The organism is Streptomyces sp. NPDC059989 (assembly GCF_042736975.1).
Lineage (GTDB): Bacteria > Actinomycetota > Actinomycetes > Streptomycetales > Streptomycetaceae > Streptomyces.
Map to the genome: position 1 here is coordinate 99,076 of NZ_JBHWUO010000003.1, position 55,139 is coordinate 154,214.

A 55,139-nucleotide genomic window follows, 5' to 3' on the forward strand; every position below is an offset into this window, starting at 1 on the left:
TCCACCACGCCCCCCGCCAGCCCGCACCCCCCTGGCCTCTGCCCCGGGCGGACAACCTCTCGGTGCCTCGGTGGGGGGGTGCCGAGACATCCCCCCCGCCCCCTCCGTCGGTCATGCACGTTCCGCTTAGAGGAACGAGTTGATCTCGATCGTCTCGGTGCGGCCCGGGCCGACGCCGATCGCGGAGATCGGGGCGCCCGACATCTCCTCAAGGGCCTTGACGTACGCGCGGGCGTTCGCCGGGAGGTCCTCGAAGGTCTTCGCCTTGGTGATGTCCTCGGACCAGCCGGGGAGGTATTCGTAGATCGGCTTCGCGTGGTGGAAGTCCGTCTGCGAGTACGGGAGCTCCTCGACGCGCTTGCCGTCGATCTCGTACGCGACGCAGACCGGGATCTGCTCCCAGCCGGTCAGCACGTCCAGCTTGGTGAGGAAGAAGTCCGTCAGGCCGTTCACACGGGTGGCGTAGCGCGCGATCGGCGCGTCGAACCAGCCGCAGCGGCGGTCACGGCCGGTGGTCACACCGCGCTCGCCACCGATGCGGCGCAGGTCCTCGCCGTCCTTGTCGAACAGCTCGGTCGGGAACGGACCGGCACCCACGCGCGTGGTGTAGGCCTTCAGGATGCCGATGACGCGGCTGATCTTCGTCGGGCCGACACCCGTACCGGTGCAGGCGCCGCCCGCGGTCGGGTTCGAGGAGGTGACGAAGGGGTACGTGCCGTGGTCGACGTCGAGCAGGGTGCCCTGGCCGCCCTCGAAGAGCACGACCTTGTCCTCGTCCAGCGCGTTGTTGAGGATCAGGGTGGTGTCGGCGACGTAGCCCTTGATCTGGTCCGCGTACTGGAGCATCTCCTCCACGATCGCGGCGGCGTCGATCGCGCGGCGGTTGTAGAGCTTCGCGAGGAGCTGGTTCTTGCCCTCCAGCGCCGCTTCGACCTTCTGGGTGAGGATCGACTCGTCGTAGAGGTCCTGGACGCGGATGCCGATGCGGTTGATCTTGTCCGCGTAGGTCGGACCGATGCCGCGGCCGGTCGTACCGATCTTGCGCTTGCCGAGGAAGCGCTCGCCGACCTTGTCGAGGGTGACGTTGTACGGCGTGATCAGGTGCGCGTTACCGCTGATGAGCAGCTTGGAGGTGTCGATCCCGCGCTCGTTGAGGCCGCGCAGCTCGGAGAGCAGGACGGCCGGGTCGACGACGACACCGTTGCCGATGACCGGGGTGCATCCGGGGGAGAGGATGCCGGAAGGGAGAAGGTGCAGCGCGTACTTCTGGTCGCCTACGACGACCGTGTGGCCGGCGTTGTTGCCACCCTGATAGCGCACTACATAGTCAACGGATCCACCGAGCAGGTCGGTGGCCTTTCCCTTGCCCTCGTCACCCCACTGAGCTCCGAGCAGCACAAGAGCGGGCACAGGCGTACACCTCTTCCGGATGGGGCATGTCCAAGGTCAGGGGGCGTACGACGATGTACACCGCAGGCTGAGCCGTCGGACCGGTACCCCGGAATAGACGAAGGCCCTGGCGCAATAGCGCAAGGGCCTCTTGCACAAAGATGCTACCCGAGGAAGGACCGAGGTGTCGGCTCCAGAGCCCACCATGAGCCATGCGGGCGCGCCGGTAGGCGGCCTGCTCGTGCTCGTCGACCCGGTCGCCCGCCGTCTTGACGGCGAGTCCGTGCGAATTGCGAAGGATGTGTTGTCAGCGGGAGCTGCGGCGAAAATCTGCCTCCCGGATTCGCAGGAGGAATTTGCGCGGGCACTCGCCCGCCGGGGTCATCGGCGGCCGGTGATCGTGGGCGACGACCGGGCCCTGGTGCGGGCCGTGGGGCTCCTGCACCGGGAGCGGGGGCTGGCGGAGGCCACCTTGGCGCTGGTGCCGGTGGGTCCTGCGGGGTCCCTGGGGCTGGCCGGATCGCTGGGGGTCCCCCTGTCGCCCGTCTCGGCGGCACGGGCGGTCCTGGACGGCTGCGTCCGGGTGTGCGACCTGCTGGTGGACGACAGCGACGGGGTGGTCCTGGGCGGGTTGCGGATCGCCCCGGCCCGCACGGCGTCGCGGCCGGCCGTTCCCTCGGTCTGGAGCGCGTACCGCTCGCTGGTCCGCACCCTGGTCCGCCCGGCGGCCGCGGCCGCCGGCGGCCACCGCTTGCGGGTGGAGGCGGACGGGGAGCTGCTGGCGGACCTGGACCGGCCGGTCCAGGACGTGCTGGTGGCCACCCGCGAGGACGGGGGCCTGGCGGAGGTGATGGTCCGTACGGGTGCGGGCTCGGTCCGGACCCGGGCAAAAACGATCACGGTCTCGGGAGCGGACTTCCGCTACCGCGCCGACGCCGCCATGACGGGCCCGGTCCGCCGCCGCACCTGGACCCTCCACCCGTCCGCGTGGACCCTGACCCTCCCCCACCAACCGGGCCCGGCCGACCCCTGATGCGGGGCCCTGTACGTGCGCTCAAACGCCGGGCGGGCTGAAATCAGCCTCGCCGGCGTTTGAGGCGCGGGGTGCGGGGCGGAGCCCCGGTCTTGTAGCCGCACGTGGGAACTCGGGCGGGCAAATCCAGCCCCGCCGGCGTTTGAGGCGCGGGGTCTGGGGCGGAGCCCCAGGGGCCAGGGCGAAGCCCGGTGCCCTACGGCCGGTCAGCCGAGGTCCAGCGTCGCCCGGTGGACCCGCCACCGGTCAAGAAGCCCCAGCAGCTCACCCTGCATGAACTCGAAGAACGCCGCCGTCTCGGCGATCCGAGCCCCGGCAGGGGAACCGGCGCCCAGCCCCGCCGCACCCTCCCGCAAGGTCTTCTCCCACAGGCTCAGCACCTGGTCCCGCCGAGTGAAGGTCTCGTACCAGAGCTCGTTGTGCAGCACGTACCGGTCCCGCCGCGACCCCGGCTCCCGCTCGCGGCTGACCATATTGACCTGCGTCAGGTACGACACGGCCCCCGACACCGCCGCCGGGCTGATCTGCAGGGCCTCGCCCAGCTCCGCAGAGGTCATCGCCCCCTCGTCGCTCGCCAGCAGCTGTGCGAAGACCCGCGCGGCCATCCGCTGCATGCCCGCCTCGGTCAGCTGCGCGGCGAACCGCTCCACGAAGCGGGAGACCGCTTCCTCGTTCCGTACCGCCGGTACCGCCATTTCGTCCGCCACCCCCCAAACTTTACGCGATTCCCTAGCTTCACAAATTTGTGAAGCTAGCGTACGTTCGGAAACATGACGAAGGCAATCAGCGTCGCCGGACTCCACAAGTCGTTCGGCCGCACCCACGCACTGGACGGACTCGACCTCTCGGTCGCCACCGGCGAGGTGCACGGATTTCTCGGCCCCAACGGCGCCGGCAAGTCCACCACCATCCGCGTCCTGCTGGGCCTGCTGCGCGCCGACTCCGGCACCGCCGAACTCCTCGGCGGCGACCCCTGGGCCGACGCCGTGTCCCTCCACCGCCGGGTCGCCTACGTACCCGGCGACGTCACCCTGTGGCGCAACCTCTCCGGCGGCGAGGTCATCGACCTCTACGGGCGGCTGCGCGGAGGACGCGGGGGCCTCGACCGGGCCCGGCGCGCCGAGCTGATCGAGCGGTTCGAACTGGACCCGACCAAGAAGGGGCGTACGTACTCCAAGGGCAACCGGCAGAAGGTCGCCCTCGTCGCCGCCTTCGCCTCCGATGCCGAACTGCTCATCCTCGACGAGCCCACCTCCGGCCTCGACCCGCTGATGGAGGAGGTCTTCCAGTCCTGCGTGGCCGAGGCCCGCGCCGCCGGGCGCACCATCCTGCTCAGCTCGCACATCCTCAGCGAGGTCGAGACCCTCTGCGACCGGGTCAGCATCATCCGCAAGGGCCGCACGGTGGAGACCGGCAGCCTCGCCGACCTGCGCCACCTCACCCGTACGTCGATCACCGCCGAGCTCGTCGGCCCGCCCAACGGCCTCGCGCACCTGCCCGGCGTCCACGACGTGGACGTGCGGGGGCTGAAGGTCCGCCTCCAGGCCGACACCGACAAGCTCGACGCCGTCCTGTGCTCCCTCGCCGCCTCCGGCGTGCGGTCGCTGACCTCGACCCCGCCCACCCTCGAGGAGCTCTTCCTCCGCCACTACACGGAAGAGGCATCGCGATGAAGAACCGACCGGTGAAGAACCGACCGGCGGGGAAGCGGCCGGCGGGGAACCGGCTGGCGGGGACGGGCGCCCTGCTGCGCCTCGCGCTGCGCCGCGACCGCGTGATGATGCCGGTCTGGATCCTGGTCGTGGCGATGCTGGTCCTGAGCCTGCCGGGCGCGCTCGAATCGGTGTACGGGACGGCCGCCGAACGGGCCGATCTGGCCCGGACGATGGGCACCAACGGCTCGCTGCGCGCCCTGTACGGCCCCCTCTTCGGGGACTCGGTCGGTGCCCTGACCGCCTGGCGCGGCGGGGTCTTCGCCGGGGTGCTCGCCGGAATCATGAGCCTGGTCGTTGTGGTGCGGCACACCCGCGAGGAAGAGGAGACGGGGCGTCAGGAGCTGCTCTCCGCCGCCATGGTCGGGCGGCAGGCCCCGCTGACGGCCGCGCTGCTCGCGGCCCTCGTGGCCAACGCGGCGGTCGTCCTGCTGGTGACGGCCGGGCTGGCCGGGCGGGGCGCCGGCGGCGCACTGGCGCTCGGGCTCGCCATCGGGGCGACCGGGATGCTGTTCGCCGCTCTGGCCGCCATAGCGGCGCAGCTCACGGAGGGCGCGCGGCTCGCCAAGGGGCTCACGGGCGCACTGCTCGGCGCGGCTTTCGTCCTGCGCGCCGCGGGCGACGCGGGCACGCGGGACGGCGCCTCGGCGCTGACCTGGATCTCGCCGCTGGGCTGGCTGGAGCACGTACGGGCCTTCGCGGCCGAACGCTGGTGGGTGCTTGCCCTGTTCGCGGCGGCCACGGCCGGACAGGTGGCGGCGGCGTACGTGCTGGCCGGCCGCCGCGACCTGGGCATGAGCTTCCTGCCGGCCCGCCCGGGCCCGGCGCGGGGGCGGCTCTGCTCGGCCGGGGCGCTGGCGTGGCGGCTGCAGCGGCCGGGCCTGATCGGCTGGAGCCTCGGATTCCTCGCGGCCGGTGTGGTCTTCGGCGGGATGACGGACGGCGCCGCCGAGCTGGTCGGCGACAACGAGAAGACGCGCGAGATCATCGAGCGGATGGGCGGGCAGAGCGGGATCACCGATGCCTTCCTCGCCACGATGGCCGGGATGTTCGGGATGGTCGCCGCCCTGTACATCGTCTCGGCGGTACTGCGGCTGAGCGGCGAGGAGTCGGGGCAGCGCGCCGAACCGCTCCTCGCGAACGCCGTCGGCCGGCTCCGCTGGGCCGGCGGCCACCTGGCCGTGGCCTTCGGCGGCTCGGCGCTGATCCTGCTGCTGGCGGGGCTCGGCCTGGGCCTCGGGCACGGCCGGGATGTGGGCACCGCGGCCGGGGCCACGCTCGCCCAGCTCCCCGCGGTATGGCTGATCGGGGCGCTCGCCGCCCTCCTGCACGGCGCGGCACCCCGGTTCGCGGCGGCCGCCTGGGCGGTGGCGGGGGGCGCGCTGGTCCTGGGCTGGATCGGCCCGGCGCTGAACCTCCCGCAGGCGGTCCTGGACCTCTCGCCCTTCGCCCACCTGCCCAAGCTCCCGGGCGCGGACTCCCTGGCCTGGGCCCCGCTGCTCACCCTGACCGCCCTGGCGGCGGCCTTCACGGCAAGCGGCCTGGCGGCCCTGCGCCGCCGGGACATGGTCGCCTAGAACTCCACGATCAACTCCCGCAATCCCCGGATGACATACCCGTCCCGCCACTGCGGCTCCTCGACGAGCCGCAGGGGCGGGACCCAGTCTGCCAGCAGGGCCCCGAAGGAAGCCTCCAGCTCCCGCCGCGCCAGCGGCGCCCCCAGGCAGTAGTGGATCCCGGCCCCGAAGCTCAGGTGCGGATTGTCGGCCCGTACGAGGTCCAGCGCGTCGGGCTCGGCGAACCGAGCCGGATCCCGGTTCGCCGACCCGAACAACAGTGCGACCTCGGCTCCGCGGGGGATGACGGTGTCCCCGATCCGGATGTCGTCGAGCACCCAGCGCTCGAACATCTGGAGGGGCGTGTCGTAGCGCATCAGTTCATCCACAGCTGTGGACAACTTTTCGGGATGCGCGCGGAGGCCGTCGAGCTGCCCGGGATTGCGGAACAGGGCCCACCACCCGTTGACCGTCGTATTGACGGTCGCCTCGTGCCCGGCGTTCAGCAGGAGCACGCAGGTGGAGATCATCTCCTGCTCGCTGAGCCTGCCCTCCTCATCGTGTGCTGCGATCAGACCGGAGATCAAATCCTCGCCGGGCCGCGTGCGTCGCTCGGCGATCAGGCCCCGCAGGTAGGCGCTGAACTCCACGCTCGCCCGCACCGCGCGCTGCGCCGTCTCCGCGTCCGGCCGGAGCTCGAACATCCCGCAGATGTCCGCCGACCAGGGCCGCAGCAGCCCTCGGTCCGCCTCGGGCACCCCCAGCAGCTCCGCGATCACCGCCACCGGCAGCGGCTCGGCGACCGTGGTGAGCAGATCCCCGCCCCCGTCGGCGAGCAGCCGCCCCACCAGCTTCCCGGCCAGCCGCGTCACGGCGGGCACGAGCCGCTCCACCGTCCGCGGGGTGAAGGCCTTGGCCACCAGCCTGCGCACCCGGGCGTGCGCGGGGTCCTCCAGGTCCAAGAGGCCGTTCCCGTTGAGCACATGGAAGGGTTCGTGCTCCGGCGGCGGGGCCTCCCGCCCGAACTCCTCGTGCGAGAACCGGTGCAGATAGGTCCTGCCCAGCCGCCGGTCCCGCAACAGCGCACTCACATCGGCGTAATGCGCGACCAGCCACTGCCCGGTGGCCTCGCACCACACGGCCCGCCCCTGCTCCCGCACCTCCCGGTACGCCGGATACGGATCGGCGACGAACGCGGCATCCCACGGATCAAAGCCCATCCCCGCACCCTAGGCGGTCTCTTGCCGATCAGGCAGGAGTCACCAGCCGGGTCTCGTAGGCGAACACCGCCGCCTGCGTGCGGTCCCGCAGGCCCAGCTTCACGAGGATCCGGCTCACATGGGTCTTGATCGTGGACTCCGCGACGATCAGCCGGCCGGCTATCTCCCCGTTGGACAACCCCTGCGCGATCAGCACCAGCACCTCCTTCTCCCGCTCCGTCAACTCGCCCAACCCCGCCGGGTCCGCGAGCTTCGGCGTCTCGGAGAGCTTCGAGAACTCCGCGATCAGCCGCTTGGTCACCGACGGCGCCAGCAGCGCCTCCCCGGCCGCCACCACCCGTACCCCGTCCGCCAGCTGACGGGCCGACGCGTCCTTGAGCAGGAACCCGGACGCTCCCGCCCGCAGCGCCTGGTACACGTACTCGTCGAGGTCGAAGGTCGTCAGGACCAGCACCTTCGCGTCCGTGTCGGCGGCCACGATCTCCCGCGTCGCCTCCAGCCCGTTCATCTGCGGCATCCGGATGTCCATCAGCACCACGTCCGGCCGCAGCGCCGCCACCTGCGTGATGGCCTCCCGCCCGTCGACCGCCTCGCCCACCACCTCGATGCCTTCCATGGCGTTCAGCAGGACGGAGAACCCCTCGCGCACCATCATCTGGTCGTCGACGATCAGCACCCTGATCGTCATACCGCCCCCTCCTCCTGCACCGGCCCCGGCTCCGGACGGCCGGCCACCGGTATGAACACCGCCACCTCATACCCGCCCGTCCCGGTCTCGCCGGCCGTCATCTCCCCTTCGAGCATGGCCACGCGCTCCCGCATCCCGGTGATCCCGTGCCCGGCTCCCGGCGAGGGCCGCACATCCCCGGTCCCGGCCTCGTTGACCACGCGTATCCCCAGGCCGCCCAGCACATACGAGACCTCCACCGCCGCCGACGCGCCCGGCGCGTGCCGCAGCGTATTGCTCAGGGCCTCCTGGATGATCCGGTACGCCGACAGCTCCACCCCCTGCGGCAGCTCCCGCACCGCACCCGTGACCGTCTTCTCCACACTCAGCCCGGCCTCCCGCACATTGGCCAGCAGCCCGTCCAACGAGGCCAGCGTCGGCTGCGGGGCATCCGGAGCCTCGTAGTCCGCGGAGCGCACCACGCCCAGCACCCGCCGCAGCTCCGTCAGCGCCGCCACCGCGTTCTCCCGGATGGTGACGAACGCCGCCTCCAGCTCCGGCGGCGGATTCTTCACCCGGTACGGGGCGGCCTCCGCCTGGATCGCCACCACCGACATGTGGTGGGCCACCACGTCGTGCAGCTCCCGGGCGATCGTCGTCCGCTCCTCCAGCAGCGTCCGCTTGTCCCGCTCGACCGCCGTGACCTCCTGCTGCGCGCTCACCTCGGCCCGCGCGTGCCGGCGTATCTGCACGCTGCTCGCGATCGCCAGGGCGAAGGCCGAGACCGTCGCCATCTGCGGCAGGTCCGGGCCGCTTCCGTACCGGAACACCGCCGAGAAGACGAAGCCGAACACGAGCGTCAGCGCCCACATCCAGGCCGCGACCCGGGGCCCGGTCCGCAGCGTGACCAGGACCATGACCGCGACGTACGCGACGAAGGCGCCCGGCCCCCACAGCCCGTCCCAGCCGCCTCCGAACACGGCGAGCACCACCGACATCGCGACGGCCGCCCACCACGCACCGACCGGCCGGACCAGCGTCATCAGGACCGGCGCCGCGGCTATCAGCCCCATGAGGAGCTCGCCGGCATCCCCGAAATAACTCGACGACGAGGAAGCGGTGAGCAGCAGGACGAAGAGGGCCACCGCCACCACGCCCGCGTACTGCGTCCACGGGAAGTACCGGCGTATCGCCTCAGGGAGCCGCCGCACGAACCGCCCGGGCCTCTCCAGCAGCGGCAGCGGCCGGTACGCGAAGGCATCCGTGACGAGGTCCTGGCGTAGGGTCTGGATCAACCCCGATGCCATGCGGAACTCAGGTGTCCGGGCTGTCCCCCCGGTGGTCGTCTCGCTCATAACTGAACCGTAGGTCCCCGCGCCCCTCGTCCGCGTCGCCGCCGAAGGGGATTTCCGAGCCTCCCTCTCAAGTACTACCCGGGTCAGATCAGTAGCCCGTCGGACGGACCAGCCCCGTCTCGTACGCGAACACCGCCGCCTGCGTCCGGTCCCGCAGGCCCAGCTTCACCAGGATCCGCCCCACATGGGTCTTCACCGTCTGCTCCGCCACCGTCAGGTGCTGCGCGATCTCCGCATTGGACAGGCCCTGGGCGACCAGCGTCAGCACCTCGGTCTCCCGCTCCGTCAGTTCGTCGATCCGCGCCCGCGACGGCGCGCGCGGCGCCCCCATCCGCGAGAACTCCGTGATCAGCCGCTTCGTGATGTTCGGCGACAGCAGCGCCTCCCCGGCCGCCACCACCCGCACCGCCTCCGCGAGCTGGTCGGCCGACGCGTCCTTGAGCAGGAACCCGGAGGCCCCGGCCCGCAGCGCCTCGTACACGTACTCGTCCAGGTCGAACGTGGTCAGCACCAGCACCTTCACCGTGGAGCCGGCGTCGCTCGTGATGACGGACGTGGCCTCGATGCCGCCCATGCCGGGCATGCGGATGTCCATCAGGACCACATCCGGCCCCAGTTCCCCGACCTTGGCCACGGCGTCCGCCCCGTCCACGGCCTGGCCGACCACCTCGATGTCGGGCTGGGCGTTGAGAAGGACGGTGAAGCCCTGCCGGACCATCATCTGGTCGTCGGCGATCATCACCTTGATCGGGGTGCTCATCGTTCTCTCTTCGTCTCGAATGAGGATCTGCCGGGCTGGTCCTGCGGATCCATCGGGAGGACCGCGGACACCTCGTACCCGCCGTCGGGGCGCGGACCGGCGGCCAGCTCTCCCCCCAGCATGCCCGCCCGCTCCCGCATCCCCAGCAGCCCGTGCCCCGCACCGGGCGAGGGCGGCGCCGGCCGGGTGGGTGCCGTGTTGGCGATGCACAGGTGCAGATCGCGGGGCCCGTACGCGATGCCGACCTCCACGCGCGAACCGGACGCGTGCCGCAGGCAGTTGCTCAGCGCCTCCTGCACGATCCGGTACGCGGTGAGTTCGACGCCCGGGGTCAGCGGCCGCCGGACGCCCGCGATCTCGGTGGTGACCTCCAGCCCGGCCCCCCGCACGTTGTCCACGAGGCCGTCCAACTCGGCGAGGGTCGGCTGCGGATGCTGCAGGGCGACGGGATCGTCCGGCTGCTCGGAGCGCAGCACGCCCAACACCCGCCGCAGCTCCGTGAGGGCCTCCAGTGCGTTCTGCCGGATGCCCGCCAGGTTCTCCTTGAGCTCCTCGGACGGGTTCTCCACGAGGTGCGGGGCGACCTGGGCCTGAATGGAGATGACCGACATGTGGTGGGCGACGACGTCGTGCAGCTCGCGGGCGATCCGGCTGCGTTCCTCCAGCAGAGTGCGCCGGGCGCGCTCCTCCTCGGTGAGCGTCTCCTGCTCGACCAACTCGCCACGGGCCAGCCGCAGTGCGCGCAGCGCATAGCCGAGCAGTCCCACGAAGCCGAACAGGAGCAGGCCGCCCAAGGCCGTGCTCGTGCTGTGCTCCGGCTTGAACGACACCTCGGCCAGGCCGGTGCAGACCAGGGGGACGACGATGACCGCGATCGTGACCCGGGCCGGTACCCGCAGGGCGACCAGGAGGATCACAAGGGCGAAGCCGACGACGCCACCGGGGGTCCAGGGCCAGGTCTGGCCGTGACCGACGTGGCCGTACATCGTCCAGGCGCCGAGGCCCGCCGCGATCAGGCCGAGCCACCACCCGGCGATCGGGCGGAACATCGCGAGCGCGATGGACACACCGGTCATGAGCGCGATCGCCAGCGGAGTGCCGCCGGTGACGTGGTAGTGGTCGCCGAGCTGTTCCGTGGTGAGGAACCCGAAGAAGACGGCGGCGTAGGCGACGAGGACGTGCGGCAGCCGGGCCAGCCACCGCGGCCGCGACATCCGGGGGAGGGGGTCCAGCCGCATGGGGTTGAGCAGGTCCTGCGCCGTGGCCCGCAGCATCTCGCTCCGCTTCGCGGGGACCTCGTCCGGGAACCTGCTCTGCTCGTTCACGTCCTCAAGACTAGGCATGGGTGATCTCCTGGGCGGGCACGACCCTGGGCCCGGTCGGTACGGGGGAGCCCGCAGCGGTGCCCGACGCGCGGACGGATGAGCCTGCAACCGTGCCCGACGCGCGGACGGGGGAGGGACGGGGCGTGCTCGGCTTGCGGCGCCGGCCCTGTTCGTACGTACGGAACGCGGCCCAGCACAGCGTCAGCGCGGCGGCGAACACCGGCAGCCACAGCAGCCGGGCGGCTATCCACTCCGCCGAGTCGGGCACGGTGTGCAGCCCGGGCAGGTCCGTCGGGAGCAGCAGCCCGAGGGCGGTCACTGCCATCATGGCGGTCTGGTGCCAGAGGAAGATCGTCATGGCGGAGAGGTTCACCAGCGCCACCTTCGCCCAGGCCGCCGGGCGCCGCATGGCCCGGGCCAGAGGCTCGCGCACCAGCAGCGCCAGCCCGCACTGGGCCAGTCCGAAAGCGACCGCCGCGAGCGTCGGCGGGTTCAGGTTCGATATCGGGGCCCCCGGGACACCCACCATGGACGCCGGATACCCGCCCCAGAGGATCAGCGCGGCGGTCGCGGTGCTTCCCGCGGCGAGCAGGAGGACGGCAGGCCCGCGCCGGGCGAACGCCCCCCGGGACCAGGCGGCGCCCAGGGTGTAGGGGACCAGCCAGCCGGCGGCCACATTGATCCAGCCGGCCCACTCGGGCCCGTCGAGCCCGAAGCGCCACAGGTCGACCCCCGCCACCACGGCCAGCGGCCACAGCGGGCTCAGCCGGGCCACCAGCGGGGTCGCGGCGGTCAGCACGGCGAAGACGAGGAGGAACCAGAGAGGGGACAGGACCAGCTTGACCAGTGTCTGGACGGTGCTCAGCTCCACTCCGCCGATCAGCATCCCGCCCGCCGCCACCGCCCACAGCGTGAGTACGGCGGCGACCGGACGGAACAGCCGCCCCAGCCGCTGCCCGACCCAGGTGCGGTACGAGTCCCCCCGGGCCCGGGCCGAGGCGTAGCCGCGGGCAGCCACATGCCCGCCGACGAGGAAGAAGACGGCCAGCGTCTGGAACACCCAGGACACCGGAGCCAGCCTGCTCATATGGGCCAGCGGACTGGTGTTGCTCAGGCCGCCGTCGGCGGTGGTGAGGGCGGTGACCAGCCAGTGGCCGAGCACCACTCCGAGGATTGCGAAGGCCCGCAGCGCGTCCACGGCGCGGTCCCGGTCGGGCGGGGTCGCGGAGTCCACGGCCTCGGCCAGAACGCCCCAGCGGGCGCGGAGCTTACGCATGGGGGACCTCCGGGGCGGGCGTGGTGCCGAGGACGATGGCGGCCAGGTTGTCGAGGGACTCGGTGCCCGGCTTGAGGTAGTCGCTGTGCCCGGCGGCGCCGGCGGCGAAGGCCCGCGCTCCGAAGGCGGGGTCCACGGGGTCGGTACCGAAGCCGATTCCGCCGAGCCGGACGTGCGGGACGTTGCCGATCCAGTCGCCGTTGCCCCGTCCCGCCCAGACCCGGGCCGCCGTCGGCAGCTCCCGCGCGGACCCGGCCCCCGTGCCCGGGCTGCCGAAGAGGACCATGTCGACGACGGCGGGGCCGGTCGAGGTCCGGGCGCAGACCACGGAACCGTAGGAGTGGCACAGGAGCGAGAGGCGGCTGCCGGGCCCCGCCATGTCCCGCAACCGGTCGAGGAAGGGCCCCAGTTCGGCGGCGGCCTCGTCGGCGCGATCGGCGGTCAGGACGGTCGTGCTGACCGTGCCGGGGGTGTCGTACCCGAGCCAGGCGACCACGGCGGAGCGCGGATGCTCGGCCTGGAGGCGCTGCTGAAGGGAGACGGCCCCGGCACGGAACCTCTGGTAGGTGTCGAGCGTCGTGTCCGACCCGGGGACCAGCACGGTGACCCGGTCGGCGGTCTCCAGGTCGCCGAACACCTCTACGGCCCGGCCCCGTCCGCGCCCGTCGAAGGCGAGGAACTGCGCCGCACCGGCCGCCTCCATGGCGCGGAGCTTGGCGGCCCGGCCGGTGCGCCCGGCGTCCTCGGCCATCCGGGCCGCCTCGGCGAGGTTGGCGAGGTTGGCGGCGTACCGGTCGTGCGGTGCGGCGCCCTCGGCGAAGACGGCGGGCGCCGGGGCGGGGACGCCGGGGGAGGCTGCGGCGGACATGGGGAACACGACGGCCGCGGCGACCAGGGAGGCCAGCAGCGTGCGGCGCAGCCGACCGGCAGACCGACCCGCAGACCGAGCGGCCCCGGCCGACGAGCCCGCGCCCGACCCGGCGCTCCCGCCCGCGCCTGCCGCCGCGCCAACGGCCGCGGCGACATCCGCCCCTGCCGTCCCCGTGGTGCCCCTCGCGCCCCTCGCGCCCGTCGTCCCCGTTGCCATCGGCTCTTCCTTCGGTCGGGAAGAGCCGTCAGCGCCCTTCTCTTCCACCGAAGTTAGAAATCGGGACCCCTCGACGGCGTCACGCTCCGGAGCCGTCTTCCCGCGTAGCTCTCAGGTATGACAGGGGATACCTGAGAGTCAATGCACCGCCGAACCACCAGGCAGGGGCCGCCGCTTAACATCCCGTCATGACTGACATCGACTGGCGCCACGACCGCATCGGCAGCGCGCATCGAGGCCAGAACCCCACCGTCCTGCGCCGCCTCGACGCGGGTTTCGCCGCCATCGGGGACCGGCAGTTCCTGCCCGGCTACTCCGTCCTGCTCACCGACGACTCCGCCGTGACCCGGCTCTCCGACCTCCCGCGGGCGCGCAGGATCGCGTACCTCACCGACCTGGAGCGGCTCGCCGAGGCGGTCGAGCGCGCCTGCCGTCGGCTCGACCCGGCCTTCCGCCGCGTCAACATCGAGATCCTCGGCAACACCGACCCGTACCTCCACGCCCACATCTGGCCCCGCTACGACTGGGAGCCCGCCGACCTGGTCCGGCTGCCCGTCTGGCTCTACGCGGAGGAGTTCTGGCGAGGCGAGCAGTACGCGTTGACCGGCCGCCACGACGGTCTGCGGACCGCCATCGGGGAGGAGCTGGACGCGCTGCCGGAGCCCTGACCGTGCGGGGGTGGGTCAGTCCGCAACCAGCGGTTCGACGTAGCCCGCGCGCCAGCGCGGCGCCGGGTCCTGGCCGGGGCTGGTCCAGTACTCCCGCGCGCTCACGATCTCCCCGTCCCGCACCGTCCACAGGGAGACGGCCCGGTAGACGACGTGGTCCTGAGGTATCTCCACCTCGGTGACGACGAGGTTCCCGTCCGCCAGGATGCGCAGCACCTCCACGGACCTCTCGTCCGTGTCGCCGTCGTCGGTGTTCACGGCTATGAAGTTGGCGCGCCCCACGATGCGTTCGCCGCTCACCGGCCATTCGATGACCGCGTCCTCGGCGATGAGCTTGGCCACGCCGTCCCAGTCGCGTGCCTCGATCCGCTCCCACAGTTGTGCCACTACGTTCAACGGCTCCATGTTCGGCAGTGTCCGATGCGGGCCTGATGCGTAACAGGTTTTGTTTGCAGGCTTATTGACTTCGACACAAAGCGGTGCGGGTCACTGTCTGCGGTAGGTGAGCGGCGGGTCGTCGCTGCCGGCGAGCTCCCGCTGGAGGGTGCCGTCGGGCAGCAGGCGGAGTCGGCTCCAGGCGCCCGGGGTGCAGGTCGGCGGGGTGCCGGAGGTGACGGTGGAGGCGTCGAGTTCGACGGGGTCGGGTGTCGCGCTGCGGAGGTATGCCTTCCAGGTGCAGCCGAAGCCGGGGGCCTGGACGCCGAGTGACATCACGGGGTCGCCGACCGAGCCGTGCGTGAGGGTGAGCCGCCAGGTCTGGGCGCCGGTGGTGGCCTGCCAGGTGCCGAGGTAGGCCTCGGGGAGGTCGCCGGGCGCGGTGGGCGCGGTGGGCGCGGGGCGCGCGGGGGCGGTGACGGGTGCGGGTGCGGGTGCGGGTGCCGGTGCCTGTGCCGACCGGGTGGGCGTACGGGGGCTGCCGCCGGGCGGGAGGAGGTCTTCGGAGCCGTTCATCACCGCGTACACGGTGCCGACGGCCGCGACGGCCACGGCCACGGCCACAGAGAGGAGGAGGGCTGTGGCTCCGGCCCGGGGGCGGGTCGGGGGTCCCGATGCGGTGGGGGCGTACGCGGGGTACGGAGGGGGCGGAGGCGGGGTCCGGGGCGGGGGTGCCGCGCGGTCCGGGCCGGCGTCCTCGCGGTCCAGCAGGCGTACGGCGTGCCGGCCAAGCTGCGCCACCAACGGGGCCGGAAGCCAGGGCTCCAGGGCCCTCCCGTCGGCCACGGTGTCACCGGCGCCGACCCGGGCCAGGACCTCGGCGGGCCCCGGCCGCGCGGCGGGATTCCTGCGCAGGCAGTCCCGTACGAGGTCGTGCAGCTCGGGGGGTACGCCGGTCAGGTCCGGCTCGGCGCCGGTGATGCGGAGCAGGAGCGCGGGCAGGCCGCCGGGCTGTTCCGCGTCGCCGAAGGGCAGCCGGCCGGTGGCCGCGTACGCGAGGACCGCGCCGAGGCAGAACACGTCGCAGGCGGTGGTGACGGGCTCGCCGCGGATCTGCTCGGGGGCCATGAAGCCGGGGGAGCCGATGAGTTGGCCGGTCTGGGTGAGGCCGGCGGTGGCGGCTTCGGAGGCGGTTTCCGTGGCGGGTTCGGTGCAGTGGGGGCTTGCCGGGGCGCGGGCGATGCCGAAGTCGATGACGCGGGGGCCGTCGAGGGTGATCAGGACGTTCGAGGGCTTCAGGTCGCGGTGGATGAGGCCGGCGCGGTGGATGTCCTGGAGGGCGTACGCGAGGCCCGCGGCCAGGATCCGTACGGAACGGAGCGGCAGCGGGCCGGAGTCGCCGGCGACGACCTGGCGCAGGCTCGGCCCGGCGACGTAGCCGGTGGCGAGCCAGGGGGTGTCGGCCTCGGTGTCGGCTTCGAGGACGGGGGCCGTCCATTCGCCGCCGACGCGACGGGCCGCGGCGACCTCTTGGCGGAAGCGGGTGCGGAATTCCTGGCGGGTGGCGAGGTCGTGGTGGATCAGCTTCACGGCGACGGTGCGGCCGCGGTCGGAGCGGGCGAGGTAGACCTGGCCCATGCCGCCTTCGCCGAGGCGGGAGAGCAGGCGGTAGGGGCCGATGCGGTGCGGGTCGTCTGGGTGCAGTTGTTCCATGCCGGGTCCCCCCTGGACGGGCCGATGTGGCTCCGTGGGGGAGGACGGGGTTGGGGCGGGGGTCGGTTGCGGGGGGCTCCGCGCGGGGGTGGTGGCGGGGTTCGGCTGCGCCTGGCTCCTGGGGCTCCGCCCCGGACCCCGCGCCTCAAGCGCCGGCGGGGCTGGTTTGTGGTCCGGCCAGGTGGGTTTGTGCGGCTCAAGGATCGGGGCTCCGCCCCAGACCCCGCGCCTCAAGCGCCGGCGGGGCTGGATGTGGTGCGGCTGGGTGGGTTCGCGTGCCTCAAGGATCGGGGCTCCGCCCCGCGCCCCGCGCCCCGCGCCCCGCGCCCCGCGCCCCGCGCCCCGCGCCCCGCGCCCCGCGCCTCAAGCGCCGGCGAGGCTGGTTTGTGGTCAGGCCAGGTGGGTTTGTGCGGCTCAAGGATCGGGGCTCCGCCCCGGACCCTGCGCCCCAAGCGCCGGCGGGGCTGGACGTGCCGGCAGCGCTGAAGGGCAGCCCCCCGGCTGGGGGTGGACGGAATGAGTTGGGGCTAGGGGACGGGGGTGTTCGGGGATTGGAGGGTGTCCAGGGCCTTGGTCAGGCGTTCCAGGGCTTGGACCGTTTCCTTGAAGGCGGTGTCGCCCAGTTCCGCCGCGAGCCGGGTGGCCAGGGAGGCGTGGCCCGGGCCGATGCGGGCCACCGCCGCGCGGCCCGCGTCCGTCGGGCGGAGGAGTTTGGCCCGGCGGTGTGCCGGGTTCGGGATGTACTCCGCCAGACCCTTCGCGGCCAGCAGGTCCGCGATGCGCTGGACGCTCTGCCGGGTGATCCCCATCGACCGGGCGATGCCCGCGACGGGCAGCGGCTCCTTCAGCACCGCCCCCAGCACCTGCCACCACGCGGCCGTCAGCCCCGCCGGCCGGGCCAGCTCCTCCGAGACGGAGAGGAACTGGCCGTTCAGCCGGAAGACCCCGAGCGCGGTACGGCTCAGCAGGTCCTGCCGGTCCCGCAGCGAAGGCTCCTCACGCATCGCCCGCCTCCGAAGCCGCCATCAGCACCGGGTACGCGCTCGCGTCCGAGTCGTGGAACAGGCGGTACCACGCGTCCAGGACGTCCGGCTTGTAGACGTCCAGGCGGGCGAAGACCTCGCGGGCGAAGGCCACCGGCTCCGTCGGCCCGGCCGTGATCAGGTCGCCGTCCGTCACCGCGTCGGCCTCGACGTAGTGCTCGGCTCCCGCGTAGCCGGGCTGCTCGGCCAGGTAGAAGGAGGCCGCGCTGGTGTGCGTACGGCCGTCCAGTACGCCGGCCCGCGCCAGGCCGGACGTGGCTCCGCAGATCGCCGCGACCGGGACGCCCGCCGCCAGGAACTCCTTCGCCTTGGCCGCGAAGGGCGCCAGGTCGTCGCTCGTGTCCCAGAGCGAGGCGCCGGTCAGGATCAGGAGGGAGGAGTCCTCGGGGCGCAGGTCCGCGAGGGACAGGTCGGGCTCGATGCGGACGCCGCCCATGGTGGTGACCTGCTGCCCGGCGGCGAAGCCGACCGTACGGATCTCGTGGCCGCGCTGTGCGAGGTGGGCGGTGGCGTGGCCGGTCTCCCAGTCCGCGTACGTGTCGTAGACGGCGAGGTGGACGGGCTTGCGCGGGGTCTCGTTCATCGTGATCGCCTCCGGCGTCCGGATGGATGGGAACCGCTCCCTATATGACAGAAGGCTGTCATGACGACAGTGTGCTGTCAATCGCGGAAGCGCAGACAGACTGCCGAGAGTGGCCCCCTCAGCCCATACAGTCCGCCGATATCCCTTCCCACCTGCGCACTTCTAGCGTGACCGCATGACCCCTCATGTCACCGGCGCGACCGTCAAGGCCGCCGACCGCGCTCACGTCTTCCACTCGTGGTCCGCCCAGGCCCTGATCGACCCGCTGGCCGTCGCCGGCGCCGAGGGCTCGTACTTCTGGGACTACGACGGGAACCGCTTCCTCGACTTCTCCTCCCAGCTGGTCAACACCAACATCGGCCACCAGCACCCCAAGGTCGTCGCCGCCGTCCAGGAGCAGGCCGCCCGGCTCTGCACCCTCGCGCCCGGCTTCGCCGTCGACGTCCGCTCCGAGGCCGCACGCCTCATCGCCGAGCGGACCCCCGGCGACCTGGACAAGATCTTCTTCACCAACGGCGGCGCCGAGGCCATCGAGAACGCCGTCCGCATGGCCCGGCTGCACACCGGCCGGCAGAAGGTGCTGTCCACCTACCGCTCGTACCACGGCGCCACCGCCGCCGCGATCAACCTCACCGGCGACCCGCGCCGCTGGCCCTCCGACACGGCCGCCGCCGGCGTCGTGCACTTCTGGGGCCCGTTCCTCTACCGCTCCGCCTTCCACGCGACCACCGAGGCCGAGGAGTGCGCCCGCGCGCTCGCCCACCTCGCGGACACGATCGCCTTCGAGGGGCCGCAGACCATCGCGGCGATCATCCTGGAGAGCGTGCCCGGCACCGCCGGGATCATGACCCCGCCGCCCGGCTACCTCGCCGGCGTACGCGAGCTCTGCGACGCCCACGGCATCGTCTTCATCCTGGACGAGGTCATGTCGGGCTTCGGCCGCACCGGCACGTGGTTCGCCGCCGACCACTGGGGCGTCACCCCCGACCTGATCACCTTCGCCAAGGGCGTGAACAGCGGTTACGTGCCGCTCGGCGGCGTCGCCATCTCCGCCGCCATCGCCGAGACCTTCGCCACCCGCCCCTACCCGGGCGGACTGACGTACTCCGGCCACCCCCTGGCCTGCGCCGCCGCCGTCGCGACGATCAACGCGATGGAGGAGGAGGGCATCGTCGAGAACGCCGCCCACATCGGCGCGAACGTGATCGGCCCGGCGCTCGCCGAGATCGCCGAGCGGCATCCGTCGGTCGGGGAGGTGCGGGGCCTGGGCACCTTCTGGGCCCTGGAACTCGTACGGGACAAGGAGACGCGCGAGCCGCTCGTCCCGTACAACGCGGCGGGCGCCGCCAACGCGCCGATGGCCGAATTCGCCGCGGCCTGCAAGGCCTCCGGCCTGTGGCCCTTCGTCAACATGAACCGGACGCACGTCGTCCCGCCGTGCACGATCACGGAGGCGGAGGCGAAGGAGGGCCTAGCCCTGCTGGACGAGGCCCTGACGGTCGCCGACCGGCACACCGCGGCCGGCTAGGGGCGGCGGCCAACAGGCGAAAGCACCGGTGGCCGGTTGTCCGTCCGCATAACGGTCGGTAGATCCGTATAACGATCGCCAACCGTTCGGTTTCGGCCTCGCTGTCTGGCCTAAGGTGTCCGGAGCTCTACAGAGGAGACGGACCCTTATGCCAGGCAGCGGCGCTGTCACCCGCAACACACTTCGCCAGCAGATCGCGGACGCGCTGCGTGACGAGGTGCTCGCGGGACGCCTGCCGCCGGGCACCGAGTTCACCGTCAAGCAGATCGCCGAGAAGTACGAGGTCTCCGCGACCCCGGTCCGCGAGGCACTCGTGGACCTCTCGGCGCAGGGGCTGCTGGAACTGGTCCAGCACCGCGGTTTCCGCGTGCGGATCTTCACCGTGGACGACTTCCGCGGCATGGTCGAGGCGCGCTCGCTCGTCGTGGACGGGATCTTCCGCCGGCTCGCCGAGCGCGGCACGGCCCCCGGCTCCGGCGAGATGCTGGTGTCGGTGCGCCGCCGGGCCGAGGAGGCGCGGCGGGCCGCCGAGAGCGGTTCGCTCGAAGTGCTGATCGGCTACGACCTCCGCTTCTGGCGGGAGCTGAGCGGGCTGGTCGGCAACACCTACATATCCGAGTTCCTGCACCGCATCCGCGTGCAGTGCTGGGTCTTCGCCGTACCCCACCTCCAGCGCGAGCCGCAGCTGCGGGCGGCGCTGTGGTGCGGGCACAACGACCTGGTGGACGCGGTGACGCTGGCGGACGCGGACGCGGTACGGCGCATCGTGCACGAGTACAACCAGCACGGTCTGGACTGGGCCGCCGGCCTGTAGGGGCGGGGGCGGGTGTGGCCGCGCGGGGCCATGGCGTCACCCGCCGTATACCGGGTTCTGCGCACCCCTTCGCGGAGGGTGTCCGGCGCACTACGCTGGCCCGATCGGCGGCAACGACTGATCGGAGCCCGCGTGGCCTGTGACCTGTGGCTGGTCCCCCTTGTCGATGTGCTGTGCCACAGCCCCGACAACCCGTTCGCGGAAGAGATCGCCTCGTACGACAAGGCGCTGGGCGAGGCGGGTCTGCCGTCGGTGCCCGTGTTCGCTTACATGCCGGGCCTGAGCGGGGACGTGGCTCCGGTGGCCGGATTCGACTACGACGCCCTGCACTTCCTGCGGCGGGCGTACCTGCTCCAGATCTGCGGGCTGCCGGTGACGCCGGTGGACGAGCTGGGCGGGGACTACGAGCAGCTGCTGGAGATGTTCGAGCCGACGGCGCAGCAGTCGCACCTGGTGTGGCACTACGACCACGCGGGGGCGTACGTGCCGGTGGACTTCGCGGCTCCGCTGGCGAACGAGGAGCTGTTGGCCGGGGGCGGGCCGCTGGGGTCCGCGCACGGGCTGCTGCGGGAGCTGGCCTTCGTGGCTCCGGCGATCGGGATAGACCCGGGGAACCCGCCCGCGGCGCCGGCTCCGCCGGGGCGGCCGACGTCGCTGGAGGAGCCCGCGGGGCCGATTCCGTACGACGACAGTCCGTTCGCTCGGGAGCGGCATGTGTGGCTGGGGTTGCATGCGGCGGCCACCCGGAGCCTTGGCCAGGGCTCGATGATCATCTTCAGCTGACCGCCGCTCGGGGTGGGGCGGGCTGCGGTCGCGTGTCGGCTGCGGCCCGGCCTCCCGGGGCTCCGCCCCCGGCCCCGCGCTTCGCGGCGCCCGTTACCGCGCGCCCGTATCAGCGCGGCTGTTCCGGAGGGCGTTGGCGGGGCATGTTCGGGCGGGTGCCCGGGGGGAGGGGGAAGCGGGCCGGGGGGACGTAGGCGTCCGCGCGGGCTCCGGAGGCGCCCAGGGACTGCATCACCAGGGGCGCGGGGCCGGAGCTGAACTCCACCATCCACTCCGCGGTCTCGGAGCGCACCAGCTCCGTCACGTCCTCCGAGAAGCGGCGCAGCACCGTGAGGCAGCGCTCGGCCGCCTCGCTGGCCGTGCCCTCGGTCGGGCCCAGCACCTCCCGCACGTTCTCCGAAGCCCAGTCGAACTGGAGGGTCTGCAGCCGGCGCTGCACCGCCTGGGCGGTGGCCACGTCCCGCATCCAGCCCGAGGTCAGGCCGAAGAACCGGTCGCAGGCCAGGCAGGCCGCGCCCAGGAGCAGCGACAGGTACCCGTACGCCGACGCGCCCGGCGCCGAGCCCGTCAGCTCCAGCAGCGGCATCGCGGCGCCCGTGACGGCGCCCACGGCCGCCCCGGCGCGCAGCACGCGCGCCCCCCGGCTCTTCCACGCCCGGTCGGACAGATACCACTCGGCGGTGCGCAGTGCGTCGGCCTCGACCCGCCGGTAGAGCTCGTCGAGCCGCTCGGCGGGCTCGCCCCAGTCCCCCAGGGGGAAGGGCCGACCGGTCAGATCGCCCGCCATCGGCCCGCCGCCCTCCTCCCGGGGATCCCGGGGTGGCCCCTCGGGCTGCATCTCCGGCTGGCTCACCCGGCACTCCCTCTGCCTGCGCTGACGTGTGGTGGTGCGCGTGTGCGCAATGGTGCGCATGCTCTTCCTACCTTCGAATGACGCTCGATGGACAACGAATCCCGGGATTTCCGCCCGCAAGGAGGTCTCCATCAGGTACGCGTACGCCCCGTCTCTCACTCGAAAGAGTTGGTCCTCACGGCGTAGGGCGCGGCGCCCGGTGAGCACGTAGGCTCGGATTGACCAAGCTGCCCCAGGCTTGGACGGATGCTACGGAGTGAGTGACCTGTGATTCCCGGTGGTGGCCAGCCCAACATGCAGCAGCTGCTCCAGCAGGCTCAGAAGATGCAGCAGGACCTTGCCGCGGCCCAGGAGGAGCTCGCGCAGGCCGAGGTCGAGGGTCAGGCCGGCGGCGGCCTCGTCAAGGCGACCGTCACCGGTTCCGGTGAACTGCGCGCGCTGGTGATCGACCCGAAGGCCGTGGACCCGGAGGACACCGAAACCCTCGCCGACCTGGTGGTGGCGGCGGTGCAGGCGGCCAACGAGAATGCCCAGGCGCTCCAGCAGCAGAAGCTGGGCCCCCTGGCCCAGGGTCTGGGTGGCGGCAGCGGCATTCCCGGCCTTCCGTTCTAGTACCTGATACCAGGTACCGAGTACCAGGTACCTGCCCGTAGTAACCCCGCACACCGAAAGAAGGCAGTCCGTTGTACGAAGGCGTGGTCCAGGACCTTATCGACGAACTGGGCAGGCTGCCCGGCGTCGGGCCCAAGAGCGCGCAGCGGATCGCCTTCCACATCCTGCAGGCCGAGCCCACCGACGTCCGCCGCCTCGCGCACGCGCTGCTGGAGGTCAAGGAGAAGGTCCGGTTCTGCGCGGTGTGCGGGAACGTGGCGCAGGAGGAGCGGTGCGGCATCTGCCGTGACCCGCGCCGCGACACCACGGTCATCTGTGTCGTGGAGGAGCCGAAAGACGTCGTCGCGATCGAGCGGACCCGCGAGTTCCGGGGCAGGTACCACGTCCTCGGCGGCGCGATCAGCCCGATCGAGGGGGTCGGCCCCGACGACCTGCGCATCCGCGAGCTGCTGGCGCGTCTCGCGGACGGCACGGTCACCGAGCTGATCCTGGCGACCGACCCGAACCTGGAGGGCGAGGCGACCGCCACCTACCTCGCCCGCATGATCAAGCCCATGGGCCTCAAGGTCACCCGCCTGGCCAGCGGGCTCCCCGTCGGGGGAGATCTGGAGTACGCGGACGAGGTCACGCTCGGGCGGGCCTTTGAAGGAAGGCGACTTCTCGATGTCTGACGCAACGCTGCACGCTCTCGGCCAGGATCCCGACGACTTCGCCGCCTCGATCGCCGACCAGATCGAGTCGTTCATCGTCGCGGTCACCGAGGTCGCCAAGGGCGAGGACCCGGACAGCGCGGTGCCGTTCCTCCTGCTGGAGGTCTCGCAGCTGCTGCTCGCGGGCGGCCGGCTCGGCGCGTACCAGGACGTCCTGCCCGAGGAGCGCTACGAGCCCGACCTCGGTCCGGAGCCGGACGTGGACGACCTGCGCGAGCGGTTCGCGGTCATGCTGGAGCCGGTCGACGTCTACTCCGAGGTCTTCGACCCGTACGAGCCGCGCAAGGCCCCGGTGCCCCACCGGATCTCCGACGACCTGGCCGACGTGGTCGCCGACCTGCGGCACGGCCTCATCCACCACCAGGCGGGCCGCATCACGGAGGCGCTGTGGTGGTGGCAGTTCTCGTACTTCACCAACTGGGGCCCGACGGCCTCGGCCACCCTGCGTGCCCTCCAGTCGCTGATCGCGCACGTACGGCTGGACCAGCCGCTCGCCGCGCTGGACGGCCTGGACACGGACGAGGACCTGGCGGAGGACGACCTCGCGGAGCAGGCCGGGCAGGTCATGGCCGAGGAGCTGGGCGGTCTGGGCCGCAAGTAGAGCCCCGATCCGAGCCCCGGCGAGGGAACGTATTCTTTGATCTTTTCGTCTCATGATGTGGTACGAAGCGGTCGGATCGCGGCCGCTCGTTACACTGCACCAGCAATGAGACGGACTGAGCGAGGAGCGCACGTGGGCCTTGTCGTGCAGAAGTACGGAGGCTCCTCCGTAGCCGATGCCGAGGGCATCAAGCGCGTCGCCAAGCGGATCGTGGATGCCAAGAAGAACGGCCACCAGGTGGTCGTCGTGGTTTCCGCGATGGGCGACACGACGGACGAGCTGATCGATCTCGCCGAGCAGGTATCCCCGATGCCTGCCGGGCGTGAGTTCGACATGCTGCTGACCGCCGGAGAGCGGATCTCCATGGCCCTGCTGGCCATGGCGATCAAAAACCTGGGCCACGAGGCCCAGTCGTTCACCGGTAGCCAGGCAGGCGTGATCACCGACTCGGTCCACAACAAAGCGCGCATCATCGATGTCACGCCGGGCCGTATCCGCACCGCGCTGGACGAGGGCAACATCGCCATCGTCGCCGGCTTCCAGGGCGTGTCCGCGGACTCCAAGGACATCACCACCCTCGGCCGCGGCGGCTCGGACACCACCGCCGTCGCGCTCGCCGCGGCGCTGGACGCCGAGGTCTGCGAGATCTACACCGACGTGGACGGCGTCTTCACCGCCGACCCGCGCGTGGTGAAGAAGGCCCGGAAGATCGACTGGATCTCCTCCGAGGACATGCTGGAGCTCGCCGCCTCCGGTTCCAAGGTGCTGCTGCACCGCTGTGTCGAGTACGCACGCCGATACAACATCCCGATCCACGTCCGCTCGTCCTTCTCCGGACTGCGCGGAACCTGGGTCAGCAACGAACAGCCGCAAGGGGACGAGCAGGTGGAGCACGCCATCATCTCCGGAGTCGCTCACGACGTCTCCGAAGCCAAGATCACGGTCGTCGGTGTCCCGGACAAGCCGGGCGAGGCCGCGGCGATCTTCCGCGCCATCGCGGACGCCGAGATCAACATCGACATGATCGTGCAGAACGTGTCGGCGGCCTCGACGGGCCTCACCGACATCTCCTTCACGCTCCCCAAGGCCGAGGGTCACAAGGCCATCGAGGCCCTGGAGAAGGCGAAGGGCCAGATCGGCTTCGACTCCCTGCGCTACGACGACCAGATCGGCAAGATCTCCCTGGTCGGCGCGGGCATGAAGACGAACCCGGGCGTCACCGCCTCCTTCTTCCAGGCGCTGTCCGACGCGGGCGTCAACATCGAGCTGATCTCCACCTCCGAGATCCGCATCTCGGTCGTGACCCGCCAGGACGACGTCAACGAGGCCGTCCGCGCCGTGCACACGGCCTTCGGCCTCGACTCCGACAGCGACGAAGCCGTCGTCTACGGAGGCACCGGACGATGACCGCGCACCGGTCCTCCGGCCCGGCGCTCGCCGTGGTCGGAGCGACCGGGGCCGTCGGTTCGGTCCTGCTCCAGATCCTGTCCCAGCGCGCGGACGTCTGGGGCGACATACGCCTGATCGCCTCCGCGCGCTCGGCCGGCCGCGTGCTGACCGTCCGCGCGGAGGAGACCGAGGTGCTCGCCCTCACCGAGGACGCCTTCGACGGCTTCGGGCCGGGCGATGTCGCGCTCTTCCTCACCCCGGCCGAGGTCTCGGCCCGCTGGGCCCCCGTCGTCACCGCGCGCGGGACCGTCGTCGTGGACCAGTCCGCCGCCTTCCGCGAAGACCCCGAGGTGCCGCTGGTGGTGCCCGAGGTCAACGGGCACGCCGTACGGATCCGGCCGCGCGGGATCGTCGCCGGCCCCGACTGCGTGACCGCCGCGATGATCGCCGCCCTAGGCGCGCTGCACGCCGAGTACTCCCTCTGCGAGCTGGCTGTCTCCTCGTACCAGGCCGCGGGCGCCGCCGGCCGGGCCGGCTCCGAGGTGCTGCGCCGGCAGCTGTCGCTGGTCGCCGGGACCTCGCTGGGCGAGCAGCCCGGTGACGTGCGCCGCGCCGTGGGCGAGGACACCGGCCCCTTCGCGGCCCCGCTGGCCCTCAACGTCGTGCCCTGGTCCGGTGAGCTGCGCGAGGACGGCTGGTCCTCGCACGAGCTGGCCGTACGGGCGGAGACGCGCCGGATCCTGGATCTGGCGGCGCTGCCGATCGCCGTGACCTGCGTACAGGTTCCCGTCGTGACGGGGCATTCCCTGACCGTGCGGGCCCGCTTCGAGAACGAGGTGAAGGCCGTGCACGCCCGGGAGATCCTGGAGGCCGCGCCGGGCGTGGTCCTCGTGGACGACCCGGCGGCGGGGGAGTTCCCGACCCCTTCGGACGCCGCGGGGACGGATCCCGCCTGGGTCGGGCGGCTGCGGGTCTCGCTCGACGACCGGTGTGCGCTGGAGTTCTTCGTGTGCGCGGACAATCTCCGCAAAGGCGCCGCCCTGAATGCCACCCAGATCGCGGAACTGATCGCAGGTGAATTTGCGTAATCCGCTTTGTAGGATCGGTGCTGATCCCTTGATCAAGGTGATGGCCCGACTGCCGTCTCGAAGGACGGGGCAATCGGGAAGAGCGGGTACGCATGAGGGCAATGGGGATATTGCTGGCTGGGCTGCCTCGCGCGTACAACCCTGACGGGGGGACGCGTGTCCTACAGGCGTGGCAGAGGCACTACTGGAATTGGCCGTCCTACCGGCGCGCACCGGGTTCGTCCCGTCGCGCCGGGGCTCCCGTGCGCCCGGCGGCGGTCTTCCCGTGATCGTTCCCGTCCCGCCGGCGGGGCCGCCCGAGGCCTCCGTACGGGCGGCCGCAACGACCCGGGGCGGCCGCGTGCCCGCGCCGCGCGACAGCGCTGACGCGGCGGGGAGCGGCGACAAGGGCGGGCAGGCCGGGCCGGCGGAGCTGGTCGAGACGGCCGGGACAGCCGGGACGGCCGACACGGCCGAGACGGCCGAGACGGTGACCGAGGTGGTGGCCGGCACCACCGTCGACCACCTCACCGAGACCTACCAGGCGCACTACCGCTCGCTCCTCGGCCTCGCCGCACTGCTCCTCGACGACACCGCCTCCTGCGAGGACGTGGTCCAGGAGGCGTTCATCCGCGTCCACTCCGCCCGGAGCCGGGTCCGCGACCGCGACAAGACGCTGGCGTACCTGCGCCAGACCGTCGTGAACCTCTCCCGGTCCGCCCTGCGCCGGCGCATCCTCGGCCTCAAGCTGCTGTCGAAGCCGATGCCGAACATGGCGAGCGCCGAGGAGGGCGCGTACGACCAGCTGGAGCGGGACGATCTGATCAAGGCGATGCGCGGACTGCAGCGGCGCCAGCGAGAGGTACTGGTGCTGCGCTACTTCGCGGACATGACGGAGGCCCAGGTCGCCGAGACGCTCGGAGTGTCGCTCGGCTCGGTGAAGGCGTACGGATCGCGGGGCATTGCCGCGCTGCGGGTGGCGATGGAGGCTGCGCAGTCATGATGGACGACCAGATTCCGCCGGGCGGCGCGAGCGAGGAGCAAGCCCTGCGGGGCCTGCTGCGCGGGGCCGTCGAGGGGCTGGAGCCCTCCGACGGGGCGCTGGAGCGGCTGCGGTACGCGGTCCCCGCGCGCCGGACCCTCAAGCGCCAGGTCTTCGTCGGCGCCGCGGCGGTGGCCCTGCTCGCCGGGACCGCGATCCCGGCCGCCCTGCACATGACGGCCGCAGAGGTCGACCCCACCGAGCACTCGGCGATGGCCGGGCACGGGGCGCAGCCGGGCGGCAAGCCGGGCGCCTCGCCGTCCGATCCGCACCAGAACGGATCCGGGATCCCGCCGCGGTCCACCCGCTCCGCCGGTGGCGGCCCCGACGCGGGCGGCATCGGCCAGCCGGTCCCGAGCCTCGGCGGTTTCCCGTCCGGCGGCGTGACGGTCGGCCCGTCCGGAGGCGCCGGCGCCTCGGCCGGAACCGGCGGCACCACGGCCGGCCCGGCCGCCGGTGGCGGCCCGTACCCGCCGGCGGCCGCGGCGAGCGTGCCCGGATGCGGAGCCGAGCAGCTGGGGGTGGTGGGCCTGGCCCGCGCCCCCGAGGCCGACGGCAAGGTGTACGGCAGTTTCAAGGTCACCAACGTCTCGGCGCGGGGTTGTACCGTCACCGGCCCGGACACCGTGACGGCGGCCGCCGCGGCCGGCACCGCGCCCGGCCAGGGCTCCGGGGTCGCCGTGGTCGGCCACACGGCGGGGGACCCGGCGAGCGGGCTGCTGCCGGACCCCTCGGCGGAGGCCCCGGTGCTGGTGCTCCCGCCGAATACGGCGTACGAGGTCCGCTTCGCGTGGGTGCCGTCGGGGGAGGCCTGTACGGCGGAGACCCCGGGCACGGGCGCGAGCGCGAAGCCGCCGCAGGAGCAGGGCGCGGACGCCGGTACGGGGAGTTCCGGAACCACCGGGTCCGGGGAGACCCAGACGAGCGGCGAGCCCGCGAAACCGGCCGGTGTGGCGGTCTCGCACACCCCGCAGACGGGATCCCCGACCACCCGGACAACGCTTCCCGAGGCCTGCGGCGGCACCCTGTACCGCACGGGCACGATCCCGGTGGAGCCGGCGAAGCCGTAGCAATTCAGCCCCGCCGGCGTTTGAGGCGCGGGGTCTGGGGCGGAGCCCCGGCAGCGGCGCCGCAGGTCAGACCGGGCCCACGCCCGCCGGCACCAAGCCGGCTTCGGCATCGCGAAGGGTCTCCACCTCGCGCCGGTACAGCCGGAACCACATGAAGAGCACGAAGGCGACGAAGACGAACCACTCGCCCGTGTAGCCGAGGTTCTGGAAGGCCTTCAGGTCGAGGCCGGTGTTGTTCGGCGCCTGCGCGGGCACCGGAATCATGCCGTCCGCCGGGGTCTGCACCGTCAGCCACGCGTCGTACAGGTCGTACGGGACGATGTTGACCAGCGAGGCCGCCCCGATCACCCCGAGCTGCCCGGCCGGCAGGCCGCCCTGGGAGTGGACCCCCTTCGTGCCGGAGTTCTCCGAGGCCTGGAGCGCGCCCGAGACCTCCACCCGCCCGGTCGGCGCGGCCGGCGCCTTCGCGGCGTCCGCGGTCCCCGGCAGCCAGCCCCGGACCACCGGGACGGCCTTGCCGGAGTCGGTCTTCAGCAGGGTCAGGACGTAGAAGCCGGACTTCCCGTCGAGCCGCCGTTCGGGGACCAGCAGCTGCTCGGCGTACTCCCCGGCGGTCGAGGCCAGGCGCCCGGAGGTCTTCTTGTCCACCGGAAGGAGCGAGTCCAGCGGCGCGGCGGCCTGGTCGGCGGGCCGTTCGGCGGTCGCCTCGCGGTGCGTGTCGACGCGGTCCTCGAAGCGCCCGAGCTGCCAGGACCCCATGAACAGGCAGAAGGGAACGGCGAGCGCGACGAAGACGTTGATCCCCCACCAGCGCGGGGTCAGGAGAAACCGGTGCACCCCACCACCGTACGGGGGGTGCACCGGGCGCCGTCCCGCAGGGTCAGGCGGGCAGGTGCTTCAGCGCGAACTCCAGCTCCATCCGGACCTGCTTGATCCGCTCCTCCACGACCAGCGAACCGTGCCCCGCGTCGTACCGGTACACCTCGTGCACCGCCCCGCGCGCCGCCAGCCGGTCCACGTAGTTCTCGATCTGCCGGATCGGGCAGCGCGGGTCGTTGACGCCCGCCGCGATGTGGACGGGGGCCTTCACCGCGTCCACGTACGTCAGCGGCGAGGACGCCTCGAAGCGGTCCGGGACCTCCTCCGGCGTCCCGCCGAAGAGGGTGCGGTCCAGGGACTTCAGCGCCTCCATCTCGTCGTGGTACGCCGTCACGTAGTCCGCGACCGGTACGGCGGCCAGGCCCACGGCCCATGCCCCGGGCTGCGTGCCCAGCCCCAGCAGCGTCAGGTAGCCGCCCCAGGAGCCGCCCGAGAGGACCAGGCGCGCCGGGTCCGCGAGGCCGGAGGAGACCGCCCACTCCCGGACCGCCGCGATGTCCTCCAGCTCGATCAGGCCGACCCGGTGCTTGAGGGCGTCCGTCCACTCGCGGCCGTAGCCGGTCGAGCCGCGGTAGTTGACCCGGACGACCGCGAAACCGTGGTCCAGCCAGGCCGCCGGGGTCGCCGCGAAGGCGTCGCTGTCGTGCCAGGTGGGACCGCCGTGGATCTCGAAGACCGTCGGGAAGGGGCCGTCGCCGCGCCCGGCCGGCCGCTGGGCGAGCGCGTGGATCCGGCCGCCCGGGCCCTCCACCCACACGTCCTCCACCGGCACCGAGCCCGGCGCGCGGAAACCGGGAGCGTCCAGGACGATCCCGCCCGCGGTGGACCGTACCGCCGAGGGCTCGGCGGCCGAGGACCACAGGAACTCCACCGTCCCGTCGGGCCGCGCCGTGGCACCCGAGACCGTCCCCGCGGGCGTGTCCACCCGTACGAGGTCCCGCGCGGCCAGGTCGTAGCGCCAGAGCTCGCTGCGCGCCTCGAAGCTGTGCGCGATGAGCAGGGCCGAGCCGTCCGGGTACCACTCGGCGCTGACGTCGCCCGGCAGATCGATGGCCAGGCCCGTCTGGGAGCCGGAGGCCAGGTCCCACACCATCGGCTCCCAGCGGCCGCGCCGCTGGTGCCCGACGAGCAGCCGGGTGTCGCCGTCGACAGGCGCGAAGCCGAGGACCTCGAGGCCCAGCTCCTCGGTGCCGCCCTTGGAGTCGTCCAGCTCGGCGACGGTGGTCCCGTCGAGGGTCAGCACGCGCACCGCGGAGTGCATGGCGTCACCGTGCTCGGTGTGTTCGATGGCGACCAGCGTCCCGTCGCGGGACAGGTCGCCGACGCCGGCCGATTCCCGGTGCCGGTAGATCACGGTGGGCGCGGAGCCGTCCGCGGGGACCACGTGGACGGTCGAGCCGTCCTCGTCGGTGGAGCGCCCGACGACCGCCGTCCCGTCCCGGCCGATCGCGAGCCCGGCCGGGTAGGAGGGCTCCAGCCCGGGGGTGGCCGGCTCGTCGGGGCCGCCCGCGAAGGGCTGGCGCACCCAGGTGCCGAACTCGTCGCCGTCGGTGTCGGAGAACCACCAGATCCACTCGCCGTCGGGGGAGAGGGTGCCGTCGGTGGTGCCGTTGGGGCGGTCGGTGGCCTGCCGCTGCGCGCCGGTGGCGCGGTCCCAGGCGTAGAGCTCGAAGGTCCCCGTCGCGTTGGAGACGAAGAGGGAACGGTCCGGGGCGTCCTCCGCCCAGTCGGGCAGCCCGACGCGCGGCGCCCGGAAGCGCTTCTCCCAGTCGGGCATCTCGGGGGTGGTCTCGCTGTCGCTGGTCATGCCCCCCATTCTTGCCGCATCGGCCGCACGGCCCGCCGGGATGCCGACTGCTCCGAACGGGCGCACAGTGGAACCCGTACGCCTGTCCCGTGCTCCGAGGAGGAGTGATCATGGCCAAGAAGGCTCGTTCCGGTCACCACGGCCACCAGGATTCCGAGCGTGCGATGGCAAAGAACACGGCGGCCGAGGCACGCGCCAAGGCCGCGGTCAGAGACGTGCAGTCGGTCTCCGCGAAGACGCGGGGCATGCAGCAGAAGGCCCAGTCCAAGCGCGGCTGAGTCTGCGGCACCGGTCACGGCCCGGCGTTTCACGTGAAACGTCGGGCCGCGTGCGTAGGCTGGCGGCATGCGGATGATCGTCCGGGGTGCCCGGCTGCTGCACGCGCACGACCTCGTAGACGTGGAGGTCGCGGAGGACGGCCGGATCGCGCGGGTGATCCCGTACGACGACCAGAAGGAGCCGCCGGCCACCGGCGTCCTCATCGAGGCCCACGGCTCGCTCCTCAGCGAGCCCTTCGTCGAGCCGCACATCCACCTCGACACCGCCCTGACCGCAGGCGAACCGCGCCCCAACGCCTCCGGGACCCTCTGGGAGGGCATCGCCTGCTGGAGCGAGCGCAAGCGGACCCTGACCCGCGAGGACGTCGTCGCGCGGGCGAGCGAGGTGCTGCGCTGGCAGGCGGCGCAGGGCGTGCTGCACGTGCGCACCCACTGCGACATCACCGACCCCTCCCTGACCGCGCTCGACGCGCTGCTGGAGGTGCGCGACCGGGTCCGGGACGTCATGACCCTCCAGATCGTGGCCTTCCCGCAGGAGGGGATCGTCTCCTTCCCGGACGGCGAGGCGCTGCTGCGCGAGGCGCTCCGGCGCGGCGCGGACGTCGTCGGCGCCATCCCGCACTTCGAGGACACCCGCGAGGACGGGGTGGCCTCGCTGCGGACGGCCTTCGCGCTGGCCGAGGAGCACGGGCTGCGCGTGGACGCCCACTGCGACGAGATCGACGACGAGCAGTCCCGGTTCGTGGAGGTGCTGGCCACCCTCGCGCTGCGCTCGGGCCTGCGCGAGCGCGCCACGGCCTCCCACACGACGGCGATGGGCTCCTACAACGGCGCGTACAGCTTCAAACTCCAGCGCCTGCTGGCCCGTTCGGGCATCAACCTGGTCTCCAACCCCTTCGCCAACCTCAACCTCCAGGGCCGCTTCGACGCCTACCCCAAGCGGCGCGGCCTCACCCAGGTCAAGGAGATGCTGGCGGCGGGGGTCAATGTGGCCTTCGGCCACGACGACGTCATGGACCCCTGGAACGCCCTCGGCACCGCCAACCCGCTCCAGACCGCCCTCGTCGGGCTGTACGCGGCCCAGCTCACCGGCGCGGACGAGATCCCGGTGGCCTTCTCGATGGTGACGGACCGTGCGGCGCGGGTCCTGGGCCTGTCGGACGCCGAGTACGGCATCGCGGAGGGCGCCCCCGCCTCCTTCGTCCTGCTCCCGGCGCCGACGCCCGAGGAGGCCATCCGCCGCCAGGTCCGCCCCCGGTACGTCGTCGCCCGCGGCACCGTCATCGCGCAGACCCCGCCCGCTCCGACCCGCCTGTCCTGGCCGGGAGAGCCCCCGCAGGAGGTCGACTTCAGCCGCCGCCCCTGGCCGTCCCTCCCGGATCCGGCCTGACCCGCGGCCGGAGGCGGAGGTCACCCACATCCGCCACCACGTCGGATAGCGTGCCCGCATGTCGTGGGACGAGGACGGAACACCGCACCCGCTCGCACTGCGCCGTACCGGCCGCAGCGAACTGGAACCGGACGGGCTGCCCGAGATCCGGGAGCTGGAAGTGCTCGGCTGGGAGCCGGCTCCCGAGGAACTGCGCTGGGCCTTCCTCCCGTACGTCTGGCCCCCGGCGGCCCGCACCTGGATCCCGGACCGCTCCACGCACTGGGCCGTGGAGACCTCGCTGGACGGCCACGGCCACATCACCGACGTGGAGTGCGCCCCGCTCCCGGAGGCCGACCTCCGCGACCTCGACGGCGAGTCGGACACCGCCCTCGCCGCCCTGGGCCTCCCGCCCCGCCCCCGGGGCCGCCTCTGGCTCCTCCGCCCGGTCGGCTCCCACCCCACGGTCGCCGCGGTCCTCGACCACCTCGACGCGACGGCCGCGGAACACGGCGTGGCACCCGGCCTCTCCCCGGAGTTCCTCACCCTGACCGCCACCGAGCTGACAGCGCTGACGGCTGGCACCGATAAGGGGTGAAGGGGACGCGCACGAGCCGTACATCGGGCGGCGGAGGCGGAGTTCGTCCGTCGGCCGACCTCACCGGATATGCAGGAAGGGCCTGATCCACTGAGTGGATCAGGCCCTTGACCTGGTCTTACGAAGTCGGGGTGGCGGGATTTGAACCCACGACCTCTTCGTCCCGAACGAAGCGCGCTGCCAAGCTGCGCTACACCCCGATCGCCGCCTTGCAGCGCTTGCTGCCCTGGCGACATCGATTACTTTAGCGGACCTCCGGCCGGAGACGAAATCCGGTTTTCGCGGAGTGGCCGCGGGGCCAGGGCAGACGCCGGGCGGAAGCGGTCCGCGGCGACCAGGAGCAGGCCGAGGGCGTAGAAGGCGATGCCCAGGACGACGGCGTTCAGGGCGACGCGGGCGTACCCGTACTGGGCCACGTCGATGAAGGGGTACGTGTACCGGGTCTTGGTGCCCGGGGTGAGCAGCTCGCCGCGGATCAGCGCGAAGGTCACGTACGCCAGCGGGTACGCGAGCCACTGCGCGGCGTGGCGCGGGCGCCGTCCAGATCGTGAAGAAGCTCAGGACGACGGGCACGCTGCCGTACGCGCACTCGATGACCAGCCCCACCACGGCCGCGGCGGAGGTCAGGGCGCGGAAGGCCGCCGGGACGAGGCGCGAGGGGGAGACCGCCGGTGGGATCATCCCGTCAACGTATTACGCGGATCACGCCTTCGGGGTCAGCGTCAGGAGTGTCGCCTCCGGCGGGCAGGCGAAGCGGACCGGGGTGAACCGGTTGGTGCCGCAGCCCGCCGAGACGTGGAGGTACGCGCGGTGGCCGCCCGCCTCGTGCGTGGACAGGCCCTTGACCCGCTCGGTGTCCAGGTCGCAGTTGGTGACGAGCGCCCCGTAGAAGGGGATGCACAGCTGCCCGCCGTGCGTGTGCCCGGCGAGGATCAGCGGGTAGCCGTCCTCCGTGAAGGCCTCCAGCGTGCGCAGGTACGGGGCGTGCACGACGGCGATCGAGAAGTCGGCGTCGGCCTCCGGACCGCCCGCCACCCGCTCGTAGCGGTCCCGCTTGATGTGCGGGTCGTCCAGCCCCGTGAAGGCGAGCTCCAGGCCGTCCAGCTTCAGCCGCGCCCGGGTGTTGGTGAGGTTCAGCCAGCCCGCCGCGTCGAAGGCGTCCCGCATCTCCTCCCACGGGTTGTGGACGGCGCCGACGACCGGCTTGTTGCCGTTCAGCCCGTGCCGGCCCTGCACCTTCTCGATCAGGTAGCGCCCGGGGTTGCGCAGCCGCGGCCCGTAGTAGTCGTTCGACCCGAAGACGTACACGCCGGGGAAGGACATCAGCGGGCCCAGGGCGTCGAGCACCTCGGGGATGCCCTCGGTGTCGGAGAGGTTGTCGCCGGTGTTCACGACGAAGTCGGGGCGCAGGCCGGCGAGGGACTGGAGCCAGGCGCGCTTCTTGCGCTGCCCGCGCACCATGTGGATGTCGGAGACCTGCAGTATCCGCAGCGGGCGCATGCCCTGGGGCAGGACGGGGACGGTCACCCGCCGCAGGCGGAAGGACCGCGCCTCGAATCCGGCGGCATAGGCCACACCCGCGGCCCCCACCGCAGCGATTCCGGCAGCCGCTTTCAGGGGTACTCCGTAACGCGCACGCATGGCCCCATCGTCGCAGACCCGGAAAACCAACGGGCGCCACCGCCCCCGCACCTGGCAGACTCAGGCCCATGACCACGCTCAAGGCCAAGCTCCAGGAAGACCTCACGACCGCGATCAGGGAGCGGAACGAGCTGCACTCGTCCACCCTGCGACTGACCCTCTCCGCCATCACCAACCAGGAGGTCGCGGGCAAGGAGGCACGCGTGCTCTCCGACGAGGAAGTCCTCAAGGTGATCGCCAAGGAGGCGAAGAAGCGCCGCGAGGCCGCGGACGCCTTCGCCCAGGGCGGCCGTCCCGAGCAGGCCGCGCGCGAGACCGCAGAGGGCGAGTTCCTCGACACCTACCTGCCCAAGCAGCTCTCCGACGACGAGCTCGCCGCGATCGTGGCGCAGGCCGTGGAGGAGGCGAAGGCCGCAGGAGCCGAGGGGCCGCGGGCCATGGGCGCCATCATGAAGATCGTGGGCCCGAAGGTCGCGGGGCTGGCAGAGGGCGGGCGCGTCGCCGCCGCCGTCAAGAAGCACCTCTCCTAGCACCGGGCGAGTAGCCCGCGCGGAGTAGCCCGCCGGGAGCAGAAGACACAAAGAGGGAGGGGCCCAGCCGGAACCGGCTGGGCCCCTCCCTCTGTGCTGCTTCCTACTGGTCCTCGCGGCCGCCGATCAGGCCCGGGTCGAGGGTGATCCGGGGGAACGGGTTGCCCGGGGTGGCGCCGCCCGTCGTCCCGCCGGTGGCTCCGGCCGCCGTCACCCCGCCGGGGCGTCCGCCGGGCTTGCCGTCGCCGCCCGGCTTGCCGGGCTTCCCGGGCTTGCTCGGGGTGGTGGTCGGCCGCCCGCCGTTGTTGCCGCCCGCGCCGCCCGGGACCACGGGGTCCGGGATGCTGATCGTGGTGAAGTTCGGGGCCTCGCGCCCGGACAGGGCGCCGGTGACCGCGTCCTTCCAGATCGGGCCGGGCAGGCCGCCGCCGAAGACCTTCTCGTACGGCTTGCCGCCGATCACGATGTCCTCCATCGTGATCTTCTTGGTGCCGCCCGAGCCGACCCACACCGCGCCGGAGATGTTCGGGGTGTAGCCGACGAACCAGGCGTTGTACCGGGAGTCCGTCGTACCCGTCTTGCCCGCGTTGTCGCGGTCGGACAGGCCGGCCCGCTCACCCGTACCGGAGTCGACCACTCCGCGCAGCAGGGTGTTGATGGCGTCGGCCGTGTTCTCCGTCATGGCCCGCTCGCACTTGGTCTTCGGCACCGCGAGGGCCTTGCCGTGCGCGTCGGTGATCGACTCGATGGCGACCGGCGTGCAGTAGACGCCCCGGTTGGCGAAGGTCGCGTACGCGTTGGCCATGGTGAGCGGGGAGAGTTCGGCGGAGCCGAGCGCGATCGACGGTCCTTCGGGCAGCTTCGAGCCGTCCGCCGGGACCACGCCGAGCTTCTGCGTCATCTCCGTCACGGGGCAGAGCCCGATCTCGGCGATCATCTGCACGAAGTACGTGTTGATGGACTTCTCCATCGCCGTCCTCAGCGCGTACGGACCGATCTCGTCCTCGGTCTCGTTCTCGGCCGTCTCCAGCTTTCCGTTCCGGGCCACGTTCATGTACTGCGACCCGTCGCACCGCGAGATCCCGCTCGGGTAGTCCATCCTGTTCGGCGCCGGGTACACCTGCGTCGGCGGCGTCCCCCGCTCCAGGGCGGCCGCCGCGATGAACGGCTTGAAGGTCGAGCCGACCTGGAAGCCGAAGTTCGAGCCGCCCATCCGCTTGTCCACGGAGTAGTTGATCTGGGTCTCGTTCTTCCCGAAGCCGTACGGCTTGGACTGCCCCATCGCCAGCACCCGGCCGGTGCCCGGCTGGACCATGGTCACGGCCGTCGCGACCGAGTCCTCCTGGTAGACGTGGTCCTTGATCGACTCGTTCGCCGCGTCCTGGGACTGCGGGTCCAGGGTCGTGCGTACGGTCAGGCCGCCCTGGTTCCAGACCTTCGCCCGCTCCTCGCGCGTCTTGCCGAAGACGGGGTCGGTCAGGAAGGAGTTGCGCACGTAGTCGCAGAAGAAGCCGGCGCCCTTGACGGCCGTGATGCAGCCGTTCTTCGGCTTGGTCACCTTGAGCGTGACCGGCTTCGCCTTCGCCGCGTCCGCCTCCGCCTGCGAGACGTCCTTCACGTCGGCCATCCGCTGCAGGACGACGTTGCGGCGCTTCGTCGCCTCCTGCGCGTCGTTCACCGGGTCGTACCGGCTCGGCGACTGCACGACGCCCGCCAGCAGCGCGGACTCCTCCAGGGTCAGGTCCTTGGCCGGCTTGCTGAAGTAGCGCTGGGCCGCGGATTCGATTCCGTAGGCCTGCTGACCGAAGTACGTGATGTTGAGGTAGTTCTCGAGGATCTTCTTCTTCCCGAGCTCCTCCTCGACCTGGATGGAGTACTTCAGCTCGCGGATCTTGCGTCCGAGGCTCTTCTCCTGGGCCTCGCGCACCTTGGTCTCGTCGTCGCCGGCCTCTTCGACGAACACGTTCTTCACGTACTGCTGGGTGAGGGTGGAGGCGCCCTGGGCCGCGCCGCCCTCCTGTGCGTTGCGGTTGACCGCGCGCAGGATGCCCTTGAGGTCGACCGCGCCGTGTTCGTAGAAACGCGAGTCCTCGATGGCGACGATCGCCTTCTGCATGTACGGGGAGATCGCCGTGAGCGGGACCACCTGACGGTCGCGCGAATAGACAGTGGCGATCTGGACACCTTCGGCGTCCAGAATCGTGGTCCGCTGGCTCAGTGGCGGGGTCTTGAGATTGGCCGGGATCTCATCGAATCCCTCGACCGTGCCCTTGGCGGCAAGCCCCAGGGCGCCTGCCGCCGGGATCGCCATGCCGGCCAGCACAACTCCGGAGAGAACGGACACTCCGAGGAACTTGGCGGCCTGCTGGCTCCCCGTGAGCCCGCCGCCCGAGCGCTTCTTTCCCATGGAGGGCAGCCTACGTTCTCATTCGCCGGACACGCGCGAATGCCTTGGCCTAAGCTGTCCCCAACTGTCACAGCAGTGTGGTGCGACATCAACCCCTCGGCTTGATTTTCACCCTTCCCGAATGGGGTGGACTCATGTCCGAATCCCGCCTGCTGTGTTCATGGTGCCCCGCCGATTCCACCCGAATCGCCGGAATGGTCGGGCATGTCGCCGGATCACTCCGTCGGGTGATCTGCCGCTTACCCATAGTCCGTTCGGACCATTCAAGATTGGGCCCGTCGGGGGTGTTGCACTGTGCTCGCCTTCCGTAACGTCCTCAACTGGCAGCGGTGAATATGCCGCTACCGCCGTGGGGGAGCCTCGATTCGGGAGAGGACGGCGCCGGGATGGGCTGGGTTACCGACTGGAGTGCGCAGGCAGCCTGCCGCACTACCGATCCGGATGAATTGTTCGTTCAAGGAGCGGCACAGAACAGGGCCAAGGCGGTGTGCACCGGATGTCCGGTGCGGACCGAGTGCCTGGCCGACGCGCTCGACAACCGTGTCGAGTTCGGAGTGTGGGGCGGAATGACCGAGCGGGAACGACGTGCGCTGCTGCGCCGGCGTCCCACCGTCACCTCGTGGCGACGGCTGCTCGAAACCGCCCGCACGGAGTACGAGCGCAGTACGGGCATCCTCACCATGGATGACGATGCGGAGATCGACGTTCCGTACGAGACGTACGCGGCAGCCGGGTAGATCACCCGGACGCCACGTCACGCGCCACGCCGTGCCAGAGCACGGCACGGCACGTCGTACGAACGCCTACGCTCCGGCCGGAACCCCGGCCGCGAGTCGCTCTCCGATGGCCTGCAGCCCGGCGAGGTCGTGTACATCGCCGGGCAGGGCGGCCACTTGGGCCACCGCCACTTCGGGGTGCAGCGAGGTGAAGCGATCGCGTGTGCGCTGTTCGCGCGCGATCACCTGCATGCGCTCGGCGTGCAGGCGCAGCAGCCCCGCCGTGATCGCGTCGACCTCCGTGGTGTCGTCGCCGTCGCTGTCGGCATCACGAAGTCCAGCTTTCCCGGACTCCTGATCGACAATGCCGCCCTCTTCAAGATTCTCTGCGGCGGCCAACGCCCGTTCGGCGGACAGCTGGTCGGCGCCGCTGCCGTGCACCCGGTTCAGCACCAGGCCGGCCAGCGGCATGCTCTCCGCGGCCAGCCGCTCCACGAAGTACGCCGCCTCGCGCAGCGCGTCCGGCTCGGGCGCCGCGACCACGAGGAAGGCCGTACCGGGCGCCTGGAGCAGCCGGAAGGTGGCGTCCGCCCGCGTGCGGAACCCGCCGAACATCGTGTCCATCGCCGCCACGAAGGTCTGTACGTCCTTCAGCAGCGAGGCACCCATCAGCTTGCTCAGCGTGCCGGTCATCATCGACATGCCGACATTGAGGAACTTCATCCCCGCCCGGCCGCCCACCTTCGCCGGAGCCATCAGCACGCGGATGAACTTCCCGTCCAGGAAGGACCCCAGGCGCTTCGGCGCGTCCAGGAAGTCCAGCGCCGACCGGCTCGGCGGGGTGTCCACGATGATCAGGTCCCAGTCGTCCCGGGCCCGCAGCTGCCCCAGCTTCTCCATCGCCATGTACTCCTGCGTGCCCGCGAAGCCGGCCGACAGCGACTGGTAGAAGGGGTTGGCGAGGATGGCCTGGGCCCGCTCGCCGTCCGCGTGCGCCTCGACGATCTCGTCGAACGTCCGCTTCATGTCCAGCATCATGGCGTGCAGTTCACCGCCATCGGCGCCCACGCCCGCGACCTTGCGCGGGGTGTTGTCCAGCGAGTCGATGCCCATCGACTGCGCGAGCCGCCGCGCCGGGTCGATGGTGAGCACGACCGCCTTCCGCCCGCGCCCGGCCGCCCGTACGCCGAGCGCCGCGGCCGTGGTGGTCTTGCCGACGCCGCCCGCGCCGCAGCACACGATGATCCGGGTCTCCGGATCGTCCAGCAGCCCGTCGACCGCCAGCCCCGGCGGAGTGTCCAGTCCCACGGTTTCCAGTCCCACGGTGTCCACCCCCTCGCTCATTCGGCCACCGACTGCTTCCGCAGTTCCTTGGCCAGCTGGTAGAGCCCGCCCAGATCCATCCCCGCGCCGAGCAGGGGAAGTTCGTACGTCGGCACGTCCAGCCCGGCCAGTACGGTGCGCTGCGCGCGCTCCAGCTCCACCCGGCTCGCGTGCTCGGCGGCCTGCGTGAGCAGCGGGTCCACCAGCCGCTCGGCCAGCCCGCCGCGCCGCGCGCCGCCGAGGCCGGCCCGGGACAGCGCCTTGGCCACCTCGGCGCGGTGGTCGCCGGCCGCGGTGCGCAGGGTGTCCTCGTCCAGGTGGTGCGGACGCACCATGTTGACGACGACGCGGCCCACGGGCAGCCCGGCATCCCGGAGTTCGGCGATGCCGTCCGCGGTCTCCTGGACCGGCATCTCCTCCAGGAGGGTGACCAGGTGGACGGCCGTCTCGGGGGACTTGAGCACCTTCATGACGGCCTGGGCCTGGTTGTGGATCGGCCCGAACCGCGCCAGGCCCGCGACCTCGTCGTTGACGTTCAGGAAGCGGGTGATCCGCCCGGTCGGCGGCGCGTCCATGATCACGTGGTCGTAGACGTACCGGCCTGCCTTGTCCTTGCGCCGCACCGCCTCGCACGCCTTGCCCGTCAGCAGCACGTCGCGCAGCCCGGGGGCGATGGTCGTCGCGAAGTCGATGGCGCCGAGCTTCTTGAGGGCGCGGCCGGCCGAGCCGAGCTTGTAGAACATTTGCAGGTAGTCCAGCAGCGCCCGCTCGGCGTCGATGGCGAGCGCGTAGACCTCACCGCTGCCGCCGGGCGCCACGGCGATCTTCCGCTCCTCGTACGGGAGCGCCTCGGCGCCGAAGAGCTGCGCGAGCCCCTGCCTGCCCTCGACCTCCACCAGAAGAGTCCGCTTGCCCTCGCGCGCGAGGGCAAGCGCGAGTGCCGCGGCGACCGTGGTCTTGCCGGTGCCGCCCTTGCCGCTGACCACCTGGAGCCTGCTCACAGCGTCCGAGCCTAATTCCTTCGCTCCGCACGGCAGGCACTACCCTCGCTCCCATGACCAAGAAGTTCGAATACGCGACGGTCCCGCTGCTTGTTCACGCCACCAAGCAGATCCTGGACACCTGGGGCGAAGACGGCTGGGAGCTCGTCCAGGTCGTGCCCGGACCGAACAACCCCGAGCAGCTCGTGGCCTACCTGAAGCGGGAGAAGGCATGAGCGGCGTCGTCGAAGCGAAGCTGGCCGAGCTCGGCCTGACCCTGCCCGAGGTCGTCCCGCCGCTGGCGGCGTACCAGCCGGCGGTGCGGTCGGGCGCCTACGTCTTCACCGCGGGCCAGCTCCCGATGGTCAAGGGCAGCCTGCCGCTCACCGGCAAGGTCGGCGCGGAGGTCTCGGCGGAGCAGGCCAAGGAGCTCGCCGCCACCTGCGCGCTGAACGCCCTGGCCGCCGTCAAGTCGGTCATCGGCGACCTCGACAAGATCGCGCGTGTCGTGAAGGTCGTCGGCTTCGTCGCCTCGGCCCCGGACTTCACGGGCCAGCCGGGTGTGCTGAACGGTGCCAGCGAGCTCCTGGGTGCCGTCCTCGGTGAGAAGGGCGTCCACGCCCGCAGCGCGGTCGGCGTGGCGGTCCTCCCGCTGGACGCGCCGGTGGAGATCGAGATCCAGGTCGAGGTCACCTCTTCCTGACGCGCCGCTCGCACGTCTCGGCCCTGGCGGGCCTCCCCGGCTTCGCGCCGCTGCGCCGGACTCTGTCCGGCGGCCCGCCGGGGCCGCTCGCGTTCCCGTCCCGGGCTCTGACCGGGGTCCGGGCGGAGCCCGGTCCTGTACCCGTGGCCGGGACAATCCACCCCTCCGGCGTTTGAGGTGGGGGTCCCCCCCGGACGGAGTCTGGGGGAGGGTCTGGGGCGGAGCCCCAGCAGTGGCGCCGCACCCGCCCACGGGCCGGGGGCCCCTCGAACATCGGGCCGGATGGCCGTAGCATCCCGCCATGCCGAATGGTCAGCACGGTCCTCAGCAGCCGCAGCCCCACCAGCCCCCCGCCGGAGGCCAGTGGTACCCGCCGGAGTGGCCCGACCGCATCCGGGCGCTCGCGGACGGCTCGCTCACCCCCGTGGAACCGAAGCGCGCAGCCACCGTGATGCTGCTGCGCGACACCCCCGCCGGGCCCTCCGTCCACATGCTCCGCCGCCGGGCCTCGATGGCCTTCGCCGGGGGCGCGTACGCCTATCCGGGTGGCGGGGTGGACCCCCGCGACGCGGAACACCAGGTCGGCTGGGCAGGGCCCTCCCGGCAGGACTGGGCCGCGCGGCTCGGCACCGATCCCGCCGTCGCCCAGGCCATCGTGTGCGGTGCGGTGCGGGAGACCTTCGAGGAGGCGGGCGTGCTGCTCGCCGGGGAGACCGAGGACACCGTCGTCGGCGACACCACCGGCGACGCGTGGGAGGCCGACCGGCAGGCCCTCGTGGCGCGGGAGCTGTCCTTCGCGGAGTTCCTCGACCGCCGCGGCCTGCGGCTGCGCTCCGACCTGCTCGGGGCGTGGGCCCGCTGGATCACCCCCGAGTTCGAGCCGCGCCGCTACGACACCTGGTTCTTCGTCGCCGCCCTCCCCGAAGGGCAGCGCACCCGCAACGCCTCCACCGAGGCCGACCGGACCGTCTGGATCCGCCCCGCGGACGCGGCCGACGGGTACGACAAGGGCGAGCTGCTGATGATGCCGCCCACCATCTCCACCCTGCGCTCCCTGGAGCCGTACGGGAGCGCCGCCGACGCGCTCACCGCGGCCGGGGCGCAGGACCTCACCCCGGTTCTGGCCCAGGCCTCGCTGGAGGACGGCGTACTCGTGCTCAGCTGGCCGGGACACGACGAGTTCACCAAGCGAGTGCGCCTCGGAGGCCCCGCATGACCGACGCCGCCGCCCTGCCCGGACAGCCCCGCGGAGTCGTCGCCTCCGGGCCCGCGACCGCCCGCGCGGTCAACATCCTGGCCCCCAACGCCTCCGCGATGACCCTGGACGGCACCAACACCTGGCTCCTCTCCGAGCCCGACTCGGAGCTGGCCGTCGTCATCGACCCCGGCCCGCTGGACGAGGCGCACCTGCGCGCGGTCATCGCCACCGCCGAGCGGGCCGGCAAGCGGATCGCCCTCACCCTGCTCACCCACGGCCACCCCGACCACGCCGAGGGCGCCGGCCGTTTCGCCGAGCTCACCGGTACCAAGGTCCGCGCGCTGGACCCGGCCCTGCGCCTCGGCGACGAGGGCCTGGCCGCGGGCGACGTGATCCGGACCGGCGGCCTGGAGCTGCGGGTGGTCCCGACCCCCGGCCACACCGGGGACTCCCTGTGCTTCCACCTGCCCGCCGACCGGGCCGTCCTGACCGGCGACACGATCCTGGGCCGCGGCACCACCGTCGTCGCGCACCCCGACGGCCGCCTGGGCGACTACCTGGACTCCCTGCGCCGCCTGCGCTCGCTGACGGTCGACGACGGGGTGCACACCGTCCTGCCGGGCCACGGGCCGGTCCTGGAGGACGCCCAGGGTGTCGTCGAGTACTACCTGGCCCACCGCGCGCACCGGCTCGCCCAGGTCGAGACGGCCGTCGAGAACGGCTTCACCAGCCCCGAGGCGGTCGTCGCCCAGGTCTACGCGGATGTGGACCGCTCGCTGTGGCCGGCGGCGGAGTGGTCCGTCCGGGCGCAGCTGGAGTACCTCCAGGAGCACGGCCTGATCCCGGGCGGCCCCGAATGAGCACGCGGGCCCCGGCCACGCGTCAGGGCCGCGGGGCCTTCGGGCCGTGCCGGGCCGTGTGCTCGTCCGCGAGCCACGGCCCGAGGTCCTCGATGTAGGTGCGCAGCACGGCCGGGTCGGCGACGGGATCCAGGGCCACGGCGGCCGCGGCCCGCATCTGGGCCGCCCGCTCCGGGTAGTACGCGCCGAAGATCTCCGCGGATTCGCCCAGGTCGCTGGTCCAGCCGCCCCACCGCGGCATGACCAGGGTGAACCCGGTGCGCACCAGGCGCCGCGCGAAGGCCCGGCTCAGCCTGCGGTACTCCTCCGGCGCCGACGCGCCCTGCACCTTCGCCCGCCACCCCGGCAGTACGTCGGCCAGGTCGCCGTTGGTCTCGCGGGCGAGCAGGCTGTCCGGGCGGTAGCGGGGCAGGTGCTCGGCGAGGTCCGCGCCGAGCAGCGGGGTGCACAGGCACGCGAGGAACCAGCCCAGGTCGTATCGTTCCTGCTCGCTCAGCAGGGTGTCCTTGCCGTAGAGCAGGATCCCGGCCCCGTCGATCTCGGGGAAGTCCTCGTCGAGCCCGCGGGACAGCACCTCGGCGGCGTCCCGGTCCTCGTCGGCGGGCTCGTGGTGCAGGGCGAGGAGCAGGTCGAGGTCGGACCGCCCGGGCCGGGCCGTCCCGCGCGGCAGGGACCCGTACAGGTAGGCGCTGTGCAGCCGCCGGCCGTAAGCCTCGGCGACCCGCTCCCGAGCGGCGGCCACGACCGGCCTGAACTCGGCCTGCACCCGCCCGAGGGCGCCCTCCCGCTCGATGTACCCGTCCGCATCCAGGCCTCTGTGCTCCATGCCTCCACTGTGCCCTTGTCCCTGCCGGGATCGGCCGCCCAAACGCCCGAGCCTCGCGGCTTTCGCCCGGCAAAACCAGCCCCGCCGCACAGATCCGGCAGCGGTGCCGCACAATCCAGCCCCGCCGGCGTTTGAGGCGCGGGGGCTCGGGGGCAGCGCCCCCGCAGCGGCGCCGCACCCGAACACGCGAAAGGGGCCCCACCCAGCGGGCGGGACCCCTCACAGCGAAGACCAGCGTCAGCGCGACCGCTTCGCCAGCCGCTCCACATCCAGCAGGATCACGGCGCGGGCCTCCAAGCGGAGCCAGCCGCGGCCCGCGAAATCGGCCAGCGCCTTGTTCACGGTCTCGCGGGAGGCGCCGACGAGCTGCGCCAGCTCCTCCTGCGTGAGGTCGTGCACCACGTGGATGCCCTCCTCCGACTGCACGCCGAAGCGGCGCGACAGGTCGAGGAGCGCCCGCGCCACACGGCCGGGTACGTCGGAGAAGACCAGGTCGGACATCTGGTCGTTGGTCTTGCGCAGGCGCCGGGCGACGGCGCGCAGCAGCGCGGTCGCGACCTCGGGCCGGGCGTTCAGCCAGGGCTGCAGGTCGCCGTGCCCGAGGCCGAGCAGCTTGACCTCGGTCAGCGCGGTGGCGGTGGCGGTGCGCGGGCCCGGGTCGAAGAGCGACAGCTCGCCGATCAGCTCGCCGGGGCCGAGGACGGCCAGCATGTTCTCGCGGCCGTCGGGGGAGGTGCGGTGGAGCTTCACCTTGCCCTCGGTCACCACGTACAGCCGGTCGCCGGGGTCGCCCTCGTGGAACAGGGCGTCACCGCGTGCGAGGGTCACCTCGCCCATGGAGGCGCGGAGCTCCGCGGCCTGCTCGTCATCGAGCGCCGCGAAGAGCGGGGCGCGCCGCAGAACGTCGTCCACGAGTCTCTCTCCTATGTCGACCAGCTCAGGGGACCGGTCTCCCATTTTGCCGGACGGCTCAAACAGTGCGATCAATCACTACCAAGGATGCCGGACGTACGCGTGTGCTGTGCGGTGTGAGTCCAATCGGGGTGGTGTTACCTGAGGTCCGGGCGGGTGTCAGCGGCCGGCCTTAGGCTGGCCGGGTGTCCAATAAGCCGGTGAGAGCACAGGCCAAGGGGTCCGCGGGAGTGACGGCGGCCCATAATTCAGCCGTGGGCGAACAAGCCCCCGGGAAGGCATCTTCGCAGGCCCCACCCGCCTCCGAGGGCAAAGCTTCGGCCAAGAAACCGAGGGCGGCCGAGCCCGAATCCCGCCTGGCCATGGTGCGCAGGGCCCGCCGCATCAACCGCGAGCTGGCCGAGATCTATCCGTACGCCCATCCGGAGCTCGACTTCCGCAATCCCTTCGAGCTCCTCGTCGCGACGGTGCTGTCCGCGCAGACCACCGACCTGCGGGTGAACCAGACGACCCCGGCCCTCTTCGCCGCCTATCCGACCCCCGAGGACATGGCCGCGGCCGCTCCCGAACATTTGGAGGAGCTCATCCGGCCGACCGGGTTCTTCCGGATGAAGGCCAAGTCCCTCCTCGGCCTCTCGCAGGCCCTGCGGGACAACTTCGGCGGGGAGGTGCCGGGGCGGATAGAGGACCTGGTGACCCTGCCCGGAGTCGGCCGCAAGACGGCGAACGTGGTCCTCGGCAATGCGTTCGGGGTCCCCGGGATCACGGTGGACACGCACTTCGGCCGACTGGTCCGCCGCTGGAAGTGGACCGAGCAGCAGGATCCGGAGAAGGTCGAGGCGGAGATCTGCGCGATCTTCCCGAAGAGCGAGTGGACGATGCTCTCGCACCGGGTCGTCTTCCACGGCCGGCGGATCTGCCACTCGGCCAAGCCGGCCTGCGGGGCCTGCCCGATCGCCCCGCTCTGCCCGGCGTACGGGGAGGGCGAGACGGATCCGGAGAAGGCGAAGAAGCTGCTCAAGTACGAGAAGGGCGGCCAGCCGGGCCAGCGCCTGACCCCGCCCCCGGACTACCCGGGCCTCCCGGCCCTGCCGTTGGGCGCAGGCTCCTGACGCGCCCGAACCCGGCAGCGGCGCGCAGCCGTAGGAACGAATCGGTACCCGGGCCGCGTTTGGCGGTGTGGGAGAACACGGACAGGGATGCCTATGACGCGCGGTAGCGGTACACGGGACGAAACGGCGGCGACAGCCCGCGAGGGGGCCGACATCGAGGTGTCCGCCGACGGCCTGCCCGACTGGCTGGAGCCGGTCGAGCGCGCCGCGCGGACCATCGAGCCGCCCCAACTCAGCCGGTTCCTGCCGCCCGAGGACGGCCGCGGGCGGCAGTCCGCCGTGCTCGTCCTGTTCGGCGAAGGCCCCCGCGGCCCCGAGCTGCTGCTCATGGAGCGCGCCGGCACCCTCCGCTCGCACGCGGGCCAGCCGTCCTTCCCCGGCGGCGCCCTCGACCCGGAGGACGGCGATCCGCACACCACCGGCCCGCTGCGCGCCGCCCTGCGCGAGGCCGAGGAGGAGACCGGACTCGACCCCTCCGGTGTCCAGATCTTCGGGGTCCTGCCCCGGCTCTACATCCCGGTCAGCGAGTTCGTCGTCACCCCGGTCCTCGGCTGGTGGCGCGCCCCGAGCCCGGTCGGCGCCGTGGACCCGGCCGAGACGGCCCGCGTCTTCACGGTGCCCGTGGCGGATCTCACGGACCCCGAGCACCGGGTCACGACCGTCCACCCGAAGGGTCACCTGGGGCCGGGTTTCACCGTCGAATCGGCTCTGGTCTGGGGTTTCACGGCCGGAGTGATCGACCGGCTGCTGCACTTCGCGGGCTGGGAGCGCCCCTGGGACCGCTCGCGGCAGGTCCCGCTCGACTGGCACGCGTGAGACGGTGGCCCCTGTGAACGTGCTGGACATCCTGTTGCTGCTCGCGGCCGTGTGGTTCGCGATCGTCGGCTACCGCCAGGGGTTCGTCGTCGGCATCCTGTCGGTGATCGGATTCCTCGGCGGTGGTCTCGTCGCCGTGTCCCTGCTCCCGCTGGTCTGGGACCGGGTGACCGACGACGGGACCCAGGCGTCCACCACGGTCGTCGTGATCGCCGTGGTCGTGATCATCGTCTGCGCCTCGGTCGGCCAGGCCCTCACCACCCACCTCGGCAGTCGGCTGCGCCGCCACATCACCTGGTCACCGGCGCGCGCGCTCGACGCGACCGGCGGGGCCCTGGTCAACGTGGTCGCGATGCTGCTGGTGGCCTGGCTGATCGGACTGCTGGTGGCCCAGACGGCGCTGCCCAGCGTGGGCAGGGAGGTCCGCAACTCCAAGGTGCTCCTCGGCGTGTCGCGGGTCCTGCCCGACCGGGCCGACAGCTGGTTCTCGGACTTGAGCTCGACCCTCGCGCGCAACGGCTTCCCGCAGGTGTTCAGCCCGTTCTCCAACGAGCCCATCACCGAGGTGAAGGCGCCCGATCCGGCGCTCGCCAGCAGCCCGATCGCCGAGCAGGCCAAGCGTTCGATCGTGAAGGTCGTCGGCACCGCGCCGAGCTGCAGCAAGGTGCTGGAGGGCACGGGCTTCGTCTTTGCGCCGGGCAAGGTGATGACCAACGCGCACGTCGTCGGCGGTGTCGGCGAGCCGACCGTGCAGATCGGCGGCGAGGGCAAGCTGTATGACGGCAAGGTCGTGCTCTACGACTGGGAGCGCGACATCGCCGTACTCGACGTGCCCAAGCTGAAGGCGCCGGCGCTGGAGTTCTCCGAGAAGGACGCGGCCAGCGGCACCGACGCGATCGTCGCCGGCTTCCCGGAGAACGGCGCGTACGACGTCCGATCCGCCCGCGTCCGCGGCCGGATCAACGCCAACGGCCCGGACATCTACCACCGGGGCACCGTCCGACGGGACGTCTACTCGCTGTACGCGACGGTCCGCCAGGGCAACTCCGGCGGCCCGCTGCTGACGCCCGACGGCAAGGTGTACGGGGTCGTCTTCGCGAAGTCCCTCGACGACCCCAACACCGGCTACGCCCTGACGGTGGACGAGATCCGCGACGACATCCGGATCGGCAAGAGCGCCGTGCAGCGGGTCGAAAGCCAGGGCTGCGCCCTCTGAGCCTTCCGCGCCGCCGCGTCCGCGCGGTCTCTACGTCCGCGGATGGCGCAGGCGTGCCGAGACCCAGCGGGCCCGGCGGCGCAGGATGCGCGGAATTCCGAGTCTGAGGTCGTGGCCGTGCCGGCCGACCCTCTCGTGGGTGCCCGGCGCAGTGGCCGAGCGGCGTTCGTGTGCGGTGTCACCGTAGTCGTGCGTCCAGCCCATACTCCGAGCTGTGCCCGTGCCCCAAGGTCGGTAACCCCGTACACGGCGGCCAATTGGCCTATGCGCCAGGCAATTGAATGACTGTCATACCGTGCGGTGGGGCGGGTCAGCGGTCCGGCTCGGGATCCTTCAGCCAGTTCACCAGCTCGGTCGAGAAGGCGACCGGGTCCTCCTCGTGCGGGAAGTGCCCGAGACCGTCGAACAGCCGCCACCGGTACGGGGCTTCGACGTACTCCCCGGAGCCGGCCGCACTGCGCGTCCGCATCACCGGGTCGAGCGAGCCGTGCAGGTGCAGCGTCGGCACGCGCACCGGCCGCTTCATCCGCCGGTTGAACTGGAGCCCGTCGGGCCGCGCCATCGACCGCATCATCCAGCGGTACGGCTCGATCGAGCAGTGCGCGGTGGACGGGATGCACATCGCCCGCTGGTACACGGCGAGATCCGCGTCCTCCGGAAGCAGCGGCCCGGACCAGTCCCGGATCAGCTGTCCCACGAGGGCCCCGTCATCGGCGACGAGCTGCCGCTCGGGGACGAACGGCCGCTGGAAGCCCCAGATGTGCGAACTGGCCCGGGTCTGCCCGAAGTCCGACAGCATCGCCGAGCGCCAGCGGCGCGGATGCGGCATGGAGGAGACGACGAGGCGGCGCACCAGCTTGGGCCGCATCACGGCCGCCGTCCAGGCGAGGTACCCGCCCAGGTCGTGCCCCACGAGCGCGGCGTCCGGCTCGCCGAGGGACCGTACGACCCCGGTGATGTCGAGCGCCAGGTTGGCGGGGTCGTAGCCGCGCGGGGTGCGGTCGCTGCCGCCCACGCCGCGCAGGTCCATGGCGACCGCCCGGTAGCCGGCGTCGGCGAGTGCGGTCAGCTGGTGCCGCCAAGTCCACCAGAACTGCGGGAAGCCGTGCAGCAGCAGCACCAGCGGCCCGTCACCCAGTTCGGCGACGTGGAAGCGGGCACCGTTGGCGGCGACGTCCCGGTGCGTCACCGTCCTCCCGGGCACGTCGAGCCGGACCGCCGTGGCAGCGGTGGGCGGAGTGCCGGCGTCAGGCGAGGGGGCTGTCATGAAGACGAGCGTGCCACACCCAGGGCCTTGTCACTCACCGGCCGCGCGTGCGGCTTGACGGTCCCGACGAGCGCCGCGGTCTGCTTGACCGACTCGATGGTCTTCACCGGCGGCTTGACCTTCTTGAACTTGACCACGGCCAGCAGCCCGACCAGGCCCGCGAGCAGCCAGAACGCGCCGCCGACGATGAGGAAGGACCACGCGAGGCCGAGCCCGAGGTTATGGATCCCGTACGCGGCGGCGAAACTCAGTACGGGGAGGGAGAAGAGCACGAGCACGCCCGCGACGATGGCGGCGCCGCTGCCGATCCCCGCGCGCTTGACGTCCTGCTTGAGCTCCACCTTGGCGAGGGCGATCTCGTCGTGCACCAGGGCGGACATCTCGGCCGTGGCCGAGGCGACCAGCTGGCCGAGTGTGCGCTCGGCTCCCTGCACTCCTTGGTCCCCTGCGCTCATCGCTCTCTCCCTCTGTCGTCTGCTGCCGGCGGCTGTCCTCCGTCGTCAGTCAGATCATGCCGGACGGTCGCCCTCGGCGCTGGACCCGGCTGCCGCTTCGGCCGGGCCGCCGGCCGCCGCCTCGGCCCTGCGGCGGTGCTCCGCGGCCTTGTTCTCGTAGATCTCCGCCATCCGCAGGTGGTACGCCGGGGTGTGCTCCTCGTAGATGTCCGGGATGCCGTCGAGGTCCTCGTCGCGCTCCTCGGCCTCGGTGAGCGCCCGGTACCTGCGGTCGCGCAGCTTGAGCAGGACGCACGCGACGACCGCTGCGATGAGCGAGCCGATCAGGACGGCCGCCTTGACCTCGTCGGTGAGGATCTCGTCGCCCGCGAAGGCCAGCTCGCCGATCAGCAGCGAGACGGTGAATCCGATGCCGGCGAGCGAGGCCACGGCGAGTACGTCGGGCCAGGCGAGGTCCTCGTTGAGCTCGGCCTTGGTGAAGCGGGCGGCCAGCCAGGTGCCGCCGAAGATGCCCACGGTCTTGCCGACGACCAGGCCGAGGACGACACCGAGGGTCTCGGGCCGGCCGAACACCTGGCCGATGGACTCGTCGGAGAGGGAGACCCCGGCGGAGAACAGCGCGAAGAACGGGACGGCGAGACCTGCCGAGACGGGCCGGATCAGGTGCTCGATGTGCTCGCCGGGGGAGTGCTGCTCGCCGTCCTTGCGGGTGCAGCGGAGCATCAGGCCCATGGCGACACCGGCGATGGTGGAGTGGATGCCGCTGTTGTACATCAGGCCCCAGATGACCAGGGCGAGCGGGACGTACACGTACCAGCCGCGGACGTTCTTGCGCAGCAGGAACCAGAAGAGGACCAGGCCCACGACGGCGCCGCCGAGCGCCATGAAGTCGATCTCGTCGGTGAAGAACACCGCGATGATCAGGATGGCGAAGAGGTCGTCGACGACGGCGAGGGTCAGCAGGAAGGCGCGCAGGGCGGACGGCAGCGAGGTGCCGATCACCGCGAGGACCGCGAGCGCGAAGGCGATGTCGGTCGCGGTCGGGACCGCCCAGCCGTCCATCGAGCCGTCGCCGAGCGTGTTGACCAGCGCGTAGACCAGGGCCGGGACGGCCATGCCGCAGAGGGCGGCGATGACCGGGAGGGCGGCTGCCTTGGGATCGCGCAGGTCGCCCGCGACCAGCTCGCGCTTGAGCTCGATGCCGGCGACGAAGAAGAAGATCGCGAGGAGGCCGTCGGCGGCCCAGTGCTGGATCGACAGGTCCAGGCCGAGGGAGCCGGGGCCTATGTGGAAGTCCCGGACCGTGTTGTAGCTGCTGGTCAGGGCGGGCGTGTTGGCCCAGATCAGGGCGGCGATCGCGGCCACCAGCAGCAGCACGCCACCGACGGTCTCGGTGCGCAGGGCGTCGGCGACGAAACGGCGCTCCGGGAGGGAGAGCCGGCCGAGCAGCTTGCGGCTGGGGGTGGGCGTGGCCACGGTGGGACACCTCCGGGTGGTCGACGGCATGACAAACGCTGTTGCCGACCAGACTTCCCGGCGCACCCTGTGGTTTTTACGCTTTGAATATTTTACAGGGTGTACGCGAGGGCGTATCCGGCGATCATCACCTTATGCGCGAAAGGGGCATCCGGCGCGGCGCGCCGGATGCCCCTTTAGTCGTGTCTCAGTCCTCGCTGGAAGCGCTCGGCAGCTTGCTCTGGATCAGGTCCATGACCGAGGAGTCGGCGAGCGTGGTGACATCGCCGACCGCGCGGTTCTCCGCCACGTCGCGCAGCAGACGGCGCATGATCTTGCCCGAGCGGGTCTTCGGCAGCTCCTGGACCGGCAGGATCCGCTTCGGCTTGGCGATCGGGCCGAGCGTCGCGCCGACGTGGTTGCGCAGCTCCGCGACCAGGCCTTCGGTCTCGGAGGCGGTGCCGCGCAGGATGACGAAGGCCACGATGGCCTGGCCGGTGGTCTCGTCGTTGGCGCCGACCACGGCCGCCTCGGCGACCGACGGGTGCGAGACCAGCGCCGACTCGACCTCGGTGGTCGAGATGTTGTGGCCGGAGACCAGCATCACGTCGTCCACCCGGCCGAGCAGCCAGATGTCGCCGTCGTCGTCCTTCTTGGCGCCGTCGCCCGCGAAGTACTTGCCCTCGAAGCGGGACCAGTAGGTGTCGATGAACCGCTGGTCGTCACCCCAGATGGTGCGCAGCATCGACGGCCACGGCTCGGTGAGGACCAGGTAGCCGCCTCCGCCGTTGGGGACCTCGTGCGCCTCGTCGTCCACGACGGTGGCGGAGATCCCGGGCAGGGCGCGCTGCGCGGAGCCCGGCTTGGTGTGCGTGACGCCCGGCAGCGGGGAGATCATCATCGCGCCGGTCTCCGTCTGCCACCAGGTGTCCACGATCGGGCAGCGGTCGCCGCCGATGTGCTTGCGGTACCAGATCCAGGCCTCGGGGTTGATCGGCTCGCCGACCGAGCCCAGGACGCGCAGGCTCGACAGGTCGAACTTCGCGGGGATGTCGTCGCCCCACTTCATGAACGTACGGATGGCCGTCGGCGCCGTGTAGAGGATGCTGACGCCGTACTTCTGCACGATCTCCCAGAAGCGGCCCTGGTGCGGGGTGTCCGGCGTGCCCTCGTACATCACCTGGGTGGCGCCGTTCGCGAGCGGCCCGTAGACGATGTACGAGTGCCCGGTCACCCAGCCGATGTCGGCGGTGCACCAGTAGACGTCGGTCTCCGGCTTCAGGTCGAAGACCGCGTGGTGGGTGTACGCGGCCTGCGTGAGGTAGCCGCCCGAGGTGTGCAGGATGCCCTTCGGCTTACCCGTGGTCCCCGAGGTGTAGAGGATGAAGAGCGGGTGCTCGGCGTCGAAGGCCTGCGGGGTGTGCGCGGTGGACTGGCGGCCGACGACCTCGTGCCACCAGACGTCGCGGCCCTCGGTGAAGGCGGTGTCCTGGCCGGTGCGCCGCACCACGAGCACGTTCTTGACCTGCGGACACTTGCCGACGGCCTCGTCGATGGCGGGCTTGAGCGCGGTGGGCTTGCCGCGGCGGTAGCCGCCGTCGGCGGTGATGACCAGCTTCGCGTCGGCGTCCTGGATGCGGGAGGCGACGGCGTCGGCCGAGAAGCCGCCGAAGACCACGGAGTGCGCGGCGCCGACGCGGGCGCACGCGAGCATCGCGATGACCGCCTCGGGGATCATCGGCAGGTAGACGGCGACGCGGTCGCCGGCCTGGACGCCCAGCTCGGTCAGGGCGTTGGCGGCCCGGGAGACCTCGTCCTTGAGTTCGGCGTAGGTGATCGCGCGGCTGTCGCCGGGCTCGCCCTCGAAGTGGATGGCGACGCGGTCGCCGTTGCCGGCCTCGACGTGGCGGTCCACGCAGTTGTAGGCGACGTTCAGCTTGCCGTCCGCGAACCACTTCGCGAAGGGCGGGTTCGTCCAGTCGAGCGTCTCGGTCGGCTCCGTGGCCCAGGTCAGCCGCCGGGCCTGCTCGGCCCAGAAGCCCAGCCGGTCCGCGTCGGCCTGTGTGTACGCAGCCTCTGTCACATTGGCGGCGGCGGCCAGATCGGCGGGCGGTGCGAACCGCCGCTCCTCCTTGAGCAGATTGGCCAGGCTTTCATTGCTCACGACATCTCCCTTTCCCAGGGTGTCCGTTGTGTCCCCGGGCATAGCTCATCAGTCAGCGGCCCAGGTGACAAGGGGTAGCCGAGAATTGGTTTAGACCTATAGCACGGCTGGGTTCGCGCGCGAAAGGCCCCTTCCCGCTGCAGGGTGCGGGAAGGGGCCAAAACGATTGCACGGATACGGGAGGCTATCGGTTCAGACGCGCTGTGGTTTCAGGCGTTCTGTCCGACGGGTCCGACGGTTCCGACGGTGTCGAAGACCCGGCAGTCGAAGAAGTCCTCGCCGTCGGAGAGCAGGTACGCCTGCGCCTCGCCCACGTGGAAGTACATCCCGTGCAGCTCCAGCGTGCCCTCGGCGAGCCGCCTGGCCACCGATTCGTGGGCCCGCAGGTGCTCCAGCTGCTGCACCACGTTGGTCAGGCACAGCTGCTCCACGGCGTCCGCCGGGAGCCGGCCCGAGATCCGGGCCCAGGCGTGGTGCCGGCTGGCCATCCGCTCCAGGCTGGGCAGCCCGTGGCGCAGCCAGCGGCGCAGCGGGGTCATCGGGGTTCCGGGCGCGGAGTTGAGCAGGGCCTGCATGGCCCCGCAGCCCGAGTGCCCGCACACCGTGATGCTGTCCACCTTGAGCACGTCCACCGCGTACTCGATGGCCGCCGCGACCGAGTCGTCGGTGGACTCGGCGCCCGGCAGGGGGACCAGATTGCCGACGTTGCGAACGGTGAAGAGGTCGCCCGGCCCGCTGGCCGTGATCATGCTGGTCACCAGGCGGGAGTCGGCGCAGGTGAGGAAGAGCTGGGAGGGCCGCTGCCCCTCGCGGGCCAGGCGGGCCAGCTCGTCCCGTACGTGCGGCGCGGTATCCCGCTGGAAGGCGCTGATCCCGTTGGCCAGTTGGCCGGCGCCGCGCCGCCGGGGGGCCGACCCGGGGGCCGCGGCGGTGTCGGCCGCGTCCGAGGCCTCCGGTGTGCTCGTAAGGGTCCCCGTGGTCCGGTGGTCGCAGTGGTTCTGCCACGGCGTCCAGGGGCGGCAGCACTGGTGCCCGCCGCGCTGGGGCGTGCGCCGGGACCGGTCGGTGCGGTGGGCCCCGCCGGTGCGGTGCGTTCCCTCGGTGTGGCGGGTCCCCTCGGTGTGGTGGGCCCGATGTGACCGGTCGGCCTCGGCGATCGCGCCCCCCGATCCGGTGCGGCCGGTGACCTCCACCGAACCCCCGTGCGCCAGATGGGATTCCTGCCAGTCCTTCAGCGTCTCGTAGGCCGCGTGGTCCATGAACGAGCCGTCCAGCTCGACCACCGCGTGCCCGTGGTGTGGGATCTGGTTCAGCACCCGGCTCAGCCGCGGTACCGCGAGGAAGGTCAACTGCCCCCGTGCCCAGACCCGGTGGCCCCCGTCGTCGAGCTGCTCCA

Annotated in this window: 54 protein-coding genes and 1 tRNA gene (1 of these 55 running past the window's edge); 26 read left to right on the top strand and 29 right to left on the bottom strand. The window is 72.0% G+C overall.

Going from position 1 to position 55,139, the window contains the following annotated elements:
- Positions 1-126 precede the first annotated feature (126 nt).
- Positions 127-1,410 carry an adenylosuccinate synthase gene (locus ACFWBN_RS03805; RefSeq protein ID WP_385170035.1) on the bottom strand — a complete coding sequence of 428 codons (1,284 nt, stop codon included), beginning with the start codon at positions 1,408-1,410 and terminating at the stop codon, positions 127-129.
- A gap of 184 nt (positions 1,411-1,594) precedes the next feature.
- Here ACFWBN_RS03805 and ACFWBN_RS03810 point away from each other — a divergent pair, with 184 nt between their 5' ends.
- The gene (locus ACFWBN_RS03810; RefSeq protein WP_385170527.1) at positions 1,595-2,422 is read left to right on the top strand and encodes a diacylglycerol kinase; all 828 of its coding nucleotides are present in this window, start codon (positions 1,595-1,597) and stop codon (positions 2,420-2,422) included.
- 206 nt (positions 2,423-2,628) lie between these two features.
- Here the strand turns inward: ACFWBN_RS03810 and ACFWBN_RS03815 are convergent, their stop codons facing one another.
- Positions 2,629-3,117, bottom strand: coding sequence for a GbsR/MarR family transcriptional regulator (locus tag ACFWBN_RS03815; protein WP_385170529.1), 489 nt, complete (start codon positions 3,115-3,117; stop codon positions 2,629-2,631).
- Positions 3,118-3,192: 75 nt separating this feature from the next.
- Here ACFWBN_RS03815 and ACFWBN_RS03820 point away from each other — a divergent pair, with 75 nt between their 5' ends.
- Positions 3,193-4,095 (top strand): ATP-binding cassette domain-containing protein, encoded by a 903-nt coding sequence (locus ACFWBN_RS03820; protein ID WP_385170037.1) that lies wholly within the window; start codon positions 3,193-3,195, stop codon positions 4,093-4,095.
- Positions 4,092-5,711, top strand: coding sequence for an ABC transporter permease (locus ACFWBN_RS03825; RefSeq protein WP_385170040.1), 1,620 nt, complete (start codon positions 4,092-4,094; stop codon positions 5,709-5,711). The genes ACFWBN_RS03820 and ACFWBN_RS03825 overlap by 4 nt, the downstream gene beginning before the upstream one ends.
- Here the strand turns inward: ACFWBN_RS03825 and ACFWBN_RS03830 are convergent.
- The 7 genes from ACFWBN_RS03830 to ACFWBN_RS03860 form a co-directional block, all read right to left on the bottom strand.
- Complete coding sequence (locus ACFWBN_RS03830) at positions 5,708-6,910, bottom strand: cytochrome P450 (protein WP_385170043.1); 1,203 nt, start codon at positions 6,908-6,910, stop codon at positions 5,708-5,710. The genes ACFWBN_RS03825 and ACFWBN_RS03830 overlap by 4 nt on opposite strands.
- Positions 6,911-6,938: 28 nt before the next feature.
- Positions 6,939-7,598, bottom strand: a complete 660-nt coding sequence (locus tag ACFWBN_RS03835) for a response regulator (protein WP_385170046.1) — start codon at positions 7,596-7,598, stop codon at positions 6,939-6,941.
- Positions 7,595-8,932: a sensor histidine kinase gene (locus tag ACFWBN_RS03840; RefSeq protein WP_385170049.1), complete on the bottom strand. Its 1,338-nt coding sequence runs from the start codon at positions 8,930-8,932 to the stop codon at positions 7,595-7,597. Before ACFWBN_RS03840 ends, ACFWBN_RS03835 begins: the two co-directional genes overlap by 4 nt.
- 88 nt (positions 8,933-9,020) lie before the next feature.
- Positions 9,021-9,692: a response regulator gene (locus ACFWBN_RS03845; RefSeq protein WP_385170052.1), complete on the bottom strand. Its 672-nt coding sequence runs from the start codon at positions 9,690-9,692 to the stop codon at positions 9,021-9,023.
- Positions 9,689-11,035: a histidine kinase gene (locus ACFWBN_RS03850; protein ID WP_385170055.1), complete on the bottom strand. Its 1,347-nt coding sequence runs from the start codon at positions 11,033-11,035 to the stop codon at positions 9,689-9,691. Before ACFWBN_RS03850 ends, ACFWBN_RS03845 begins: the two co-directional genes overlap by 4 nt.
- Positions 11,028-12,293, bottom strand: a complete 1,266-nt coding sequence (locus tag ACFWBN_RS03855; protein WP_385170058.1) for an acyltransferase — start codon at positions 12,291-12,293, stop codon at positions 11,028-11,030. Before ACFWBN_RS03855 ends, ACFWBN_RS03850 begins: the two co-directional genes overlap by 8 nt.
- Positions 12,286-13,161, bottom strand: a complete 876-nt coding sequence (locus ACFWBN_RS03860) for an alpha/beta hydrolase (RefSeq protein ID WP_385170061.1) — start codon at positions 13,159-13,161, stop codon at positions 12,286-12,288. Before ACFWBN_RS03860 ends, ACFWBN_RS03855 begins: the two co-directional genes overlap by 8 nt.
- Before the next feature lie 407 nt (positions 13,162-13,568).
- On the opposite strand from ACFWBN_RS03860, the gene ACFWBN_RS03865 reads away from it, so the two are divergent.
- On the top strand, positions 13,569-14,048 hold the full coding sequence (locus ACFWBN_RS03865; protein ID WP_385170065.1) for an HIT family protein: 480 nt from the start codon (positions 13,569-13,571) through the stop codon (positions 14,046-14,048).
- A 15-nt stretch (positions 14,049-14,063) separates the two neighbouring features.
- Here the strand turns inward: ACFWBN_RS03865 and ACFWBN_RS03870 are convergent, their stop codons facing one another.
- The 4 genes from ACFWBN_RS03870 to ACFWBN_RS03885 form a co-directional block, all read right to left on the bottom strand.
- The gene (locus ACFWBN_RS03870; RefSeq protein WP_385170067.1) at positions 14,064-14,453 is read right to left on the bottom strand and encodes a nuclear transport factor 2 family protein; all 390 of its coding nucleotides are present in this window, start codon (positions 14,451-14,453) and stop codon (positions 14,064-14,066) included.
- Positions 14,454-14,534: 81 nt separating this feature from the next.
- Positions 14,535-16,136 (bottom strand): serine/threonine-protein kinase, encoded by a 1,602-nt coding sequence (locus ACFWBN_RS03875; RefSeq protein ID WP_385170070.1) that lies wholly within the window; start codon positions 16,134-16,136, stop codon positions 14,535-14,537.
- Positions 16,137-16,663: 527 nt separating this feature from the next.
- Positions 16,664-17,140 carry a MarR family winged helix-turn-helix transcriptional regulator gene (locus tag ACFWBN_RS03880; RefSeq protein WP_385170073.1) on the bottom strand — a complete coding sequence of 159 codons (477 nt, stop codon included), beginning with the start codon at positions 17,138-17,140 and terminating at the stop codon, positions 16,664-16,666.
- Positions 17,133-17,762 carry a DJ-1/PfpI family protein gene (locus tag ACFWBN_RS03885; RefSeq protein WP_385170077.1) on the bottom strand — a complete coding sequence of 210 codons (630 nt, stop codon included), beginning with the start codon at positions 17,760-17,762 and terminating at the stop codon, positions 17,133-17,135. Before ACFWBN_RS03885 ends, ACFWBN_RS03880 begins: the two co-directional genes overlap by 8 nt.
- A 175-nt stretch (positions 17,763-17,937) precedes the next feature.
- Between ACFWBN_RS03885 and ACFWBN_RS03890 the strand changes: the two genes are divergently transcribed.
- From ACFWBN_RS03890 to ACFWBN_RS03900, 3 genes are all read left to right on the top strand, one after another.
- The gene (locus tag ACFWBN_RS03890; protein WP_385170079.1) at positions 17,938-19,290 is read left to right on the top strand and encodes an aspartate aminotransferase family protein; all 1,353 of its coding nucleotides are present in this window, start codon (positions 17,938-17,940) and stop codon (positions 19,288-19,290) included.
- A 148-nt stretch (positions 19,291-19,438) separates the two neighbouring features.
- A complete protein-coding gene (locus ACFWBN_RS03895) occupies positions 19,439-20,104 on the top strand; it encodes a GntR family transcriptional regulator (protein ID WP_385170082.1) in 666 nt (221 codons plus the stop codon).
- Positions 20,105-20,236: 132 nt separating this feature from the next.
- Complete coding sequence (locus tag ACFWBN_RS03900) at positions 20,237-20,887, top strand: hypothetical protein (protein WP_382637461.1); 651 nt, start codon at positions 20,237-20,239, stop codon at positions 20,885-20,887.
- Positions 20,888-20,996: 109 nt separating this feature from the next.
- Here ACFWBN_RS03900 and ACFWBN_RS03905 read toward each other — a convergent pair whose 3' ends face one another.
- Positions 20,997-21,740 (bottom strand): SLATT domain-containing protein, encoded by a 744-nt coding sequence (locus ACFWBN_RS03905; RefSeq protein WP_385170086.1) that lies wholly within the window; start codon positions 21,738-21,740, stop codon positions 20,997-20,999.
- A gap of 267 nt (positions 21,741-22,007) precedes the next feature.
- Here ACFWBN_RS03905 and ACFWBN_RS03910 point away from each other — a divergent pair, with 267 nt between their 5' ends.
- The 7 genes from ACFWBN_RS03910 (at position 22,008) to ACFWBN_RS03940 (ending at position 28,231) form a co-directional block, all read left to right on the top strand.
- Positions 22,008-22,352, top strand: coding sequence for a YbaB/EbfC family nucleoid-associated protein (locus ACFWBN_RS03910; protein WP_078892798.1), 345 nt, complete (start codon positions 22,008-22,010; stop codon positions 22,350-22,352).
- 71 nt (positions 22,353-22,423) lie between these two features.
- The gene (gene recR / locus ACFWBN_RS03915; protein ID WP_365144499.1) at positions 22,424-23,023 is read left to right on the top strand and encodes a recombination mediator RecR; all 600 of its coding nucleotides are present in this window, start codon (positions 22,424-22,426) and stop codon (positions 23,021-23,023) included.
- A complete protein-coding gene (locus ACFWBN_RS03920) occupies positions 23,016-23,663 on the top strand; it encodes a DUF5063 domain-containing protein (protein WP_385170091.1) in 648 nt (215 codons plus the stop codon). Before recR ends, ACFWBN_RS03920 begins: the two co-directional genes overlap by 8 nt.
- Positions 23,664-23,795: 132 nt before the next feature.
- Positions 23,796-25,070 carry an aspartate kinase gene (locus tag ACFWBN_RS03925; protein ID WP_385170093.1) on the top strand — a complete coding sequence of 425 codons (1,275 nt, stop codon included), beginning with the start codon at positions 23,796-23,798 and terminating at the stop codon, positions 25,068-25,070.
- Positions 25,067-26,140 carry an aspartate-semialdehyde dehydrogenase gene (locus tag ACFWBN_RS03930; protein ID WP_385170095.1) on the top strand — a complete coding sequence of 358 codons (1,074 nt, stop codon included), beginning with the start codon at positions 25,067-25,069 and terminating at the stop codon, positions 26,138-26,140. The genes ACFWBN_RS03925 and ACFWBN_RS03930 overlap by 4 nt, the downstream gene beginning before the upstream one ends.
- A gap of 169 nt (positions 26,141-26,309) precedes the next feature.
- On the top strand, positions 26,310-27,122 hold the full coding sequence (locus tag ACFWBN_RS03935) for a SigE family RNA polymerase sigma factor (RefSeq protein WP_385170098.1): 813 nt from the start codon (positions 26,310-26,312) through the stop codon (positions 27,120-27,122).
- Positions 27,119-28,231: a hypothetical protein gene (locus ACFWBN_RS03940; RefSeq protein WP_385170100.1), complete on the top strand. Its 1,113-nt coding sequence runs from the start codon at positions 27,119-27,121 to the stop codon at positions 28,229-28,231. Before ACFWBN_RS03935 ends, ACFWBN_RS03940 begins: the two co-directional genes overlap by 4 nt.
- 66 nt (positions 28,232-28,297) lie before the next feature.
- On the opposite strand, the gene ACFWBN_RS03945 is transcribed toward ACFWBN_RS03940, so the two are convergent.
- Together ACFWBN_RS03945 and ACFWBN_RS03950 are read right to left on the bottom strand one after the other, a co-directional pair.
- Positions 28,298-29,068: an SURF1 family protein gene (locus ACFWBN_RS03945; protein ID WP_385170103.1), complete on the bottom strand. Its 771-nt coding sequence runs from the start codon at positions 29,066-29,068 to the stop codon at positions 28,298-28,300.
- A gap of 43 nt (positions 29,069-29,111) precedes the next feature.
- Positions 29,112-30,926 (bottom strand): prolyl oligopeptidase family serine peptidase, encoded by a 1,815-nt coding sequence (locus ACFWBN_RS03950; RefSeq protein ID WP_385170105.1) that lies wholly within the window; start codon positions 30,924-30,926, stop codon positions 29,112-29,114.
- A gap of 101 nt (positions 30,927-31,027) precedes the next feature.
- On the opposite strand from ACFWBN_RS03950, the gene ACFWBN_RS03955 reads away from it, so the two are divergent.
- From ACFWBN_RS03955 to ACFWBN_RS03965, 3 genes are all read left to right on the top strand, one after another.
- Positions 31,028-31,195, top strand: a complete 168-nt coding sequence (locus ACFWBN_RS03955; protein ID WP_385170107.1) for a hypothetical protein — start codon at positions 31,028-31,030, stop codon at positions 31,193-31,195.
- A gap of 67 nt (positions 31,196-31,262) precedes the next feature.
- On the top strand, positions 31,263-32,585 hold the full coding sequence (codA, locus tag ACFWBN_RS03960) for a cytosine deaminase (protein WP_385170110.1): 1,323 nt from the start codon (positions 31,263-31,265) through the stop codon (positions 32,583-32,585).
- Between the two features lie 58 nt (positions 32,586-32,643).
- The gene (locus ACFWBN_RS03965) at positions 32,644-33,162 is read left to right on the top strand and encodes a DUF5956 family protein (protein WP_385170113.1); all 519 of its coding nucleotides are present in this window, start codon (positions 32,644-32,646) and stop codon (positions 33,160-33,162) included.
- A gap of 126 nt (positions 33,163-33,288) precedes the next feature.
- Here the strand turns inward: ACFWBN_RS03965 and ACFWBN_RS03970 are convergent.
- The 3 genes from ACFWBN_RS03970 to ACFWBN_RS03980 form a co-directional block, all read right to left on the bottom strand.
- Positions 33,289-33,362, bottom strand: a tRNA-Pro gene (locus tag ACFWBN_RS03970).
- Between the two features lie 39 nt (positions 33,363-33,401).
- The gene (locus ACFWBN_RS03975; RefSeq protein WP_385170116.1) at positions 33,402-33,653 is read right to left on the bottom strand and encodes a Pr6Pr family membrane protein; all 252 of its coding nucleotides are present in this window, start codon (positions 33,651-33,653) and stop codon (positions 33,402-33,404) included.
- 211 nt (positions 33,654-33,864) lie between these two features.
- The gene (locus tag ACFWBN_RS03980; protein ID WP_385170119.1) at positions 33,865-34,803 is read right to left on the bottom strand and encodes a metallophosphoesterase; all 939 of its coding nucleotides are present in this window, start codon (positions 34,801-34,803) and stop codon (positions 33,865-33,867) included.
- Between the two features lie 68 nt (positions 34,804-34,871).
- Here ACFWBN_RS03980 and ACFWBN_RS03985 point away from each other — a divergent pair, with 68 nt between their 5' ends.
- Positions 34,872-35,333 (top strand): GatB/YqeY domain-containing protein, encoded by a 462-nt coding sequence (locus ACFWBN_RS03985; protein ID WP_385170121.1) that lies wholly within the window; start codon positions 34,872-34,874, stop codon positions 35,331-35,333.
- A gap of 103 nt (positions 35,334-35,436) precedes the next feature.
- Here the strand turns inward: ACFWBN_RS03985 and ACFWBN_RS03990 are convergent, their stop codons facing one another.
- Positions 35,437-37,740, bottom strand: a complete 2,304-nt coding sequence (locus tag ACFWBN_RS03990) for a transglycosylase domain-containing protein (RefSeq protein WP_385170124.1) — start codon at positions 37,738-37,740, stop codon at positions 35,437-35,439.
- Between the two features lie 386 nt (positions 37,741-38,126).
- On the opposite strand from ACFWBN_RS03990, the gene ACFWBN_RS03995 reads away from it, so the two are divergent.
- A complete protein-coding gene (locus tag ACFWBN_RS03995; protein ID WP_382637509.1) occupies positions 38,127-38,477 on the top strand; it encodes a WhiB family transcriptional regulator in 351 nt (116 codons plus the stop codon).
- A 66-nt stretch (positions 38,478-38,543) separates the two neighbouring features.
- Here the strand turns inward: ACFWBN_RS03995 and ACFWBN_RS04000 are convergent, their stop codons facing one another.
- A complete protein-coding gene (locus ACFWBN_RS04000; protein ID WP_385170127.1) occupies positions 38,544-39,800 on the bottom strand; it encodes an ArsA family ATPase in 1,257 nt (418 codons plus the stop codon).
- Complete coding sequence (locus tag ACFWBN_RS04005; protein WP_385170130.1) at positions 39,797-40,780, bottom strand: ArsA family ATPase; 984 nt, start codon at positions 40,778-40,780, stop codon at positions 39,797-39,799. Before ACFWBN_RS04005 ends, ACFWBN_RS04000 begins: the two co-directional genes overlap by 4 nt.
- A 53-nt stretch (positions 40,781-40,833) precedes the next feature.
- On the opposite strand from ACFWBN_RS04005, the gene ACFWBN_RS04010 reads away from it, so the two are divergent.
- The 4 genes from ACFWBN_RS04010 (at position 40,834) to ACFWBN_RS04025 (ending at position 43,520) form a co-directional block, all read left to right on the top strand.
- On the top strand, positions 40,834-40,995 hold the full coding sequence (locus ACFWBN_RS04010; protein ID WP_007264966.1) for a DUF4177 domain-containing protein: 162 nt from the start codon (positions 40,834-40,836) through the stop codon (positions 40,993-40,995).
- A complete protein-coding gene (locus tag ACFWBN_RS04015) occupies positions 40,992-41,462 on the top strand; it encodes a RidA family protein (protein ID WP_385170133.1) in 471 nt (156 codons plus the stop codon). Before ACFWBN_RS04010 ends, ACFWBN_RS04015 begins: the two co-directional genes overlap by 4 nt.
- A 301-nt stretch (positions 41,463-41,763) precedes the next feature.
- On the top strand, positions 41,764-42,678 hold the full coding sequence (locus ACFWBN_RS04020) for an NUDIX hydrolase (protein ID WP_385170136.1): 915 nt from the start codon (positions 41,764-41,766) through the stop codon (positions 42,676-42,678).
- Positions 42,675-43,520 carry an MBL fold metallo-hydrolase gene (locus tag ACFWBN_RS04025; RefSeq protein ID WP_385170139.1) on the top strand — a complete coding sequence of 282 codons (846 nt, stop codon included), beginning with the start codon at positions 42,675-42,677 and terminating at the stop codon, positions 43,518-43,520. The genes ACFWBN_RS04020 and ACFWBN_RS04025 overlap by 4 nt, the downstream gene beginning before the upstream one ends.
- 22 nt (positions 43,521-43,542) lie before the next feature.
- On the opposite strand, the gene ACFWBN_RS04030 is transcribed toward ACFWBN_RS04025, so the two are convergent.
- A complete protein-coding gene (locus tag ACFWBN_RS04030) occupies positions 43,543-44,346 on the bottom strand; it encodes a nucleotidyltransferase domain-containing protein (RefSeq protein WP_385170142.1) in 804 nt (267 codons plus the stop codon).
- Between the two features lie 237 nt (positions 44,347-44,583).
- Entirely contained in the window at positions 44,584-45,258 is a 675-nt protein-coding gene (locus tag ACFWBN_RS04035; protein ID WP_003981529.1) for a Crp/Fnr family transcriptional regulator, read from the bottom strand.
- A 254-nt stretch (positions 45,259-45,512) separates the two neighbouring features.
- On the opposite strand from ACFWBN_RS04035, the gene nth reads away from it, so the two are divergent.
- The 3 genes from nth to ACFWBN_RS04050 all read left to right on the top strand — a co-directional run bounded on the left by nth (position 45,513) and on the right by ACFWBN_RS04050 (position 48,402).
- On the top strand, positions 45,513-46,370 hold the full coding sequence (gene nth / locus ACFWBN_RS04040; RefSeq protein WP_385170145.1) for an endonuclease III: 858 nt from the start codon (positions 45,513-45,515) through the stop codon (positions 46,368-46,370).
- Positions 46,371-46,463: 93 nt separating this feature from the next.
- Positions 46,464-47,186 (top strand): NUDIX hydrolase, encoded by a 723-nt coding sequence (locus ACFWBN_RS04045; RefSeq protein ID WP_385170148.1) that lies wholly within the window; start codon positions 46,464-46,466, stop codon positions 47,184-47,186.
- Positions 47,187-47,199: 13 nt separating this feature from the next.
- Positions 47,200-48,402, top strand: coding sequence for a MarP family serine protease (locus ACFWBN_RS04050; protein ID WP_385170151.1), 1,203 nt, complete (start codon positions 47,200-47,202; stop codon positions 48,400-48,402).
- Positions 48,403-48,712: 310 nt separating this feature from the next.
- On the opposite strand, the gene ACFWBN_RS04055 is transcribed toward ACFWBN_RS04050, so the two are convergent.
- From ACFWBN_RS04055 to ACFWBN_RS04075, 5 genes are all read right to left on the bottom strand, one after another.
- Complete coding sequence (locus ACFWBN_RS04055; protein WP_385170155.1) at positions 48,713-49,669, bottom strand: alpha/beta fold hydrolase; 957 nt, start codon at positions 49,667-49,669, stop codon at positions 48,713-48,715.
- Positions 49,666-50,124, bottom strand: a complete 459-nt coding sequence (locus ACFWBN_RS04060) for a phage holin family protein (RefSeq protein WP_385170157.1) — start codon at positions 50,122-50,124, stop codon at positions 49,666-49,668. Before ACFWBN_RS04060 ends, ACFWBN_RS04055 begins: the two co-directional genes overlap by 4 nt.
- A gap of 54 nt (positions 50,125-50,178) precedes the next feature.
- Positions 50,179-51,600 (bottom strand): Na+/H+ antiporter NhaA, encoded by a 1,422-nt coding sequence (gene nhaA / locus ACFWBN_RS04065; RefSeq protein ID WP_385170160.1) that lies wholly within the window; start codon positions 51,598-51,600, stop codon positions 50,179-50,181.
- A gap of 187 nt (positions 51,601-51,787) precedes the next feature.
- Positions 51,788-53,785: an acetate--CoA ligase gene (gene acs, locus ACFWBN_RS04070; protein ID WP_385170163.1), complete on the bottom strand. Its 1,998-nt coding sequence runs from the start codon at positions 53,783-53,785 to the stop codon at positions 51,788-51,790.
- 167 nt (positions 53,786-53,952) lie between these two features.
- Positions 53,953-55,139: the end of a SulP family inorganic anion transporter gene (locus ACFWBN_RS04075; protein ID WP_385170166.1), read on the bottom strand. The gene runs 1,240 nt beyond the window's last position; 1,187 of the gene's 2,427 nt are visible here — the last part of the coding sequence; the start codon falls outside the window, past its right edge — the gene reads right to left on this strand; it ends in the stop codon at positions 53,953-53,955.

Coding starts and splice junctions, on each gene's coding strand:
- ACFWBN_RS03950 (WP_385170105.1), bottom strand. CDS start 30,926: ATGGGGGGCATGACCAGCGACAGCGAGACCACCCCCGAGATGCCCGAC.
- ACFWBN_RS03985 (WP_385170121.1), top strand. CDS start 34,872: ATGACCACGCTCAAGGCCAAGCTCCAGGAAGACCTCACGACCGCGATC.
- ACFWBN_RS03895 (WP_385170082.1), top strand. CDS start 19,439: ATGCCAGGCAGCGGCGCTGTCACCCGCAACACACTTCGCCAGCAGATC.
- ACFWBN_RS04055 (WP_385170155.1), bottom strand. CDS start 49,669: ATGACAGCCCCCTCGCCTGACGCCGGCACTCCGCCCACCGCTGCCACG.
- codA (WP_385170110.1), top strand. CDS start 31,263: ATGCGGATGATCGTCCGGGGTGCCCGGCTGCTGCACGCGCACGACCTC.
- ACFWBN_RS03920 (WP_385170091.1), top strand. CDS start 23,016: ATGTCTGACGCAACGCTGCACGCTCTCGGCCAGGATCCCGACGACTTC.
- ACFWBN_RS04025 (WP_385170139.1), top strand. CDS start 42,675: ATGACCGACGCCGCCGCCCTGCCCGGACAGCCCCGCGGAGTCGTCGCC.
- ACFWBN_RS03875 (WP_385170070.1), bottom strand. CDS start 16,136: ATGGAACAACTGCACCCAGACGACCCGCACCGCATCGGCCCCTACCGC.
- ACFWBN_RS04030 (WP_385170142.1), bottom strand. CDS start 44,346: ATGGAGCACAGAGGCCTGGATGCGGACGGGTACATCGAGCGGGAGGGC.
- ACFWBN_RS03930 (WP_385170095.1), top strand. CDS start 25,067: ATGACCGCGCACCGGTCCTCCGGCCCGGCGCTCGCCGTGGTCGGAGCG.
- ACFWBN_RS04010 (WP_007264966.1), top strand. CDS start 40,834: ATGACCAAGAAGTTCGAATACGCGACGGTCCCGCTGCTTGTTCACGCC.
- ACFWBN_RS03940 (WP_385170100.1), top strand. CDS start 27,119: ATGATGGACGACCAGATTCCGCCGGGCGGCGCGAGCGAGGAGCAAGCC.
- ACFWBN_RS03855 (WP_385170058.1), bottom strand. CDS start 12,293: ATGCGTAAGCTCCGCGCCCGCTGGGGCGTTCTGGCCGAGGCCGTGGAC.
- ACFWBN_RS03870 (WP_385170067.1), bottom strand. CDS start 14,453: ATGGAGCCGTTGAACGTAGTGGCACAACTGTGGGAGCGGATCGAGGCA.
- acs (WP_385170163.1), bottom strand. CDS start 53,785: ATGCCCGGGGACACAACGGACACCCTGGGAAAGGGAGATGTCGTGAGC.
- ACFWBN_RS04020 (WP_385170136.1), top strand. CDS start 41,764: ATGCCGAATGGTCAGCACGGTCCTCAGCAGCCGCAGCCCCACCAGCCC.
- ACFWBN_RS03850 (WP_385170055.1), bottom strand. CDS start 11,035: ATGCCTAGTCTTGAGGACGTGAACGAGCAGAGCAGGTTCCCGGACGAG.
- ACFWBN_RS03995 (WP_382637509.1), top strand. CDS start 38,127: ATGGGCTGGGTTACCGACTGGAGTGCGCAGGCAGCCTGCCGCACTACC.
- ACFWBN_RS03965 (WP_385170113.1), top strand. CDS start 32,644: ATGTCGTGGGACGAGGACGGAACACCGCACCCGCTCGCACTGCGCCGT.
- ACFWBN_RS03810 (WP_385170527.1), top strand. CDS start 1,595: ATGAGCCATGCGGGCGCGCCGGTAGGCGGCCTGCTCGTGCTCGTCGAC.
- ACFWBN_RS03980 (WP_385170119.1), bottom strand. CDS start 34,803: ATGCGTGCGCGTTACGGAGTACCCCTGAAAGCGGCTGCCGGAATCGCT.
- ACFWBN_RS04000 (WP_385170127.1), bottom strand. CDS start 39,800: ATGAGCGAGGGGGTGGACACCGTGGGACTGGAAACCGTGGGACTGGAC.
- ACFWBN_RS03880 (WP_385170073.1), bottom strand. CDS start 17,140: ATGCGTGAGGAGCCTTCGCTGCGGGACCGGCAGGACCTGCTGAGCCGT.
- ACFWBN_RS04015 (WP_385170133.1), top strand. CDS start 40,992: ATGAGCGGCGTCGTCGAAGCGAAGCTGGCCGAGCTCGGCCTGACCCTG.
- ACFWBN_RS03865 (WP_385170065.1), top strand. CDS start 13,569: ATGACTGACATCGACTGGCGCCACGACCGCATCGGCAGCGCGCATCGA.
- ACFWBN_RS03815 (WP_385170529.1), bottom strand. CDS start 3,117: ATGGCGGTACCGGCGGTACGGAACGAGGAAGCGGTCTCCCGCTTCGTG.
- ACFWBN_RS03890 (WP_385170079.1), top strand. CDS start 17,938: ATGACCCCTCATGTCACCGGCGCGACCGTCAAGGCCGCCGACCGCGCT.
- ACFWBN_RS03830 (WP_385170043.1), bottom strand. CDS start 6,910: ATGGGCTTTGATCCGTGGGATGCCGCGTTCGTCGCCGATCCGTATCCG.
- ACFWBN_RS03825 (WP_385170040.1), top strand. CDS start 4,092: ATGAAGAACCGACCGGTGAAGAACCGACCGGCGGGGAAGCGGCCGGCG.
- ACFWBN_RS04045 (WP_385170148.1), top strand. CDS start 46,464: ATGACGCGCGGTAGCGGTACACGGGACGAAACGGCGGCGACAGCCCGC.
- ACFWBN_RS03885 (WP_385170077.1), bottom strand. CDS start 17,762: ATGAACGAGACCCCGCGCAAGCCCGTCCACCTCGCCGTCTACGACACG.
- ACFWBN_RS03820 (WP_385170037.1), top strand. CDS start 3,193: ATGACGAAGGCAATCAGCGTCGCCGGACTCCACAAGTCGTTCGGCCGC.
- ACFWBN_RS04060 (WP_385170157.1), bottom strand. CDS start 50,124: ATGAGCGCAGGGGACCAAGGAGTGCAGGGAGCCGAGCGCACACTCGGC.
- ACFWBN_RS03840 (WP_385170049.1), bottom strand. CDS start 8,932: ATGAGCGAGACGACCACCGGGGGGACAGCCCGGACACCTGAGTTCCGC.
- ACFWBN_RS03835 (WP_385170046.1), bottom strand. CDS start 7,598: ATGACGATCAGGGTGCTGATCGTCGACGACCAGATGATGGTGCGCGAG.
- ACFWBN_RS03955 (WP_385170107.1), top strand. CDS start 31,028: ATGGCCAAGAAGGCTCGTTCCGGTCACCACGGCCACCAGGATTCCGAG.
- ACFWBN_RS03845 (WP_385170052.1), bottom strand. CDS start 9,692: ATGAGCACCCCGATCAAGGTGATGATCGCCGACGACCAGATGATGGTC.
- ACFWBN_RS03860 (WP_385170061.1), bottom strand. CDS start 13,161: ATGTCCGCCGCAGCCTCCCCCGGCGTCCCCGCCCCGGCGCCCGCCGTC.
- ACFWBN_RS03990 (WP_385170124.1), bottom strand. CDS start 37,740: ATGGGAAAGAAGCGCTCGGGCGGCGGGCTCACGGGGAGCCAGCAGGCC.